Origin of the sequence: Pseudoxanthomonas yeongjuensis (assembly GCF_010093345.1) — a bacterium.
Lineage (GTDB): Bacteria > Pseudomonadota > Gammaproteobacteria > Xanthomonadales > Xanthomonadaceae > Pseudoxanthomonas_A > Pseudoxanthomonas_A yeongjuensis.
Genome location: NZ_PDWT01000004.1, coordinates 1 through 56,413, shown reverse-complemented (window position 1 = coordinate 56,413; position 56,413 = coordinate 1). Strand labels below are relative to the sequence as shown.

The 56,413-nt window shown below is 65.9% G+C and carries 51 protein-coding genes, 1 tRNA gene and 1 riboswitch (1 of these 53 cut by a window edge); of the genes, 28 read left to right on the top strand and 24 right to left on the bottom strand.

Going from position 1 to position 56,413, the window contains the following annotated elements; all coding sequences use genetic code 11:
* On the bottom strand, positions 1–711 hold the 5' portion of the coding sequence (locus CSC74_RS12210) for an ABC transporter permease (RefSeq protein WP_162314760.1). It extends 405 nt beyond the left edge of the window; 711 of the gene's 1,116 nt are visible here — the first part of the coding sequence; it begins with the start codon at positions 709–711; the stop codon falls past the left edge of the window.
* Positions 712–818: 107 nt separating this feature from the next.
* Here CSC74_RS12210 and CSC74_RS12205 point away from each other — a divergent pair, with 107 nt between their 5' ends.
* Positions 819–2,075, top strand: coding sequence for a threonine/serine exporter family protein (locus CSC74_RS12205; RefSeq protein ID WP_162314759.1), 1,257 nt, complete (start codon positions 819–821; stop codon positions 2,073–2,075).
* Positions 2,076–2,273: 198 nt separating this feature from the next.
* On the opposite strand, the gene CSC74_RS12200 is transcribed toward CSC74_RS12205, so the two are convergent.
* From CSC74_RS12200 to CSC74_RS12190, 3 genes are all read right to left on the bottom strand, one after another.
* On the bottom strand, positions 2,274–3,968 hold the full coding sequence (locus CSC74_RS12200) for a proline--tRNA ligase (protein WP_162314758.1): 1,695 nt from the start codon (positions 3,966–3,968) through the stop codon (positions 2,274–2,276).
* 66 nt (positions 3,969–4,034) lie between these two features.
* Positions 4,035–4,313 carry a DUF4124 domain-containing protein gene (locus CSC74_RS12195; protein WP_162314757.1) on the bottom strand — a complete coding sequence of 93 codons (279 nt, stop codon included), beginning with the start codon at positions 4,311–4,313 and terminating at the stop codon, positions 4,035–4,037.
* A gap of 3 nt (positions 4,314–4,316) precedes the next feature.
* Positions 4,317–4,727, bottom strand: coding sequence for a DUF4124 domain-containing protein (locus CSC74_RS12190; RefSeq protein ID WP_162314756.1), 411 nt, complete (start codon positions 4,725–4,727; stop codon positions 4,317–4,319).
* Positions 4,728–4,825: 98 nt separating this feature from the next.
* Here CSC74_RS12190 and pssA point away from each other — a divergent pair, with 98 nt between their 5' ends.
* The 7 genes from pssA (at position 4,826) to gloA2 (ending at position 11,226) form a co-directional block, all read left to right on the top strand.
* Positions 4,826–5,605 carry a CDP-diacylglycerol--serine O-phosphatidyltransferase gene (gene pssA / locus CSC74_RS12185; RefSeq protein ID WP_162314755.1) on the top strand — a complete coding sequence of 260 codons (780 nt, stop codon included), beginning with the start codon at positions 4,826–4,828 and terminating at the stop codon, positions 5,603–5,605.
* Positions 5,602–6,039 (top strand): alanine acetyltransferase, encoded by a 438-nt coding sequence (locus tag CSC74_RS12180; RefSeq protein WP_246193210.1) that lies wholly within the window; start codon positions 5,602–5,604, stop codon positions 6,037–6,039. The genes pssA and CSC74_RS12180 overlap by 4 nt, the downstream gene beginning before the upstream one ends.
* Positions 6,040–6,089: 50 nt before the next feature.
* The gene (gene rimI / locus CSC74_RS12175) at positions 6,090–6,545 is read left to right on the top strand and encodes a ribosomal protein S18-alanine N-acetyltransferase (protein WP_246193227.1); all 456 of its coding nucleotides are present in this window, start codon (positions 6,090–6,092) and stop codon (positions 6,543–6,545) included.
* A gap of 145 nt (positions 6,546–6,690) precedes the next feature.
* The gene (locus CSC74_RS12170) at positions 6,691–7,881 is read left to right on the top strand and encodes a phosphoglycerate kinase (protein WP_162314752.1); all 1,191 of its coding nucleotides are present in this window, start codon (positions 6,691–6,693) and stop codon (positions 7,879–7,881) included.
* Between the two features lie 246 nt (positions 7,882–8,127).
* On the top strand, positions 8,128–9,594 hold the full coding sequence (gene pyk / locus CSC74_RS12165; RefSeq protein WP_162314751.1) for a pyruvate kinase: 1,467 nt from the start codon (positions 8,128–8,130) through the stop codon (positions 9,592–9,594).
* Between the two features lie 174 nt (positions 9,595–9,768).
* Entirely contained in the window at positions 9,769–10,773 is a 1,005-nt protein-coding gene (locus CSC74_RS12160; protein ID WP_162314750.1) for a class I fructose-bisphosphate aldolase, read from the top strand.
* 66 nt (positions 10,774–10,839) lie between these two features.
* Entirely contained in the window at positions 10,840–11,226 is a 387-nt protein-coding gene (gloA2, locus tag CSC74_RS12155) for an SMU1112c/YaeR family gloxylase I-like metalloprotein (protein ID WP_211369633.1), read from the top strand.
* 210 nt (positions 11,227–11,436) lie between these two features.
* Here gloA2 and cysK read toward each other — a convergent pair whose 3' ends face one another.
* Together cysK and cysG are read right to left on the bottom strand one after the other, a co-directional pair.
* The gene (cysK, locus tag CSC74_RS12150; protein ID WP_162314749.1) at positions 11,437–12,396 is read right to left on the bottom strand and encodes a cysteine synthase A; all 960 of its coding nucleotides are present in this window, start codon (positions 12,394–12,396) and stop codon (positions 11,437–11,439) included.
* Positions 12,397–12,431: 35 nt separating this feature from the next.
* Positions 12,432–13,913 carry a siroheme synthase CysG gene (gene cysG, locus CSC74_RS12145; protein ID WP_162314748.1) on the bottom strand — a complete coding sequence of 494 codons (1,482 nt, stop codon included), beginning with the start codon at positions 13,911–13,913 and terminating at the stop codon, positions 12,432–12,434.
* Between the two features lie 308 nt (positions 13,914–14,221).
* On the opposite strand from cysG, the gene CSC74_RS12140 reads away from it, so the two are divergent.
* The 5 genes from CSC74_RS12140 (at position 14,222) to CSC74_RS12120 (ending at position 17,331) form a co-directional block, all read left to right on the top strand.
* Positions 14,222–15,208, top strand: coding sequence for a LysR family transcriptional regulator (locus CSC74_RS12140; RefSeq protein WP_162314747.1), 987 nt, complete (start codon positions 14,222–14,224; stop codon positions 15,206–15,208).
* A 133-nt stretch (positions 15,209–15,341) separates the two neighbouring features.
* Positions 15,342–15,830 (top strand): GFA family protein, encoded by a 489-nt coding sequence (locus CSC74_RS12135; RefSeq protein ID WP_343037922.1) that lies wholly within the window; start codon positions 15,342–15,344, stop codon positions 15,828–15,830.
* 114 nt (positions 15,831–15,944) lie between these two features.
* The gene (locus CSC74_RS12130; protein WP_162314745.1) at positions 15,945–16,331 is read left to right on the top strand and encodes a YkvA family protein; all 387 of its coding nucleotides are present in this window, start codon (positions 15,945–15,947) and stop codon (positions 16,329–16,331) included.
* 24 nt (positions 16,332–16,355) lie between these two features.
* Positions 16,356–16,727: a VOC family protein gene (locus tag CSC74_RS12125; RefSeq protein ID WP_162314744.1), complete on the top strand. Its 372-nt coding sequence runs from the start codon at positions 16,356–16,358 to the stop codon at positions 16,725–16,727.
* A 145-nt stretch (positions 16,728–16,872) separates the two neighbouring features.
* Entirely contained in the window at positions 16,873–17,331 is a 459-nt protein-coding gene (locus tag CSC74_RS12120; RefSeq protein WP_162314743.1) for a hypothetical protein, read from the top strand.
* Between the two features lie 218 nt (positions 17,332–17,549).
* Here the strand turns inward: CSC74_RS12120 and CSC74_RS12115 are convergent, their stop codons facing one another.
* From CSC74_RS12115 to CSC74_RS12100, 4 genes are all read right to left on the bottom strand, one after another.
* Entirely contained in the window at positions 17,550–18,980 is a 1,431-nt protein-coding gene (locus CSC74_RS12115; protein ID WP_162314742.1) for an MFS transporter, read from the bottom strand.
* Between the two features lie 229 nt (positions 18,981–19,209).
* Entirely contained in the window at positions 19,210–19,923 is a 714-nt protein-coding gene (locus CSC74_RS12110) for a phosphoadenylyl-sulfate reductase (RefSeq protein ID WP_162314741.1), read from the bottom strand.
* Positions 19,920–21,626: an assimilatory sulfite reductase (NADPH) hemoprotein subunit gene (cysI, locus tag CSC74_RS12105; RefSeq protein ID WP_162314740.1), complete on the bottom strand. Its 1,707-nt coding sequence runs from the start codon at positions 21,624–21,626 to the stop codon at positions 19,920–19,922. Before cysI ends, CSC74_RS12110 begins: the two co-directional genes overlap by 4 nt.
* Before the next feature lie 95 nt (positions 21,627–21,721).
* Positions 21,722–23,581 (bottom strand): assimilatory sulfite reductase (NADPH) flavoprotein subunit, encoded by a 1,860-nt coding sequence (locus tag CSC74_RS12100; RefSeq protein WP_162314739.1) that lies wholly within the window; start codon positions 23,579–23,581, stop codon positions 21,722–21,724.
* Positions 23,582–23,817: 236 nt separating this feature from the next.
* Between CSC74_RS12100 and cysD the strand changes: the two genes are divergently transcribed.
* From cysD to CSC74_RS12065, 7 genes are all read left to right on the top strand, one after another.
* Positions 23,818–24,729 carry a sulfate adenylyltransferase subunit CysD gene (cysD, locus tag CSC74_RS12095; protein ID WP_162314738.1) on the top strand — a complete coding sequence of 304 codons (912 nt, stop codon included), beginning with the start codon at positions 23,818–23,820 and terminating at the stop codon, positions 24,727–24,729.
* Positions 24,730–24,828: 99 nt separating this feature from the next.
* Positions 24,829–26,700 carry a sulfate adenylyltransferase subunit CysN gene (gene cysN, locus CSC74_RS12090; protein WP_211369640.1) on the top strand — a complete coding sequence of 624 codons (1,872 nt, stop codon included), beginning with the start codon at positions 24,829–24,831 and terminating at the stop codon, positions 26,698–26,700.
* Between the two features lie 295 nt (positions 26,701–26,995).
* Positions 26,996–28,087 (top strand): efflux RND transporter periplasmic adaptor subunit, encoded by a 1,092-nt coding sequence (locus CSC74_RS12085; RefSeq protein WP_162314737.1) that lies wholly within the window; start codon positions 26,996–26,998, stop codon positions 28,085–28,087.
* Between the two features lie 6 nt (positions 28,088–28,093).
* Complete coding sequence (locus tag CSC74_RS12080) at positions 28,094–31,234, top strand: efflux RND transporter permease subunit (RefSeq protein WP_162314736.1); 3,141 nt, start codon at positions 28,094–28,096, stop codon at positions 31,232–31,234.
* Positions 31,227–31,769 (top strand): GNAT family N-acetyltransferase, encoded by a 543-nt coding sequence (locus tag CSC74_RS12075; RefSeq protein ID WP_162314735.1) that lies wholly within the window; start codon positions 31,227–31,229, stop codon positions 31,767–31,769. The genes CSC74_RS12080 and CSC74_RS12075 overlap by 8 nt, the downstream gene beginning before the upstream one ends.
* Complete coding sequence (locus tag CSC74_RS12070) at positions 31,759–32,628, top strand: TrmH family RNA methyltransferase (protein WP_162314734.1); 870 nt, start codon at positions 31,759–31,761, stop codon at positions 32,626–32,628. Before CSC74_RS12075 ends, CSC74_RS12070 begins: the two co-directional genes overlap by 11 nt.
* 35 nt (positions 32,629–32,663) lie before the next feature.
* Positions 32,664–34,304, top strand: a complete 1,641-nt coding sequence (locus CSC74_RS12065) for a hypothetical protein (protein WP_162314733.1) — start codon at positions 32,664–32,666, stop codon at positions 34,302–34,304.
* 3 nt (positions 34,305–34,307) lie between these two features.
* Here the strand turns inward: CSC74_RS12065 and CSC74_RS12060 are convergent, their stop codons facing one another.
* The 4 genes from CSC74_RS12060 to CSC74_RS12045 all read right to left on the bottom strand — a co-directional run bounded on the left by CSC74_RS12060 (position 34,308) and on the right by CSC74_RS12045 (position 37,495).
* Entirely contained in the window at positions 34,308–35,708 is a 1,401-nt protein-coding gene (locus CSC74_RS12060) for a M28 family peptidase (RefSeq protein WP_162314732.1), read from the bottom strand.
* Between the two features lie 74 nt (positions 35,709–35,782).
* Positions 35,783–36,187: a large-conductance mechanosensitive channel protein MscL gene (mscL, locus tag CSC74_RS12055; RefSeq protein ID WP_162314731.1), complete on the bottom strand. Its 405-nt coding sequence runs from the start codon at positions 36,185–36,187 to the stop codon at positions 35,783–35,785.
* Positions 36,188–36,245: 58 nt separating this feature from the next.
* Positions 36,246–36,971, bottom strand: coding sequence for a fumarylacetoacetate hydrolase family protein (locus CSC74_RS12050; RefSeq protein ID WP_162314730.1), 726 nt, complete (start codon positions 36,969–36,971; stop codon positions 36,246–36,248).
* 239 nt (positions 36,972–37,210) lie between these two features.
* On the bottom strand, positions 37,211–37,495 hold the full coding sequence (locus CSC74_RS12045) for a hypothetical protein (protein ID WP_162314729.1): 285 nt from the start codon (positions 37,493–37,495) through the stop codon (positions 37,211–37,213).
* Between the two features lie 89 nt (positions 37,496–37,584).
* On the opposite strand from CSC74_RS12045, the gene CSC74_RS12040 reads away from it, so the two are divergent.
* Positions 37,585–37,923, top strand: coding sequence for a Rieske (2Fe-2S) protein (locus CSC74_RS12040; protein ID WP_162314728.1), 339 nt, complete (start codon positions 37,585–37,587; stop codon positions 37,921–37,923).
* 49 nt (positions 37,924–37,972) lie between these two features.
* On the opposite strand, the gene CSC74_RS12035 is transcribed toward CSC74_RS12040, so the two are convergent.
* From CSC74_RS12035 to thiS, 5 genes are read right to left on the bottom strand one after another with little or no spacing between them, the layout of a single operon-like run.
* Positions 37,973–38,353 carry an ACT domain-containing protein gene (locus CSC74_RS12035; RefSeq protein ID WP_162314727.1) on the bottom strand — a complete coding sequence of 127 codons (381 nt, stop codon included), beginning with the start codon at positions 38,351–38,353 and terminating at the stop codon, positions 37,973–37,975.
* Between the two features lie 6 nt (positions 38,354–38,359).
* Positions 38,360–40,219, bottom strand: coding sequence for an SLC13 family permease (locus CSC74_RS12030; RefSeq protein WP_162314726.1), 1,860 nt, complete (start codon positions 40,217–40,219; stop codon positions 38,360–38,362).
* Between the two features lie 46 nt (positions 40,220–40,265).
* Positions 40,266–40,985, bottom strand: coding sequence for a tRNA (guanosine(46)-N7)-methyltransferase TrmB (gene trmB / locus CSC74_RS12025; RefSeq protein WP_162314725.1), 720 nt, complete (start codon positions 40,983–40,985; stop codon positions 40,266–40,268).
* Between the two features lie 2 nt (positions 40,986–40,987).
* The gene (locus CSC74_RS12020; protein ID WP_162314724.1) at positions 40,988–41,782 is read right to left on the bottom strand and encodes a thiazole synthase; all 795 of its coding nucleotides are present in this window, start codon (positions 41,780–41,782) and stop codon (positions 40,988–40,990) included.
* Between the two features lie 39 nt (positions 41,783–41,821).
* Entirely contained in the window at positions 41,822–42,022 is a 201-nt protein-coding gene (gene thiS / locus CSC74_RS12015; RefSeq protein ID WP_162314723.1) for a sulfur carrier protein ThiS, read from the bottom strand.
* Positions 42,023–42,168: 146 nt separating this feature from the next.
* Here thiS and CSC74_RS12010 point away from each other — a divergent pair, with 146 nt between their 5' ends.
* From CSC74_RS12010 to CSC74_RS11985, 6 genes are all read left to right on the top strand, one after another.
* Complete coding sequence (locus CSC74_RS12010; RefSeq protein WP_162314722.1) at positions 42,169–44,025, top strand: autotransporter domain-containing protein; 1,857 nt, start codon at positions 42,169–42,171, stop codon at positions 44,023–44,025.
* Positions 44,026–44,120: 95 nt separating this feature from the next.
* Positions 44,121–44,194 (top strand) — tRNA-Gly (locus CSC74_RS12005).
* A 173-nt stretch (positions 44,195–44,367) separates the two neighbouring features.
* Positions 44,368–45,240 carry a 30S ribosomal protein S6--L-glutamate ligase gene (gene rimK / locus CSC74_RS12000; RefSeq protein WP_162314721.1) on the top strand — a complete coding sequence of 291 codons (873 nt, stop codon included), beginning with the start codon at positions 44,368–44,370 and terminating at the stop codon, positions 45,238–45,240.
* A gap of 361 nt (positions 45,241–45,601) precedes the next feature.
* Positions 45,602–46,069 (top strand): hypothetical protein, encoded by a 468-nt coding sequence (locus CSC74_RS11995; RefSeq protein WP_246193203.1) that lies wholly within the window; start codon positions 45,602–45,604, stop codon positions 46,067–46,069.
* A 9-nt stretch (positions 46,070–46,078) separates the two neighbouring features.
* Positions 46,079–46,756, top strand: a complete 678-nt coding sequence (locus CSC74_RS11990) for a response regulator transcription factor (protein WP_162314720.1) — start codon at positions 46,079–46,081, stop codon at positions 46,754–46,756.
* Positions 46,749–48,080: a sensor histidine kinase gene (locus tag CSC74_RS11985; RefSeq protein WP_162314719.1), complete on the top strand. Its 1,332-nt coding sequence runs from the start codon at positions 46,749–46,751 to the stop codon at positions 48,078–48,080. Before CSC74_RS11990 ends, CSC74_RS11985 begins: the two co-directional genes overlap by 8 nt.
* A gap of 133 nt (positions 48,081–48,213) precedes the next feature.
* Here the strand turns inward: CSC74_RS11985 and CSC74_RS11980 are convergent, their stop codons facing one another.
* From CSC74_RS11980 to ahcY, 5 genes are all read right to left on the bottom strand, one after another.
* The gene (locus CSC74_RS11980; protein WP_162314718.1) at positions 48,214–49,125 is read right to left on the bottom strand and encodes a branched-chain amino acid transaminase; all 912 of its coding nucleotides are present in this window, start codon (positions 49,123–49,125) and stop codon (positions 48,214–48,216) included.
* A gap of 228 nt (positions 49,126–49,353) precedes the next feature.
* The gene (locus CSC74_RS11975) at positions 49,354–49,941 is read right to left on the bottom strand and encodes a hypothetical protein (protein WP_162314717.1); all 588 of its coding nucleotides are present in this window, start codon (positions 49,939–49,941) and stop codon (positions 49,354–49,356) included.
* 175 nt (positions 49,942–50,116) lie between these two features.
* On the bottom strand, positions 50,117–50,737 hold the full coding sequence (locus CSC74_RS11970; protein WP_162314716.1) for a hypothetical protein: 621 nt from the start codon (positions 50,735–50,737) through the stop codon (positions 50,117–50,119).
* A gap of 127 nt (positions 50,738–50,864) precedes the next feature.
* The gene (metF, locus tag CSC74_RS11965; protein WP_162314715.1) at positions 50,865–51,692 is read right to left on the bottom strand and encodes a methylenetetrahydrofolate reductase [NAD(P)H]; all 828 of its coding nucleotides are present in this window, start codon (positions 51,690–51,692) and stop codon (positions 50,865–50,867) included.
* 161 nt (positions 51,693–51,853) lie between these two features.
* Entirely contained in the window at positions 51,854–53,284 is a 1,431-nt protein-coding gene (ahcY, locus tag CSC74_RS11960; RefSeq protein ID WP_162314714.1) for an adenosylhomocysteinase, read from the bottom strand.
* 36 nt (positions 53,285–53,320) lie between these two features.
* Positions 53,321–53,447: riboswitch (S-adenosyl-L-homocysteine riboswitch) on the bottom strand.
* A 124-nt stretch (positions 53,448–53,571) separates the two neighbouring features.
* Between ahcY and ppc the strand changes: the two genes are divergently transcribed.
* Complete coding sequence (gene ppc / locus CSC74_RS11955; protein WP_162314713.1) at positions 53,572–56,280, top strand: phosphoenolpyruvate carboxylase; 2,709 nt, start codon at positions 53,572–53,574, stop codon at positions 56,278–56,280.
* Positions 56,281–56,413: the final 133 nt, after the last annotated feature.

The following is a 56,413-nucleotide window of genomic DNA, read 5'->3' as shown; positions in this document are numbered from 1 at the left end:
CTCGCGGCTCTGCATCGCGCCGATCTGCGCGGTGAAGGCGCTGGCGGTGCGTCCGGCCAGGACGATGGCGGTGAGCAGCACCGCGAACTCGCGCAAGAAGGCGATGCTGACCAGTTCCACCACGTAGATCTCGGCACCGAAGTCGCGCAGGATGGTCGAGCCGAGGAAGGCGATGACCGCGCCGACCAGGTACGACAGCAGGATCACCAGCGGCACCGCGTCCAGACCCACCTGCTCCATGTGGAAGACGGTGGCGGTCACCCGCAGGCGCCGCGGCTCGCGCAGGATGCGCAACATTTTCACCAGGTTCTCGCCGGTGAAGCTGACCAGGGCCATCATTTCCTTGCCGTTGTCCTGCACCCGGTAGCCGAGACGCGCCAGTGCGGCGGTGAAGCCGTAGTCGCGCTTCTTCTTCGGGCGATCGTCGGCGACGTCCTCGATGGTGGAAACCAGCGCCCGGTGTTCCTCGCGGAAGTGCAGGTCCTCCGCTGCGATGCCGTTGCGCATGGCGTGGCGCAGTAGCTGCAGCACGCCGGCCGAATCGATCCGGGCGATGCCGGTGGCATCGATGGCCTTGGCCGTGGCCGGCATTTCGCGCAGGCGCTCGGCGACCTGCAGCGCGGTCGCGATCGTCCATTGCCCGGCCAGCCGCACCCGTGCGGGATCGGCGTCGTCGGTATCGAAGCGGGGGCGGGCGTCTGTCTGGGTCATATCGCGCGTCCGGGAGCATACAGTCTATGCGGTGACCGGCTATGCCGTGACCGGGAATCGGCCCGATCATGGCACGCCACGAGCGGCGCAGGCCCTAAACTAATCCCATGCCGCAAGCCGCCAGCACCACGCCCACCACCTCCACTTATGCGCAACGCATCGCTTTCGTGTGCGAGATGGCCGGGCGCCTGCACACCTATGGCACCACCGCACAACGCCTGGAAGGAGCGGTGGTCGCCTTGGCGACGCGACTGGGACTGGCCTGCGAACCCTGGTCGAACCCCACCGGCCTGATCCTGAGTTTCAGCGATCCGGCACGACCGTTGGGCGCCAGCGATACCACCCGGGTGATCCGCCTGGCCCCTGGCGAGAACGACCTGTACAAACTGGGCGAATCCGATCGCATCGCCGAAGCGGTGGCGGACGGCGCGATGAGCATCGCCCAGGGCCACACCGCATTGCGCGCGCTGGACCGCAAGCCCAGCCTGCGCTGGCGGGTCACCCAGTTGCTGGCGTTCGCGCTGGCCTCGGGTGCGGTAGCCGGTCTCTGGCGCCTGCCGTGGCTGGACATCGCAACCGCTACCTTCATCGGCCTGCTGATCGGCGTGCAGTCGGTGTTGAACGAACGGCGTCCGCGGCTCAGGGAAGCCAGCGATGCGGTATCGGCGCTGATGGCGGGCATGGTCGCGGTGCTGGTCTCGAACCTGGTCCAGCCGCTCAACCTCAACAGCGTGATCATCGCCTCGCTGGTGGTGCTGCTGCCCGGCCTGACCCTGACCAATGCGGTCAACGAGCTCACCAGCGGACACCTGGTGTCGGGGACCGCGCGTTTCGCCGGGGCGATCACCACGATCCTGAAGCTGACCGTCGGCACGCTGATCGCCTTGACCCTGGCCCAACTGGTCGGCCTGTACCCGGAAGTGCGCGCGTCGCGGCCGCAGCCGGAATGGGTGGAATGGACTTCGCTGGTGCTGGTGGCCTACGCCTTCGCGGTGCTGTTCAAGGCGCATCGCCGCGATTACGTATGGGTGATGGCCGCGGCGATCTGCGGCTACGTGATCTCGCGATATGCGGGGCAGGCCTGGGGAAGCCCGGTCGGTATCTTCCTGTCCGCGCTGACGCTCACCGCCGCGGGCAACGCCTTCGCGCGCTGGGCCAACAAGCCGGGCGCGATCATCCGCGTGCCCGGGATCATCATGCTGGTGCCGGGCAGCAACAGCCTGCGCGGGGTGATGAGCCTGATGCAGCAGCAGGACGTGGTGGTGGGGAATTCGGCGTTGCTGGCGGTGATCAACATCGTGATGGCGCTGATCGCGGGACTGCTGTTCGGCAATTTGTTGCTGCCGGCGCGGAAGAATCTCTGACGGAACTTGATCTCAGCCTCCCCTCTTGCGCGTAGCGCAGGGGAGGATTGAGGAAAGGTTTTGCTCGTCATCTCGGCGAAGGCGGGGATCGCTCCTTGTCAAAAGCAAGAAAGAGCAAGGTCTGCGGCAGGTTTCGGCCGCTACAAAAGAAAACGCCGGCATTGCCGGCGTTTTCTTCACTCCATCAACGGCATGCAATCAGCCGATCAGTTTCGCCAGCAACTCCTCGCGCCCCAGGTTCTCCGCTTCGCTCGCGCGACGCGCCCGGTACTCGAACGTCCCAGCAGCCAGGCCGCGTTCGGAAATCACCACGCGGTGCGGGATGCCGATCAGTTCGATGTCGGCGAACATCTGGCCCGGGCGCAGGCCGCGGTCGTCGAGCACCGCATCGATGCCGGCGCCCTCCAGTTCGTCGAACAACTGCTGCGCGGCCGCGTTCACCGCCGCGTCGTTCTTCGGGTTGATGGTGCAGATCGCCACCGTCCACGGCGCCATCGGCTCCGGCCAGATGATGCCGGCGTCGTCGTGGTTCTGCTCGATCGCCGCCGCCACGATGCGCGAGACGCCGATGCCGTAGCAGCCCATCGACAGGGTCGTGGCCTTGCCGTTTTCGTCCAGCACGGTCGCATTCATCGCCTCGGCGTAGCTGCGGCCCAGTTGGAATACGTGGCCCACCTCTATCCCGCGCACGATACGCAGTTCGCCGCCGTCCTCGGCGCGGTCTCCTTCGACCACGTTGCGGATGTCGGCGATGGTTCCAGGCTCGGGCAGATCGCGGCCCCAGTTGACCCCGGCGATATGGAAACCGGCTTCATTGGCCCCGACCACGAAATCGGCCATCGCGGCTACTTCCCGGTCGGCGATCACGCGGATCGCGGACTTCGGCGCGAGCGGGCCGAGGAAACCGGGTTCGCTGCCCAGGTGTTCCAGGATTTCGGCCTCGCTGGCCATGCGGTAATCGGCCAGGCCCGCGACCTTGCGCAGCTTGATTTCGTTGACCGAGTGGTCGCCGCGGACCAGCGCCAGCACGAAACCTTCCTCGGTCATCGCCGCGATCGACTTGACCGTGGATTGCAGCGGAATGCCCAGTAACTCGGCGACTTCCTCGCAGGTCTTCTGCGTCGGCGTGTCGACCTTGCGCATGGCCTCGGTGGCGCCGGGACGTGCGCCGGGCAGCGCCGCCTGCGCTTTCTCCAGGTTGGCGGCGTAGTCGGAACCGGTGGAGAAGGCGATGGCGTCCTCGCCCGAGTCGGCCAGCACGTGGAACTCCTGCGAGGCGTCGCCGCCGATCGCGCCCGAGTCGGCCAGCACCGCGCGGAAGTCCAGGCCCAGGCGGGTGAAGATGCGGGTGTAGGTGGCGTGCATGTTGTTGTATTCGGCGACCAGGCCCTCATCGGTCAGGTGGAACGAATACGCATCCTTCATCAGGAATTCGCGCGCGCGCATGACCCCGAAACGCGGGCGGATCTCGTCGCGGAACTTGGTCTGGATCTGGTAGAAATTGACCGGCAGCTGCTTGTAGCTGGCCAGTTCCTGGCGGGCGAAGTCGGTGATCGCTTCTTCGGCGGTGGGGCCGTAGCAGTATTCGGCTTCCTTGCGGTCCTTGATCTTCAGCAGCTGGCCGCCGAACTTCTGCCAGCGCCCGGTCTCTTCCCACAACTCGCGCGGCTGGATCGTCGGCAGCAGCAGTTCGATGGCGCCGGCGCGGTCCATTTCCTCGCGGACCACCTTCTCCACCCTGCGCAGCACGCGCAGGCCCAACGGCGACCAGATGTACAGGCCGGTGGCCAGTTTGCGGATCATGCCGGCGCGCAGCATCAGCCGGTGGCTGACCAGCTCGGCGTCGGCGGGGGTTTCCTTGGTGGTGCGTAAATGGAATTGCGACAGGCGCATCGTGGGGTTTCGCAGCGTGGGGAACCGGCATTTTGCCAGCTACGGCGCCAACTTGCGGCCTTGCGCTCAGTCGCCGCGGTCGCCCTTGACCTCGATGGCGCGGTCGGGGGCGCGGTCGATGCGCTCGAAAGGCCGGTCCTTGGGCGGTTTGTCGGTGATCTGCAGGACCCCGGCGGCGTCGCGCCAGCGGTATAGCGAGGGCCGGGCCTCGCGGGCCAGTTCGGTCGCCGCCTGTTCGGCGCGTCGCTGTTTCGCCTCGGTTCTTGCCGCGGGCTCGCGCGACAGCCACCAGGCGATGCCCGCGCCCAGGACCAACCCGGCGATGATGGCCCAGGCCAGCCGCATGCTTCAGGCCGCGGGTTTGGGCGTGCAATAGGCCTTGATCGCGGCTTCGGCCAGTCCGCGCTGGTTGGCGCGGTCTTCGTCGTTGAGGGTCTTGTCCGGCTTGCCGTCGCCGTCGGTGTCCTGCTGCACGCCGGTGTTGCCGGCCAGTATCTGCAGGTTGAGCTTGGCGCTGGTGCATTGCGGATTTTCCACCGATTTGCCGACCGCCGTACTCTCGACCACCGGTGCGCCGCGATTGTCGATGCGACGGTCCTTGACCTGCTGGTCGGGTGGCGGGCTGTCGGCGTAATGGGTGACGCCCTTGGCGTCCTTCCATTGATAGATCTTGCCGGCCAGGGCGGTGGTGCAGGCGCTGGCCAGCACCAGCAGGGCGCAGGCGCGGATCAGGAGCAGGCGAGTGGACAGGGCGCGCATGGGCGGCCTCCAGGCAGGAAGATAGGGGATGCAGGCGATTGATTGCAGCACTGCCGAGCCGGGCTGGCAAGTCGCCTGGTTGGGATAAACTGCGACGCATGGACGAAAACAAGCAACCTCCGCGCTCGCGCACCATCTATTTGCTGCCCAACCTGTTCACCACGGCGGGCCTGTTCGCGGGGTTCTATTCGATCATCGCGGCGGCCAATGGCCAGTTCGTGCATGCGGCGGTGGCGGTGTTCATCGCTGCGCTGATGGATGGCATCGACGGTCGCGTGGCCCGGCTGACCGGCACCAGCACCGATTTCGGCGTGCAGTACGACTCGCTGGCCGACCTGGTCAGCTTCGGCATGGCCCCGGCCCTGGTGATGTACCACTGGGCGTTGTCGTACATGAAGTTCGACAGCGACGTGATGGGCAGGGTGGGCTGGGCGGTGGCGTTCCTGTACGCCGCCTGCGCGGCCTTGCGCCTGGCCCGCTTCAACACCCAGGTGGGAACGGTGGACAAGCGCTGGTTCATAGGCCTAGCCAGCCCGGCGGCGGCGGGGTTGATGATGTCCTTCGTCTGGGCCTTCGCCGATGGCGACCTGGGCTGGAGCGGCGAGCAATTGCGCTACGTGGCGCTGGGCGTGACCCTGGTGGCGGCCTTGCTGATGGTCAGTAGGATCCGCTTCTGGAGCTTCAAGGGCGGTGGCGCCAATGCGAACACGGCCATCCGGGTTCCGTTCTATGTGTTGCTGCTGGTGCCGGTGGTGATCGCGGTGCTGGCCATGGATCTGTCGCGCGCCTTGCTGGCCATCGGCGTGGTCTATGCGTTGTCGGGCCCGGTTTACTGGCTGTGGCGGCGCACCCGCAAGACGCCGGAGGCGGCAGCGTGAGCGAGCTGTGGTCATCGCAGCAGCACGAATGGCTGGCTGCGCTGGGCCACACCTTGTATGTGCAAGGGACCGCGGAAGCGCCCGTAGCGCGCGCGCTTGAACCCGTCGCCGCGAGCCGCGAGCCGGCGTCGCGCGAGCTTGCATCGCAAGAGCCCGCATCGCCCGCCCAGGCGCCTGCCCGCCATGCATCGAAGCCCGAATCCGCCGAAATCCGTGTCCGCGTCGCGGAACCCGCACCGCATCGCGCTGCGTCGCGGCTGCCGGACAAGCTCCATTTCGCCCTGATCCGCGCTTCCGGCTGCAATCCCAATGCCGAAGATGCCGCCGCGATCATGGCGCAATGGCCGCCCTCGCACGCGTTGCGCGGCAATCCCGCGGCCAAGCGCGCGCTGTGGCCGCAGCTGCGTGCGTTGCGAAGGAAGCCGTTGCCGTGAGCGCGGTGGCGGTCGACGCCGACGGATTCGCGGGCGCCAGCCTGCGTTCGATGCGCGAAAGCGACCTGGATACGATCCTGGCCATCGAGCAGCGCGCCTATCCGTTCCCGTGGACGCGCGGCATCTTCCGCGACTGCCTGGCCGCCGGTTATCCGGCATGGGTCCTGCAGGAACATGGCCTGTCCATCGGTTACGCCGTGATCAGCGTGGCCGCCGACGAGGCGCACATCCTCAACATCTGCATCGCTCCCGAGCGCCAGGGCCGCGGCCATGGCCGCCGGCTGTTGCGGATGCTGGTCAAGCTGGCGCGCGATCTCGGCGCCGCGCGCATTTTCCTGGAAGTGCGGCCCTCCAATCCTCCCGCGATCGCGCTTTACCACGACGAAGGTTTCAACGAGATCGGCCGCCGCCCGCGCTACTATCCGGCGCGCGACGGCCGCGAGGATGCGCTGGTGATGGCGATGGAGCTGGTCCACGAAGACATCGACAAGATGCCGCCGTTGTAGGAGCGGGCCTTGCCCGCGATGCTCTTGCGCGATGCACGACATAAAGCATCGCGGGCAAGGCCCGCTCCTACGACAGGGCCTGCGTTGCCGCGCGGCGCCCGAGCCCGGACAATGACGGTCCCGACCCGCTACGGAACGCCACGCCATGTCCATCCTCCGCATGACCGACCTCGATCTCGCCGGCAAGCGCGTGCTGATCCGGCAGGACCTCAACGTGCCGATCGAGCACGCCGAGGGACAACCGGGGCGGATCACTTCGGAACAGCGCATCACCGCCTCGTTGCCGACCCTGAAGCTGGCGCTGCAGAAAGGCGCCGCGGTCATGGTCACTTCGCACCTGGGCCGGCCGAAGGAAGGCGTGTGGAGCGAAGCTGATTCGCTGGCTCCGGTGGCCAGGCGTCTTGCGGAACTGCTCGGCATCGACGTGCCGCTGGTCAGGGACTGGGTGGACGGCGTCGAGGTCGCGCCCGGCCAGCTGGTATTGCTGGAAAACTGCCGCATGAACGTGGGCGAGGGCAAGGACGACGAAACCCTGTCGAAGAAGTACGCCGCGCTGTGCGACGTGTTCGTCATGGACGCCTTCGGCACGGCGCACCGCGCGCAGGCTTCCACCCACGGCGTCATCAGGTTCGCCAAACAGGCCGCCGGCGGCCCGCTGCTCATGGGCGAACTGGATGCGCTGGCCAAGGCGCTGGACCGGCCCGCGCACCCGCTGCTGGCGATCGTCGCCGGCAGCAAGGTCTCGACCAAGCTGGAACTGCTGTCCAACCTGGTCGGCAAGGTCGACCAGTTGATCGTCGGCGGCGGCATCGCCAATACCTTCATCGCCGCCGAAGGCCACGGCGTGGGCAAGTCGCTGGTGGAGATCGACCTGCTCGACACCGCGCGCAAGATCATCGCCGACGCCAGGGCGCGCGGTGCCGAGATCCCGGTGCCGACCGATGTCGTGGTCGCTTCCGAATTCAAGGCCGACACCGTCGCCACGGTCAAGGCGGTGGACGCGGTCGGCGCGGACGACATGATCCTGGACATCGGCCCGGACACCGCCGCGCGCTACGCACGGATGATCGCCGCCGCCGGCACCGTGGTCTGGAATGGGCCGGTCGGGGTGTTCGAGTTCGACGCCTTCGGCAAAGGCACCGAAACCCTGGCCCGCGCCATCGCCGCCTCGAAGGCCTTCTCCATCGCCGGCGGCGGCGACACCCTCGCGGCGGTGGACAAGTACGGCATCGCCGACGGCATCGGCTATATCTCCACCGGCGGCGGCGCGTTCCTGGAGTTCCTGGAAGGCAAGCCATTGCCGGCGGTCGTGGCCCTGCAGGAGCGCGGCGCGTAGGAGCGCCCCTTGGGCGCGATGCCTTTCGGTCGGATCGCGGAAGGGCATCGCGGGCAAGGCCCGCTCCTACGGCCCGACGCCCCTGCGGACTCATGCAAGATAAATAACCACTTAAATACCAATATGAAGCAATGAAGCGAACTATATCCTCGGGAATTTAGTCGCCACAGCCATTGCGGTAGCTAATGGCATCGTAGTGGTCTTCTGAGTGTGGTAGTTTCCCGATTCTCTAGAGGGGAGGCCTCCGTGACCGATCGCCAACGCCGTACCAAGATTCTCGCCACCCTCGGGCCCGCCACCGATCCACCCGGCGTGCTCGACGAACTGTTCCGCGCCGGGGTCAACGTGGTGCGCCTCAATTTCTCCCACGGCGATCCTTCCGCGCAGGCCAAGCGCGCCGCCGCGGTACGCGCCGCGGCGCAACGGGCGGGCGCCGAGGTCGGCATCCTCGCCGACCTGCCGGGGCCGAAGATCCGCATCGAGAAATTCGCCGAGGGCAAGGTCAGGCTGAAGATGGGCGACCGCTTCGACCTGGTCGCGAACGCCGACGCGCCGCTTGGGGATGCCTCTCAGGTCGGGGTCAGTTACCTCGGCCTTCCCGGCGACGTGCAACCCGGCGACGTGCTGTTGCTGGACGACGGCCTGATGCAACTGCGCGTGGAATCGGTGGAAGGCGAGCGCATCGTCAACACGGTACTCAACGACGGCATGCTGTCCGACCGCAAGGGCCTGAACAAGCAGGGCGGCGGCCTCTCCCTGGGCGCGCTGACCGAGCGCGACAAGGAGCTGATCGGGATCGTCGCCCAGATCGGCGTGGACTTCATCGCCGTGTCGTTCTGCCGCAACGCCGAGGACATGAACGAAGCGCGCCGCATCGCCCAGTCGCACGGTTGCGACGCGGCGCTGGTTTCCAAGATCGAACGCACCGAGGCGATCGAGAACCTGGCCGAGATCATCGACGCCAGCGACGTGGTCATGGTCGCGCGCGGCGACCTGGGCGTGGAGATCGGCGACGCCGAACTGCCCGGCTTGCAGAAGAAGATCATCCGCGAGTCGCTGGCGCGCAACAAAGTCGTCATCACCGCCACGCAGATGCTGCAGTCGATGGTCGAAAGTCCCATTCCCACGCGCGCCGAAGTGCTGGACGTGGCCAACTCGGTGATCGACGGCACCGATGCGGTGATGCTTTCGGCCGAGACCGCGGCGGGCGCCTATCCGGTCAAGGCGGTGGAAGCGATGGCGCGCATCTGCCTGGGCGCCGAGAAGCAGTTCGAGATCGATACCGATTTCGAAAAGGAACCACGCAACCTGCAGCGCGCCGACCAGGCCATCGCCATGGCCACCATGTTCCTGGCCGACCACATCGGCGTGCGCGCGATCGTAGCGATGACCGAATCCGGCGGCACCGCGCGCTTCCTGTCGCGGTTCCGTTCCAGCGCGCCGATCTACGCGTTCTCGCGCCATGACGGCGCGCGGCGCAGGATGGCGATGATCCGCGACGTGTTCCCGATCGCCTTCGACAGCCGCGGCCTGGCCCCGCGCGAGGCCGCGCGCGATGCGCTGCGGATCCTGCGCGACCGCAACCGGCTGGTGCCGGGCGATCGGGTCATCTTCACCAGCGGCGACCACATGGAGCAGCACGGCGCGACGAACACCTTGCGCCTGCTGCAGATCGGTGCGGATGGAAAAGCCGAAGGCCTCGGCGAACTGTAGGAGCGCCCCTTGGGCGCGATGCCTTTCGGTCGGATCGCGCAAAAGCATCGCGGGCGAGGTCCGCTCCTGCGGCGTGCATGGCGCTTGAAACCGGTTGCAGGCGCCCGGTGAAAGGAAGCCCGGCGGTGTCCGGGCTATAATTCAGCCCCTTTCCAGCGCCCCCACAGGAACTCCATGAGCATCGAACAGCTTGCCGAAACCGCCCAGGCCATGGTTGCCGCCGGCAAGGGCATCATCGCGATCGACGAATCCACCGGCACCATCGCCAAGCGTTTCGCCGGTGTCGGCATCGAGAACACCGAGGAAAACCGCCGCGCCTACCGCGAGATGCTGCTGACCACGCCGAAGCTGGGCGAGCACATTTCCGGGGCGATCCTCTACGACGAAACCCTGCGCCAGTCGACCAAAGACGGCGTGCCGTTCGCCAAGGTCATGGCCGCCAACGGCATCATCCCGGGCATCAAGGTCGACAAGGGCACGCATCCGCTGGCCGGCTGCCCGGGCGAAGTGGTCACCGAAGGCCTCGACGGCCTGCGCGACCGCCTCAAGGAGTACTACGCACTCGGCGCGCGTTTCGCCAAGTGGCGCGCGGTGATCAACATCGGCGACGACATCCCGTCCGGCACCTGCATCGAAGCCAACGCCCACGCGCTGGCCCGCTACGCGGCGCTGTGCCAGGAAGCCGGCCTGGTGCCGATGGTGGAGCCGGAAGTGCTGATGGACGGCGACCACGACATCGAGACCTGCTACGAGGTCACCGAAGCCACTCTGCGCGCGCTGTTCGGCGCGCTCTACGAACAGAACGTGATGCTGGAAGGCACCATCCTCAAGGCCTCGATGGTCGTCGCCGGCAAGGGTTGCGAAGAGCAGGCCAGCATCGACGAAGTCGCCGAAGCCACGGTGATGTGCCTGAAGAGCACCGTGCCGGCGATCCTGCCCGGCGTGGTGTTCCTGTCCGGCGGCCAGAGCGACGAAGACGCCACCGCGCACCTGGATGCGATGAACCGCCTGGGCAACCTGCCGTGGCCGCTGTCGTTCTCCTACGGTCGCGCGATGCAGTCGGCCGCGCTCGAGCTGTGGTCCAAGGACCTGGTCGGCAACTTCAGCAAGGCCCAGGCGATCGTCCATGCCCGCGCCCGCGACAACGGCCTGGCTGCGTTGGGCAAGTGGGAAGGGTAAGCCTTCCGCGGCATTGAACATGACGACGCCGGCCTTGTGCCGGCGTTTTCAATGGGGAGATTGCGCATGGATATTTCCGGCCTCCACCACGTCGCCATCATCGCGTCCGACTATGTGCGCTCGAAGCGCTTCTATGCCGAAGTACTCGGCCTGCAGGTACTGGCCGAGGTTTATCGCGAAGCCCGTGATTCGTGGAAGCTGGACCTGCAGGTTTCCGACGGCGTGCAGATCGAGCTGTTCTCGTTCCCTTCGCCGCCGCCGCGGGTGTCGCGCCCGGAGGCCTGCGGGCTGCGCCACCTGGCCTTCCGTGTCGATGACCTCGATGCCGCGATGAGCCATCTGGCTGGAAATGGCATCGAATGCGAGCCGATCCGCGTGGATGAATACACCGGAAAACGGTTCACGTTTTTCGCCGACCCTGATGGCTTGCCGCTGGAGTTGTACGAGGCCTGATTTCCCCTTCCCTTGCGAAGAGGATGTTCCGCAGGGCCTGTCCAGTGCTCGATGCGGGGGAAGGAGAGGGGGCAAGCAAGGTGAAGCTGTTGCTTCCTGCCAAAAGCCGACCCCTCTCCCTCGGCGCTGCGCGCCTTTCCCTCTCCCACAAGGGGAGAGGGGCTGGCTCCTCCCCTGTGCTGCGCGCAAGGGAGGAGGTCAAGCAGCAGCTCAGCCCAGCGAAGCCAGCCAGTCGTCATCGGAACCTTCGTTGACGCCTTCGAACAGCGGCGTGGAGAAATAGCGCTCGCCGGTATCCGGCAATACCGCCAGCAGCACCGAGCCTTCCGGTGCGGTTTCCGCCACCTGCAGTGCCGCGGCGACGGTGGCGCCCGCGGAGATGCCGACGAAGATGCCTTCCTCGGCCGCGAGCCGGCGCGAGGTGGCGATGGCATCGGTATCGGCGATGGACAAGATCTGGTCGGCCACGTCGCGGTTGAGTACTTCCGGCACGAAGTCCGGGGTCCAGCCCTGGATCTTGTGCGGCGACCATTCCTTGCCCTGCAGCAGCGGGGCCGCGGAAGGTTCGGCAGCGGTGATCTTCACTTCCGGCCGCGCGACCTTCAGCACTTCGCCGACGCCGGTCAGGGTGCCGCCGGTACCCCAGCCGGTGACGAAATGATCGAGGCGCCGGCCGGCGAAATCGCGCAGGATTTCCGCCGCGGTGGTCTGCCGGTGGTAGGCGGGATTGGCCGGGTTAGCGAACTGGCTGGCCAGGAACCAGCCGTGCTGCCTGGCCAGTTCCTCCGCGCGCCGGACCATGCCGGTGCCGCGTTCGGCGGCGGGGGTCAGGATCACTTTCGCGCCGTACGCGCGCATCAGCTTGCGGCGCTCGATGGAGAAGGTTTCCGCCATCGTCGCCACGAACTTGTAGCCGCGCGCCGCGGCGACCATGGCCAGGGCCACGCCGGTATTGCCGGAAGTCGCTTCCACTATCGTGTCGCCCGGCTTCAGCAATCCCTTCGCTTCCGCGTCCAGCACGATGGCCAGGGCCAGCCGGTCCTTGACCGAGCCGCCGGGGTTGAACGATTCGACCTTCGCATAGAGCGTGACGTGCTTCGGTGCGACGCGGTGCAGCTTGACCACCGGGGTGTGGCCGATGGTGTCGAGGATGCTGTCGTGGATGGCCATGGAGGCTCCTTGGAAAATGGACCGTGGGAAGGGGATCAGGCGGCTTGGGCGGCCAGCGGGAGTGTAGGCGTGCGAAGGTGGTCGGGATGTTGCGATGAGGCGGGAAGCGGTGGCGCGGCCAGCGGTGCGGCACCGAACCAGTGAAGCGTGTCGGCCAGCGCGGCCACTTCGCCCAGGATCAGCAGCGCAGGCGATTGCACCTGATGATGGTGCGCGGTTTCAGGCAGGGTCGCCAGGGTTCCGGCGACCACGCGCTGCTGCGGACGCGAACCGTTCTCCACCAAGGCAAACGGCAATCCGGGGGCGACACCGGCCAACAGCAGGCGTTCGCGCACTTTCTCCAGCCCGGCCACGCCCATGTAAACGGCCAGGGTCTGCTTTTTCTGGGCCAACGCGTTCCAGTCCAGCGTGTCCAGTGAATCCTTGCAATGCGCGGTGACCAGGCGCAGCGATTGTGCGTGGTCGCGATGGGTCAGCGGAATGCCGGCATAGGCCGCGCATGCCACCGCGGCGGTGATCCCGGGCACCACTTCATAGGGAATGGCGTGGGCGCGCAGGAATTCCAGTTCCTCGCCGCCACGGCCGAACACGAACGGGTCGCCGCCCTTCAGTCGCACCACGCGTTTGCCGGCGCGGGTGTGTTCCAGCATCAGCGCGTGGATTTCCTCCTGGCGCGCGCTGTGGCCGTTGGCGGACTTGCCCACTTCGATGCGGGTCGCGTCGCGCCGGGCCAGGCGCAGTACTTCGGCGCTGACCAGGCGGTCGTGCAGGATCACGTCGGCCTCGTTCATCGCCCGCAATGCGTTCAAGGTCACCAGGCCGGGATCGCCGGGGCCGGCGCCGACCAGGACCACGGAGCCGGTCGCCTGCGTCGTGGTCGCGGCCTCCAATACGGTCTGCAGGTATTCGTCGGCCTGTTCGCTGTCCAGGCGCTGACGCAGCAGGCGCGGCAGCGGACCGGCGAGGAGGGTTTCGAAGAAACGGCGGCGCAGGCCCAGATCGGGGAAGCGCGCGCGGATGCGGTCGCGGTTGCGGGCCAGCAGCTCGGCCAGCGTACCCAGCGAATCGTCGAACAGGGTTTCCAGTTGCCGGCGGAGATGCCGGGCCAGCATCGGTGCACCGCCGCCGCTTGAGATCGCGACTTGTAGTGGTCCACGCTGGACGATGGCCGGAACGTGGAAACTGGACAGTTCGGCATCGTCGACCACGTTGGCAAGGATGCGCCGGGCGTTGGCGGCGGAGGCCACGGCCCGGTTGACGGCCACGTTGTCGGTCGCGGCGATCACCAGCCAGGCCTCGCCCAGCCAGCCTTCGTGGAATTCGCCCGCCCGCCAGCGGATGCGTCCGGTCTCGCGCCAGGTTTGCAGTGCGTCGGTCAGGTCGGGCGAGCCGACCACGGGCAGGGCGCCGGCGTGGAGCAAGGCCTCGACCTTGCGTTCGGCGACCGCGCCGCCGCCCACCACCAGCACGGAGCGGTCACGCAGGTCGGCAAACAGAGGAAAGAGCGGGGCGGTCACGGGTCGGAATGTCGGGGTGGGATGACGACCCTAACGTCCGGTTATATGCAGCCGGAAATGACTAGCCGCACATGTCATATTACGGGTGGTTATAAGGCGACCGGGTGGGTGATGGACAAAATCTCGTACATTCGGATGCGTGGTCGTATTTGGTTTTGATCATCAGTGCTTTAGATCGTCATGACCAGCCATCCGGCTGTTGAAAGCCCCGCGTAGGCGGGAACCCAGCGACTTTGCTTTCAAGGCATGAAGTCGCTGGGTCCCCGCCTTCGCGGGGATGACGGCGCCCCCTTTCCAAGATTCCCTCAATGACCCTGACCCAACTCCGCTATCTGGTAGCCATCGCCGACGCCGATCTCAACATCACCCTGGCGGCGGCGCGGGTGCATGCGACCCAGCCCGGCCTGTCCAAGCAGCTCAAGCAACTGGAGGACGAGCTGGGTTTCCTGTTGTTCGTGCGCAAGGGCCGCAGCCTGGAAACGATCACCCCGGCTGGCGGCGAAGTCATCGCGCGCGCCCGCGCGGTGCTGGCCGAGGCCAACAACATCCGCACTTATTCGGCGAACCAGCGCCGTGAGAGCCAAGGCCAGTTGATCCTCGCCACCACCCACACCCAGGCGCGCTTCGTGCTGCCGCCGGCCATCGGCCAGATCAAGCGCGCCTATCCGCAGGTCAGCGTGCACCTGCAGCAGGCGGGCGAAAGCGCGGCGCTGGACCTGCTCAGCGCGGGCGACGCCGACATCGCCATCATCAGCACCGCCGGCGAGGAACCGCAGGCCGGCATCGCCGTGCCGCTGTACCGCTGGCGTCGTTTGGTGCTGGTGCCGCGTGGTCATGCACTGGATCGCGAAGGCGCCGCCGCACCCAACATGGCCGACCTGGCCACGCAACCCTTGATCAGTTACGAATCCTCCACGCGTGCGGAGAGTTCGTTGCAACGCGCCTTCGCCGGCGTCGGCCTGCAGCCGAGCATCACCCTGACCGCGCTCGATGCGGACCTGATCAAGACCTATGTGCGCGCCGGCATGGGCGTGGGCCTGCTGGCGGAAATGGCGGTCACCGCCAAGGACACCGACCTGCGCGCATGGCCGGCGCCGAATGAAATCAACGAATGCATCGCCTGGGCCGTGCTCCCGCGCGAGCGTGTGCTCCGCGACTACGCACTGGAACTGGTCCATGTGCTGGCCCCGCAGGTGGACCGCCGCGATTTGCGCCGCGTGCTCGATGGCAACCAGGTGGCCGACTGGCCGCTGCCGCCGACCTGGGAATCGTTGACGCAGACGATTACGAGCTGAGCGTCTGCGTTATGCCAAGGTATGAGTGACGTAGCCCGGGTAGAGCGCAGCGAAACCCGGGCTACCTGCTTCGCGGCTGGGCTCGATTCGGACGTTAGGCCGAAAAATCTCACTTCGCTTGTCGATCTTGCGGATGCCCGTTCGTCGAGTAGATGGGCGTCGAGCCAGCCGTCGTGACTGGCGATCCAGCCCAACAACCGGAGGCTGTATGAACGTTCTTGGTAGCTGTCACTGTGGCGCCGTTCGGTATGAAGCCGAACTCGACCTCCCGAAGGGAACAATCCGCTGCAATTGCTCCATATGCACGAAGGCCAGGGCCTGGTTCGCATTTGTCGGCGGTGATGAGTTTCGGTTCCTGACCGGCGAGGACAGAATGAGCTCGTATCAATGGACGCCACCGGGCAGGGAAGCTCCCGGTTTGACCTATTGCTTCTGCAAGACGTGCGGGGTGCGCCTGTACGCCACTGGAGATGCTGAGTTCATGGGCGGCAGGTTCTATGCGCTTGCGGTTGCGACATTCGACAACGTCAGCACCGACGAACTTGCAGCGGTGCCCTTGCGATTCATCGACAACCGGCACGACCGCTTCGATCGCGCACCCGAAGACATCAGGCTGATGTGAGCGACGTAGCCCGGGTAGAGCGTAGCGAAACCCGGGGCCTTTGAATGATCCGCCAAGAGCCCCCGGGTTTCGCTGCGCTCTACCCGGGCTACTCGATGCCGATATCAGGTGCGCATGGCAATCCTTTCCCTGAGGAAGTGGGCGAAAGAGCTCAAGCAGCAAACGCTCGTCGTCTACTTCGCCGCACGCGATCCCCGCACCCCGTGGCCGGTGCGGCTACTGGCATTGCTGGTCGCGGCTTACGCGCTCAGTCCCATCGACCTGATCCCGGACTTCATTCCCGTGCTGGGCTATCTCGACGACTTGATCCTTGTTCCCCTGGGGCTGGTATTGGTGCTGCGGCTCGTTCCCCGGCAAGTCATGCTTGACGCACGCGAGAAGGCCGCTGCCGCTGCGGACCGACCGGTCAGTCGTGCGATGGCGATAGTCATCGTGGCGACCTGGGTCGTTGCAATAGGTGGAATTGGCCTATGGTTATGGCAGGTATTCAATCCACGATAGTTCCACTCTCGAAAGGAAACGAATATGAAGCTCGGCGCATTCTCGATCAGCCTGGCGGTCAAGGACCTGCAGGCTTCAAGGGCGTTTTACGAAGCCTTCGGCTTCAAGGAGTTCGGCGGCAACGCCGCGCAGAACTGGTTGATCCTGAAGAACGGCGATCACATCATCGGCCTGTTCCAGGGGATGTTCGAAAAGAACATGCTGACCTTCAACCCCGGCTGGGACAGCAACGCCAGCAAGCTCGACGGCTTCACCGACGTGCGCGAACTGCAGCGTCAGTTGAAGGCGCAAGGCATCGAGCTGATGAGCGAAGCCGACGAGACCAGCACCGGTCCGGCGAGCCTCATGGCCATCGACCCCGACGGCAATCCGGTGCTCCTCGACCAGCACGTTTGAGTCCATTGTGGGAGGGGCTTCAGCCCCGACAGTTGGCAGGCGAAAGCGTCGGGGCTGAAGCCCCTCCCACAACAACCTGGGCTTCACCCCCGGCGTCAGGCGGGTGGGGTAGGCTCGCGGCGTGACCATTGCTGGAAAGACAACGATGCCGAACGCATTGCTTCGCACCACGCTCATCCTCCTCATCGCCCTGTTGAGTGGCTGCGTGACTGATCGCGTCGTCACCGGTGGCGATCAACCACCCCGGGTTTCCTCGTCGGTGCATACGATCGTCCTTGCGCGGGGACAAAAAGCCGTCATCGCCGACGAATCGCTGACCGTCGAACTCGTCGAAATCAACGACAGCCGCTGTCCCGTCAAAGTCACCTGCATCTGGGCGGGCCATGCCGCCGTCACCCTGCAGGTCGGCAAGCCCGGCCTGGTTGCGGGGCGTGTGGTCATCGGCAGTGAGGCGCCGTCGAGCATGAACTTGCCGGCGGACGCCAACTACGGCGGCTATCTCTTCCATCTGGTCGAATTGGAGCGTGGCAATGCCGAAGGCTCGACGCAGGTCGCGCCTTCGCAGAGTGCGACGATCAAGGTGTCGAGGCTTCCGAACCAATGACAACAGGGCAGGCGCCTTTCTCTTCTCCCCTTGTGGGAGAAGGTGCCCGCAGAGCCTGCCCCCGAATGCTTTGGTCGGGGGGGGCGGAAGAGGGGAGCTCTTGATCTTGCCTTTTACCGTCAACAAGCAAAAGCCGAACCCTCTCCCGGCCCCCTACTAAAGCATTCGGGGGCAGGTTCTTCGGCCACCCTCTCCCGTAAAGGGAGAGGGAAGTGCATTCACGTACCCGGTCGTGCCAGAGGCTTGGGCTCGGTGACTTCCTGTCCGGGTTCGGCCTTGCCCGACATTTCCGCGCCCGCGTCCGGGGCCAGGCGCAGCATCATCCACACCGAACTGGCCGAGACCAGGCCGACGGTGAGGAAGGCGAAGGTGAAATTGATCGCCGCTTCCAGCGGTTGCCCGGTGGCGAGGCTGGCAACACTCAATGCGTAACCGCCGATGGTGATGCCGAGGGCCAGCGACAGCTGCTGGGCCATCGCCGCCAGGCTGCTGGCCTGGGCCATGCGCGCGGGTTCGACTTCGGCGTAGATGATCGCGTTGAGGCTGGTGAACTGCAGCGAACGGAAACAGCCGCTGACCAGCAGCACGCCGATGATCAGTGGATACGGCGTGTCCGCGCGGAACAGGCCGAAGCCGCACAGCAGCAACGAGGCGACCAGCGCATTGAGGATCAGCACCGGGCGGAAACCGAAACGATGCAGGATGCGCGCGGCCAGGGTCTTCATGAACATCGCCCCGGCCGCGGAAGTGAAGGTGATCAGGCCCGACTGCAGCGGATTGAGGCCGAAGCCCAGCTGCAGCATCAGCGGCAACAGGAACGGCGTCGCGCCGATGCCGATGCGGAACAGCGAACCACCAATCACGCCGAGGCGGAAGGTCGGCAACTTCATCAGGCCGAGATCGATCAGCGGATGCGCATGGCGGCGCGAATGGATCACGTACAAGGCCAGTCCGGCGGCGCCAGCGAGCAGGCAAGCGAGCGCGACCTGGGTGCTGACCAGGTGCCGGCCCATGCTGGCGAAACCGAACATGGTCAGAGCCAGGCCGACCGCCGACAGCGCGAACCCGCGCCAGTCCAGCGGTCGTGCTTCGCCGCGCAGCAGCGGGATATGCCGCCAGGCCAAGTAGATGCCGAGCAGGCCCATCGGCAGGTTGATCAGGAAGATGAAGCGCCAGTTGCCGTAGGTGGTGATCAGGCCGCCGAGTGGCGGGCCCATCATCGGTCCGAGCAGCGCGGGGATGGTCAGCCAGCTCAAGGCCCGCACCAGTTGCGCCTTGGGGATGCTGCGCAACAGGACCAGGCGTCCCACCGGCACCATCATCGCCCCGCCCATGCCCTGCAGGAAACGCGCGGCCACCAGCGCGCCCAACGAGTCCGACGCCGCGCAGCCGATCGAACCGAGCAGGAACACCCCGATCGCGGTCATGAAGGTCGGACGCGCGCCGAAACGGTCGGCGACCCAGCCGCTGATCGGGATGAACACCGCCAGCGCCAGCATGTAGGTGGTCAGGGCCAGCTTCAGCGCCACCGGCTCGACCCCGAAGTCCTGCGCGATCGCCGGCAGCGAGGTGGCGATGGCGGTGGAGTCCATGTTCTCGATGAACAATGCGGTCGCGACGATCAGCGGCAACAGGCGTTCGTGTCTCACTAGGCAGGCGGGTTCGAACGGGAACGGGGCCGCTATTGTCGCTGAGGATGGGTTGGGGGGTGTGAGTGGTACTGCACCCTTCTTCTCCCCTTGTGGGAGAAGGTGCCCGCAGGGCGGAAGAGGGGTGCTTTTGATCTTGGCTTTCTGGCTCTTCGCGATTTAGATCAAAAGCCGAACCCTCTCCCGGCCTTCGGCCACCCTCTCCCGTAAAGGGAGAGGGGAAGAGCACTTACACCTCGACGTGAATCCCGCACTCCCGCTTCAAGCCGAAGAAGCGCGTGTCCTCCTCGCTCATGCCCGGTTCCCAGCGCGAGGTGGTGTGGAAGTCGCCGATCGAGACATAGCCCTCGTCCCATAGCGGGTGGTAGGGCAGGCCGTGCTTCTTCAGGTACACCCAGACATCGCGGTCGGTCCAGTCGGCGAGCGGGCTGACCTTGTAGCGGCCGTTGCGCAGCTCGACGATCGGCGTGTTGCGGCGGCTCGCGGCCTGGCTGCGGCGCAGGCCGGTGAACCAGGTGCGCACGCCGAACTCGTCCAGCGCGCGGCGCATCGGTTCCACCTTGCGCAGGTTGTTGTACTGGTCGATGCCGACCACGCCCTGTTCCCACAAACGGCCGTGGCGCGCTTCCATCCAGGCGCGGCTGACCAGTGGACGCACCACCTTCAAATTCAACTTCAGGCGTTCGACCAGTTCGTCGGCGAAGCGGTAGGTTTCCGGGAACAGGTAGCCGGTATCGACCAGGATCACCGGGATGTCCGGCTTCTGCCGGGTCAGCAGGTGCAGCGCCACCGCCGACTGCGCGCCGAAGCTGGAGGACAGCGCGTGGCCTTCCTGCCCATTGGCCAGGGCCCATTCCACCCGCTGTTCGGCGTTGCGGGATTCAAGCCAGGCATTGAGCTCGGTCAGGTCCTGGGAATCGTTGCTGGCGGGAATGGCGTTCATGCTTGCAGTTCCAGGGAGATTTGCTTGTTCGTGGGGTAGGGAGGCAGTTCGACCACGCCGCTGCGATGCAGGAAATCGCCGAAGCCTTCGTCGCTGTCGCGTTCGTTCGCGTAACGCGCGAACAGCGGCTCGAGTGCGTCGAGGATTTCGGCCTCGACGATGTTTTCGCGGTACAGCGTGTTGAGGCGCTGGCCGCGATGGTCGGCGCCGAGCATCAGGTTGTAGCGGCCGGGGGCCTTGCCCACGAGCGCGATCTCGCCGAGATACGGCCGCGAGCAGCCGTTCGGGCAACCGGAGATGCGCAGCAGGATCGGCGCGTCGCGCAGGCCGTGTTTTGCCAGCAGCGGTTCGAGCTTGCCGGTGAAATCGGGCAGGTAGCGCTCGGCTTCGGCCATGGCCAGTGCGCAGGTAGGCAGGGCCACGCAGGCCACGGCCGTGCGTGCCAGCGCGGTGGGGGCGTTGTTCTCCGAGTCCAGTGCGTATTCCCGTACCAGCGCGTCGATGCGCTCGCGCTCGCTCGCCGGCACGCCGGCGATGATCAGGTTCTGGTTGGCGGTGACGCGGAATTCGCCTTGATGGATCCGCGCGATTTCGCGCAGGCCGGTCAGGTGCGGGGTGTTGGGGCGATCGGCAATGCGTCCGCTGGGCAGGGACAGGGTCAGGTGCCAGTGGCCATCGTCGCCCTCGACCCAGCCGAGGCGGTCGCCGTTGTGTTCGAAGCGCCAGGGCCGCGCCGGCGCCAGCTCGAAGCCCGCGCGCTGCTGGATCTGGTCGACGATGAAATCCACGCCGCGATCGTCGATGGTGTACTTGAAGCGGGCGTGCTTGCGCTCGACGCGATCGCCGAAATCGCGCTGGGTGGTCAACGCGGCGGTGGCCACGTCGAACACCTGGTCGGGAGTGACGAAGCCGATCACATTGCCCAGGCGCGGATAGGTCTTCGGGTCGCCGTGGCTGGCGCCCATGCCGCCGCCGATGGCGATATTGAAACCGGCCAGATCGCCGGCCTCATCGACGATGGCGATCAGGCCCAGGTCGTTGGCGAACACATCCACGTCGTTGAACGGCGGCACCGCCACGGCGATCTTGAATTTGCGCGGCAGGTAAGTGGCGCCGTAGAAGACCTCTTCTTCTTCGCCGCTGTCGGCGACCTTCTCCTCGTCCAGCCACACTTCGTAATAGGCGCGGGTCCTGGGCAGGAAATGCGTGGACAGGTTCTGCGCCCACTCGTGCACCTGGGCATGCAGTCGCGACTGCAGCGGGTTGCTGGCGCCGAGCACGTTGCGGTTGACGTCGCCGCAGGCGGCGATGGTGTCCATCGCAGCGGCGTTGATCGCCTGCATCGTGGCCTTGAGCTCGCGCTTGATCACGCCGTGGAACTGGAAGGTCTGGCGGGTGGTGACGCGCAGCGAGTGGTTGGCGTAGATGGTGGCGATATGGTCCAGCTGCAGCCACTGCGCCGGGGTGAATACGCCGCCGGGCGCGCGGATCCGGATCATGAACTGGTGGGCGGGCTCGAGCTTCTGCCGCCGGCGCTCGTCGCGGATATCGCGGTCGTCCTGCTGGTAGCTGCCGTGGAACTTGACCAGGCGCTGGTCGTCGAAGGACAGCGAGCCGGTGACCGGATCGGCCAGGCCTTCCAGCAGCGTCCCGCGCAGGCGGCGGCTGTTGATCTTGATGTCTTCTACGGAGGGATGGGTCATGGTGTATGGGCTATGCGGATGCGTTTGTAGGAGCGCCCATGGGCGCGATGCCTTTGCGGGTACAAGCGTCGCGCCCATGGGCGCTCCTACACGGGTCAATACACATCGCGGCTGTAGCGGCCCTCCGCCTGGAGTCTGCTGAGGTACTCGGCGGCGCCTTCGGCATCCACGCCCGCTTGTTCGGCGACGATCTGCAGCAAGGCCGCATGCACGTCCTTGCCCATGGCGATGGCGCCGCAGACGTAGAAATGCGCGCCGCCTTGCAGCCAGTCGTAGACCTCGCGGCCGCGTTCGCGCAGGCGCTGCTGCACGTAGATCTTTCCCGCCTGGTCGCGCGAGAACGCCACGTCCAGCCGCTGCAGCTCGCCCTTGTGCAGCGCGTCCTGCCATTCGGCCTGGTAGAGGAAATCGGTATTGAAATGGCGCGCGCCGAACAGCAGCCAGTTGCGGCCATTGGCGCCGGTTTCCGCACGCTCCTGGACGAAGCCGCGGAACGGGGCCACGCCGGTACCAGGACCGACCATGATGATGTCGCGCGATGCGTCGGCCGGAACGCGGAAGCGCTCGTTGGCTTCGATGTAGACCGGGGCGTGGTCGCCTTCGTCCAGCGAGGAAAGGAAGCCGCTGGCCGCGCCGACATGGGCGTGGCCGAAGGCCTGGTAGTCCAGCACGTCGACGGTGAGGTGCACTTCCTCGCCGACGCGCTTGCGGCTGGAGGCGATGGAGTACAGGCGCGGGGTCAATGGACGCAACGCGGCGACCAGTTCCTGCGGCTCCCAGTGCGCAGGCCAGCGGCGCAGTGCGTCGACCAGTTGATGGCTGCCTAGCAGCGTGGCGAAGTCGGCGCTGCGCGTGGGCGCCAGCAGGTCGTTGAGTTCTTCCGAGCGCGATTGCGCGGCATGGCTGGCCAGGAACGGACGGCTCAGCTTGGTCAGCTCCCGGCGCGAGGCCAGCCATTCGCGCAAAGGCAGCGATTCTTCTTTCTCCTGTACCGGCGCCTCGCCGTCGAGCTCCAGCGCTCGCAGCACGCCGTCCACCAGCAGGTCCGGATTGCGATGGCGCACGCCGAGTGCATCGCCGGGTTCGTAATGCAGGCCGGAACCCTGCAGCGACAATTCGATATGGCGCACGTCCTTGCCGACGCCACCGTACTTCAGGAAGCCCACGCCCTTGAATTCGCGCCCGCTGATGCGCTGGTTGAGCAGCAGTTCGGCGGCGAAGGGCTTGTCGTGCGAATACGCGGAGGCCGCATGCGGGCGCAGCGCGGTGACCGTGGCCGACGGCACGGTCGCGGTCTTCAGCAGGGTCTTGGCGTGGCCGAGCGCCTGTTCGCGCCAGGGCAGGGCGATGCTGTCGATGTCGAGGTCGGCTTCGCCGACCGCGAACAGGCGGCTGGCGCCCAGTTCGGTCAGGCGCGCGTCCAGCTTGCGGCTGATGCCGCAGAAGTCGGCGTAGCTGGAATCGCCCAGGCCCAGTACCGCGTATTTCAGTTCCGGCAGCTTCGGTGCGCGCTTGCCGCTGAGGAATTCGACCAGGCCGATCGCGTCGTCCGGCGGGTCGCCTTCGCCCTGGGTGCTGATGACGACATAGAGCAGGCGTTCGCTGGCCAGTTCGCGCTGCGGGTAGGCGTCGGCGCGCAGCAGGCGCACGTTCAAGCCGGCGGCCTCGGCTTCGGCGGCGAGTTTCTCGGCCTCGCGCCGGGCGTTGCCGGTCTGGCTGCCATAGACGATGGTCAAACGCTGGCTGGCTTGTGCCGCACCGCCAGGGAGGACCGCCAGACTCTGCCCCGGACCTGATCCGGGGTGCAGGGCCGGATTGCCCTGGGCCAGTCCGGCCGCATAGCCGGAGAGCCACCACAGGCTGGGCCCATCGAGGCCTTCCACCACCCGTGCCAGCAGCGCCTTGCGCTCGTCGGGCAAGGGGCTCGGGGCCAGCGCGGGAGTTGCAGCGGTCATGCCTTCGACTCGTGGGTGCAGTAATGGGACGATCGATGTTAGGCACCCGTTAACCCGTTCAGAAACGATGTCTGGTTATGGCCTCATGCCCTGCGCTTATTTCAGCCGAAGGCCCGGCAACCCGAATACTTGCCGGCCTTCCGGGCAGGGTCTTCCAGGCCCGGGCCATCCAGTCCGGCGGGGCCAACTGATAACCTGCGGCACCGCTCCTGCGCTTCCTCGACACAAGATCCTTGATGAGTTCCGTTCCCTCCCTGTCCCACCTCGACCGCCTCGAAGCGGAAAGCATCCATATCCTCAGGGAGGTCGCGGCCGAGTTCCGCAACCCGGTGCTGCTGTATTCGGTGGGCAAGGACAGCTCGGTGCTGCTGCACCTGTTGCTGAAGGCATTCGCCCCGGCCCGCCCGCCGATCCCCATGTTGCACGTGGACACGCGCTGGAAGTTCCGCGAGATGATCGCCTTCCGCGACCGCCGCGTGGCCGAGACCGGCACCGAGCTGCGCGTGCACATCAATCCCGACGGCATCGCCCAGGACATCGGCCCGATCAGCCACGGCGCCACCGTGCACACCGACGTGATGAAGACCCAGGGCCTGAAGCAGGCGCTGGACCAGTACGGTTTCGACGCGGCCATCGGCGGCGCGCGCCGCGACGAGGAGAAGTCGCGGGCCAAGGAGCGGGTGTTCTCGTTCCGCAACGACAAGCACCGCTGGGATCCCAAGCGCCAGCGCCCGGAACTGTGGAGCGTGTACAACGCGCGCATCGACAAGGGCGAAAGCGTGCGCGCGTTCCCGCTGTCCAACTGGACCGAGCTGGACATCTGGCTGTACATCTATCGCGAAGGCATCCCGGTGGTGCCGCTGTACTTCGCCGCCGAACGCCCGGTGGTGGAGCGCGACGGCGCGCTGATCCTGGTCGACGACGAGCGCCTGCCCCTGCGCGAGGGCGAAACGCCGCAGCTGAGGAAGGTGCGCTTCCGCACCCTGGGCTGCTATCCGCTGACCGGTGCGATCGAATCGGAGGCCGACACGCTGGAGAAGATCATCGCCGAGATGCTGGTGGCCACCAGCTCGGAGCGGCAGGGCCGGGTGATCGACCAGGATCCGACCGCGTCGATGGAGAAGAAGAAGCTGGAGGGGTATTTCTGATGGCCGCAGCGTCTGCTTTTGTAGGAGTGCCCCTTGGGCGCGATGCTTCACGACCGCTGCCCGAAAAGCATCGCGGGCAAGGCCCGCTCCTACGGGGGGATGTCCGTGTCTGACATCGCCACCTACCTCAAGCAGCACGAAACCAAGCCGCTGCTGCGCTTCATCACTTGCGGCAGCGTCGACGACGGCAAGAGCACCCTGATCGGACGGCTGCTGTACGACAGCAAGCGTTTGTTCGACGACCAGCTGGCTGCGCTGACCGCGGACAGCAAGCGCCATGGCACCCGTGGCGAGGAGATCGACTACGCGCTGCTGCTGGATGGATTGGCCGCGGAACGCGAGCAGGGCATCACCATCGACGTGGCCTACCGCTACTTCGATACCGAACGCCGCAAGTTCATCGTCGCCGACTGCCCGGGCCACGAGCAATACACGCGCAACATGGCCACCGGCGCGTCCACCGCCGATCTCGCCGTGGTCCTGGTCGATGCGCGCAAGGGACTGCTGACCCAGACCCGGCGGCACAGTTACATCGTCTCGCTGCTCGGCATCCGCCACGTGGTGCTGGCGGTGAACAAGATGGACCTGGTGGATTACGACCAGGCCGTGTTCGACGGAATCGTCGCCGGTTACCAGTCGCTCGCCACCCAGCTCGGCATCGCCCAGATCACCTGCATCCCGCTGTCCGCGCTCAACGGCGACAACCTGTCGCAGCGTTCCGACGCGATGCCCTGGTATCGCGGCCCGAGCCTGCTCGAGCACCTGGAAACCGTCGAGCTTTCGGCGCAGGACACCAGCGGCGGCCTGCGCCTGCCGGTGCAATGGGTGAGCCGGCCGAACCAGAATTTCCGCGGCTTCGCCGGCACGATCGCCGCGGGCGCCGCACGCGCCGGCGATGAAGTGGTCGCGCTGCCTTCCGGCCGGCGTTCGCGCGTGGCCCAGGTGTTCGTCGCCGACAAGGAAGTGGCATCGGCCACCGCGGGACAGGCGGTGACGCTCACGCTCGCCGACGAGATCGACATCAGCCGCGGCGACGTGATCGCCGCGGCCGACGATCCGCCGCAGGTCGCCGACCAGTTCGCCGCGCACCTGCTGTGGATGGAGGACGCGGCGTTGCTGCCGGGGCGGCCGTACTGGTTGAAGATCGGTACCCGCACCGTCACGGCGACGGTCAGCGAAATCAAGCACCGCATCGATGTCAACACCCAGGAGCACCTCGCCGCCAAGCGCCTGGAGTTGAACGAGGTCGCCTACGTCAACCTGAGCCTGGACGAACCCATCGTCTTCGCCCCGTATGCGGAGAACCGCGCGCTGGGCGGCTTCATCCTGATCGACCGCCACAACAACGACACCGTCGCCGCCGGCACCCTCGACTTCGCCCTGCGCCGCGCCGGCAACGTGCACTGGCAGCACCTGGAGGTGGACAAGGCGGCGCGCGCGAAGATCAAGGGCCAGCAGCCACGCGTGTTGTGGTTCACCGGCCTGTCCGGCGCCGGCAAGTCGACGATCGCCAACCTGGTGGACAAGCGCCTGCACGCGCTCGGTTACCACACCTTCCTGCTCGACGGCGACAACGTGCGCCACGGGCTCAACCGCGACCTCGGCTTCACCGACGAGGACCGGGTGGAAAACATCCGCCGCGTGGCCGAGGTCGCCAGGCTGATGACCGAAGCCGGGCTGATCGTGCTGGTCAGTTTCATCTCCCCGTTCCGCGCCGAGCGGCAGATGGCGCGCGCACGGTTCGAGGAAGGCGAGTTCCTGGAGATCTTCGTCGACGTGCCGCTGGCCCTGGCCGAGCAGCGCGACGTGAAGGGCCTGTACCGCAAGGCCCGGGCCGGCGAGATCCCCAACTTCACCGGCATCGATTCCCCTTACGAAACCCCGGAGCATGCTGAAGTGCATCTGGATGCGGGTGGCGAAAGTCCGGAAAGGCTCGCGGCGCAGGTGCTGGAGAAGCTGGGCCTGTCCTGATTGCCTTGCGGATCCGCGCTCGCCCGGCTCCGGCCTTGTAGATCCGAGCTTGCTCGGATGCTCTCGCCGCAGAATCAAAAGCATCCGAGCAAGCTCGGATCTACATGGCTACGATCCGCGTCCGATCGCCTGGCTTGCGAGGGAGCATCCGAGCAAGCTCGGCTCTACAAAGATTTTGGGGCGCAAGGGTCATTGGTCATGCCCTCGGATGGCCATGTCCGGTCAACCGGGAGGATACGCATGCGTTGACTCCAGACCGGTAAACTCCGCAGATAACCAAGATTACGGAATCCCCATGCTGATCCGATCCGGCGCGCGCATTGCGTTGCTTGCAATGTTCCTTCCCCTGCTCGCTTCCTGCGGCAAGGACAAGGCCGCCACGCGCACGGACGAGGGAAGTTCCAAGCCCGTTCCCGTCACTACCCAGGTCGTGCAGCCGTCCGCCTGGAGCGATACCCTGCAGGCGATCGGCACGGCCAAGGCGCGCGAGTCGGTGACGCTCACCTCCAAGGTCAGCGAAGCGGTGCAGGCCGTGCATTTCGAAAGCGGCGATGAGGTGCGCGCCGGGACGCCGTTGATCACCTTGCGCGGCGATTCGCAGCAGGCGGCGCTGGTCGCCGCGCAGGCGACCTACCTGGAAGCCGACAGGCTCTACAAACGCCAGAACGAACTCGCCGACCAGCAATTGATCGCGCGTTCCTCGCTGGACACGCAGCGTTCGGTGCGCGATGCGGCACTGGCCCGGGTGCAGCAGATGCGTTCGGACATCGGCGACCGCTCGGTGCGCGCGCCGTTCGCCGGAGTGCTCGGCATCCGCCAGGTCAGTCCCGGCGCGTTGATCACCCCGACCACGGTCATCGCCACGCTCGACGACATCTCCCGCATCTACGTGGACTTCCCCGTTCCCGAAGCGCAGCTGGCCAACCTGGCCAAGGGCCAGGCGCTGCGCGCGCGCAGCAACTCTTACCCCGGGCGCGACTTCGAAGGCGTGGTCAGCACCATCGATGCGCGCATCGACGCGACCACGCGCGCGGTCACCGTGCGTGGCGACTTCCCCAATCCGGATCGCGTGCTGCGTCCCGGCATGTTGATGGAAGTGCGGTTGTCGCGGCCCGAGCGGCAGGCGCTGGTGGTGCCGGAAATCGCCCTGGTGCAGGTCGGGCCGGATACGTTCGTGTACCGGGTCAAGGCCGATGGCAGCGTCGAACGCCCCAAGGTGGAAGTCGGCGCGAGGGTCGCGGGAAAGGCCGAAGTGACGGACGGGATAAAGGCGGGTGATCGCATCGTGGTCGACGGCACCAGCAAGTTGCAGGCCGGTAGCAAGGTGATCGATGGCGCGGCGCAACCCCCCGCCCCGGCTGCAAATGCGCCAGCAGCGCAGGGCTGAGCCAGGATGAAGCTTTCCGATATCTCGATCAAGCGGCCGGTGCTGGCGGCGGTGATGAGCCTGCTGCTGATCGTGCTGGGAGTGATGTCGTTCTCGCGCCTGACCCTGCGCGAACTGCCGGCGATCGATCCGCCTATCGTGTCGGTCTCGGTGGAGTACGTAGGCGCCTCGGCCGCGGTGGTCGAAAGCCGCATCACCCAGGTGCTGGAGGACGCGCTGGCCGGGATCGAGGGCATCGAGACCATCGAGGCCAGCAGCGTCAACGGCCGCTCCAGCATCAGCGTCGAGTTCAAGGCCACGCGTGAGATCGAAGCCGCAGCCAACGACATACGCGATGCGGTCAGCCGGGTCGTCGACCGCCTGCCGCAAGAGGCGGAGCCACCGGAGATCGCCAAGGTCGAGAGCGACGCCGATCCGATCATCTGGCTCAACATGTCGTCGCGGACGATGGATTCGCTGCAACTCAGCGACTATGCCGAACGCTATATCGTCGATCGGCTCTCGACCATCGACGGCGTGGCCCAGGTGCGCATCGGCGGCAGACAGCGCTACGCGATGCGGATCTGGCTGGATCGCGATGAGCTGGCCGCACGCAGCCTGACCGTCGGCGACGTCGAGGATGCGTTGAGCCGCGAGAACGTGGAATTGCCCGCCGGGCGCATCGAATCCAGCACCCGCGACTTCACCCTGCGCCTGTCGCGCGACTACCAGAAGCCGGAGGATTTCGCCCGCATCCCGATCAGCAAGGGCGCGGATGGCTACGTGGTCCGGCTGGGCGACGTGGCCCGGGTCGAACTCGGCTCGGCGGAGCGGCGCGCGTACTACCGCAGCAACGGCGAGCCCAATATCGGCCTGGGCATCGTCAAGACTTCCACCGCCAACAGCCTCGATGTCGCCACGGCGGCGCGAGAGGCAGCGGAGACCATTCGCCAGACCCTGCCCGAAGGCACCGACATCTTCGTCGCGTTCGACAGCACGACCTTCATCGATGCCGCGGTGACCCGGGTGTACGAGACCCTGGCAGAGGCCATCGTCCTGGTACTGATAGTGATCTGGCTGTTCCTGGGCAGCGTGCGCGCCGCGCTGATCCCCGCGGTCACCGTACCGGTGTGCCTGGTCGCGGCCTTCATCGCCCTGTTCGCGTTCAATTTCTCGATCAACCTGCTGACCCTGCTCGCACTGGTGCTGTGCATCGGCCTGGTGGTCGACGATGCGATCGTGGTGGTGGAGAACATCCAGCGGCGGGTGGACCTGGGCGAGCCGGCGCTGGTCGCCGCGCGCCGCGGCACCGCGCAGGTGGCGTTCGCGGTGATCGCGACCACGGCGGTGCTGATCGCGGTGTTCCTGCCGGTCGGCTTCCTCGAGGGCAACACCGGGCGGTTGTTCCGCGAACTGTCGGTGGCGTTGGCGGCGGCGGTGGCGATCTCGGCGTTCGTGGCCCTGACCCTGACTCCGATGATGGCCTCGAAACTGTTGAAGTCGCATGCGAAGAATGCGGACGGCAGCGGCGGACCCGGGCGCATCAACACCTGGCTCAACCACCAGTTCGACAAGCTGTCGCGCGGCTACCGGCACCTGCTGGAACGCAGCGCGCATCGCACCTGGCTGTTCGGTGGGTTGATGCTGGTCGCGGTGGTCGCCATCGCGCTCATGTTCCGGGTACTTCCCTCGGAGCTCGCGCCGGCCGAAGACCGTGGCTCGTTCCAGGTCATGATCGACGGTCCCGAGGGCGCCGGCTACGACTACACCGTCGGGCAGATGCAGCAGGTCGAGAAGATCCTCGCCGCCGAGACCGGCAACGGCAAGCCGATCATCCGCGCCAATCCGCGCGTACCCGGCAGCTTCGGCGCCAGCGAGGAAATGCATACCGGCCGGGTCAGCGTGTTCCTGCAGGACTGGGACAAGCGCGATGTCGCCACCGCCGACGTCGCCGACGGCCTGCAGCACCAATTGTCGGGGTTGACCGGAGTGCGCGCGCGCACCCAGGTCAGCGGCGGCCTGGTGCGCACCCGCGGCCAGCAGTTCCAGATCGTGCTGGGCGGGCCGGAATACGCCGAGATCGCGCAATGGCGCGACAAGATGCTGGCGCGCATGGCCGACAACCCGGGGCTGGTCGGTCCGGATTCCGATTACAAGGAAACCCGCCCGCAGATGCGGGTCAACATCGATCGCGAACGCGCCGCCGACCTGGGCGTATCGGTCACCGATGTCGGTCGCGCGCTGGAGACGATGATGGGCTCGCGCCAGGTCACCACCTACGTCGACAACGGCGAGGAATACGATGTGGTCGTCCAGGCCGAACGCCAGGCGCGCAAGACCCCGGCCGACCTGGCTGCGATCCAGGTGCGTTCCGGCAGCGGCGAACTGGTGCCGCTTTCCAACCTGGTCACGCTCAGCGAAATGGCCGAGCCCGGCAGGCTCAACCGTTTCAACCGGCTGCGCTCGATCACCATTTCCGCCGGGCTCGCGCCGGGCTATCCGCTGGGCGAAGCGGTGAGGTGGGCGCAGCAGGTGGCCGCCGAGGAACTGCCCGAATACGCGCAGATCGACTGGAAGGGCGAATCGCGCGAATACCTGAAGTCCGGCAGCGCGGTGCTGTTCACCTTCGGCCTGGCCCTGCTCATCGTCTACCTGGTGCTGGCCGCGCAGTTCGAGAGTTTCATCCATCCGCTGGTGATCATGCTGACCGTGCCGCTGGGCGTGCTCGGGGCGATGATCGGCTTGTGGGCCAGCGGCGGCACGCTCAATCTCTTCAGCCAGATCGGCATCGTGATGCTGGTCGGGTTGGCGGCCAAGAACGGCATCCTGATCGTGGAGTTCGCCAACCAGCTGCGCGACGAAGGACGCAACGTGCAGCAGGCGATCCTGGAATCGGCCTCGGTGCGCTTGCGCCCGATCCTGATGACTTCCATCGCCACGATCATGGGCGCGGTGCCGCTGGTGCTGGCCGGCGGGCCGGGTTCGGCCAGCCGCGCCACCATCGGCGTGGTGGTGATCTTCGGGGTGTCGTTCTCGACCCTGCTGTCGCTGTTCGTGGTGCCGGCCTTCTACCTGTTGCTGGCGCCCTTCACCAAGTCGCCCGAGACCGTGGCCCACAAGCTGCAGGAGCTGGAAGAAACCACGCCGTCGGTCGGTGGCCATGGCTGAGCCTCAGCTCCAGGGCGAAGGCTTCCGCCTGCGACCGTGGCGGGCGGACGACCTCGATTCGCTGCTGCGCCATGCCAACGACGAACAGGTTTCTCGTGGGGTCAGCGACCGCTTTCCTCATCCTTACACGCAGGCCGATGGCGAAGCCTTCCTCGCGGGCAAGGTGATCGATCTTGGCGACCCCGTATTCGCCATCGAGATCGATGGCGAGGCCTGCGGCGGCATCGGCGCGCAGGCGGGCCGGGGCGAGCGCGTGCACACCGCGGAGTTCGGTTACTGGCTGGGACGGCGGCATTGGGGACAGGGCACGATGACCCGCGTGGTCGCCGCCTACGCGCCCTGGGTGATGCGGGAATTGCGCCTGTACCGGCTGTATGCGGCCGTGTTGGCCTTCAACGTCGGCTCGGCGCAGGTGCTGCGCAGGAACGGGTTCATGGAGGAAGGAGTCCTGCGTGCCGCAGTATTCAAGCGCGGAGTGCTGCATGATCTGCGCATGTTCGCCAAGGTGCGCCGGAGTCTGGACGATGAACGATAAACCCCCTTCGCCGTGGGACAAGGCCTCTATCCGTACCACCGATGCGCGCAAGCGGGAAAACACCGGCAGGCGCAAGGAAGCGGCGCCCGCAGGCGAGGAGCGTCCCGCTGTTGCCAGGCACGAGGCCGGCAACAAACAGGAACTGCGCTACTACGGGCTCAATGCCGTGCAAGCCGTGTTCGCGCGGCGACCGCAAGCCATCCGCAAGGTCTATCTGTCCGAAGCGCGGATTCCGCAGCTGCAACCGCTGCTGGCCTGGTGCGTGAAGCAGCGCATCGGTTATCGCGTGGTCGAGGAATCCGACCTGGGCAAGCTCGCCGCCAGTTCGCATCACGAAGGCGTGGTCGCCGATGTGCTGCGGGTGGAACCGCAGTCCTTGTCCGATTGGCTGCACGGCCTGTCCGCGGGCCCGGCGCTTGCGCTGTGGCTGGATGGCGTCGGCAATCCGCACAATTTCGGCGCGATCCTGCGCTCGGCCGCGCATTTCGGCGTGGCCGCGATCCTGCAATCGCGCGACTCGACCCTGGCCGTATCCGGTGCCGCCGCGCGCGTGGCCGAGGGCGGCGCGGAACAGGTGCCGCTGGTGCGCATGGGCGAACGCGACGCCGCGCTGGCGCAGTTGCGCGCCGCGGGTTTCGTGCTGGCGGCGACGGTGGTTCGCGAGGGGCAGGATCTTTTCGCCACGCGATTGCCGCAGCGGCTGGTCTACGTGATGGGGGCCGAAGGCGAGGGCATGGACGATGAGTTGGCGACGTCGTGCGACCTGCGCCTGTCCATTCCTGGAACCGGTGCGGTGGAAAGCCTCAACGTGGCCGCGGCGACTGCGGTATTCCTGGCGCAGTGGACCTTAGGCCATTGAGTGGCGTTACCCGGCGGGCACATGTTTCCCGCCGCATGCGGGCATGCATTGCCGCGGCCTGGGTGCTGGCTGCCGCCTATCTGGCCGCGGGGCTTGCGACGCTCTGGCTGTCGCCGCGCGTGCCTTACGCCGATGCCTGGCGCTTTCTTGCGCGGTTCCTGCGGGTGTCGGGGCCGGCTGGCGTGGTTACGCCCGACAACGGCCACTACGAGTTGTTGCCGAACCTGGTGCGAGTGCTGGAATTGCGCCATTTCGCCGCCAACCAATCCTTGCAGATCGCGGTTTCCATGGCGCTGCTGCTGGCCATTTGCGTTGTGACATGGCGGATATTGCGCGGCCTTGCTTCCGCATCGCGCGCCGCCGCCGTGCTGGCGATGGCATTGGGGTTGTTCTGGCTGGGTAATGTGCGTGCGCTGGGCCATGCGCACGATGCGTTGCATGTCTATTGCGTGGTGTTGGCATTGGCATTGGGCCTGCAGGCCCTGGTCAACGCGCAGCGTGCGAATGGGATACGAGCGGCGGGTGTGGCGGCGATTTGCGGGGGGTTTGCGGCAATGTCGTTTGGTAGTGGAATTGCGGTGTTCGTGGGCTTTGCGGCAGTGCTGGTGGTGCATGGAAGCAATGTGCGGGGCTGGCTGGTGCTCTCGGCTGGCCTGATTGCATCGTTGCTGACCCTGCGGTTGGGAGACGGGACCGACACGGCGATCGCATTTGCGCCATCGGCCCAAGCCGAACTACTGTTGCGTTGGCTGGCTGGGCCGTTCGTGTTCGCCGGCTGGCCGCTGTTCGATCCGGGAGTGGCCGCGCATATTCCGTCGGCGGCGGTGCGCGGGCCCGCCGAGGCGATCGCTCAAGCCTACGCCGGCGCATTCGGTCCGGTGATGCTCGCGCGCTGGCCGCACCTGCTGGTCGGGGCGATGGGGGTGGCCTGGCTGGGATTCGAAAGCTGGCGCGCATGCCGCAGCAAGCAAGCGCCCGCCCTGTTCGGGATCGGCGTGGCCTGGTTCTCGCTTGCGGTGGGTGGATTGATCGCCGTCGTTCGCTACACCTACTTCAAAGACTTCCCCGATCAACTGCTCGCGCCACGGTATGTGGTGTGGTCCAGCCTGTTCTGGGCTGGCTTGGGCATGGCCGCGGTAGTCCATGCGAAACGGCCTGCCATTGCGCTTGGCCAGGTAATGATGGTGGCCATATTGCTGGTACCCAGCCAGGCATGGATGGCGAAACTGGGTGGGGGCATGCGCGATATCGCGGAGCGCACCGCCTTGGCGGCGACGGCGGGCGTGCTGGAGACAGGGCTGCCACTGGGCGAAAACGTGCCTGGCGAACTGGCCGATGCGCTGCCTGGCCTGCGTCGCGCCAATGCCGCGGCGTTTGCATGGCCGGAAGCGGGGATGCTGGGTAAGTCCGTGCCGATGGGTACGCGGTATCTGGCGGAGGCGCGCGACATCCAGGTGGCAACGGTCGGCAATCGGCTGGGCGACCGTGGCCGCCGGGTGAGTTTCGTCCTGGGCGATATCGTTCCATCGGGCGACCGCCTGCTGCTGGTGGACGCCGACGGCACGGCGCGCGGATTGGCTATGCGCGATCCGGAAAACCGTGCGCGCTGGATCGGCTGGATGTCGGGCGAAGGCGACGGCGCCGTGCCGTGGGTTGCATCGCTACCGACGCCCTGAGCATCAATGCTCGCCTGCTGTGGCGCTCTCCGGCGCGCTGCCGAAATCTCCGTCCGCCTCCGCTGCCAGCCAGGTGAACACCGCGTAGGCGGCGACGTTCTGGGCCAGGTCCTTCGGGTCGATCTTGTCCAGGGTGTCGTCGGCGTTGTGGTGCAGGTCGAAATAGTGCGTGCCGTCGTGGCCCAGCCACGCCCAGGCCATGCCGCGCTGGGTCAGCGGGCCGATGTCGGATTCCGGGTCGCCCTGCTTCGGCAGCCATTCGATGCCCAGCGGCGCCAGTACCTGCATGATCTGTTGCATCGCCCCGGGTTGCGTGTCGCGCGCGCTGCTGTCGAAACCGTAGATGCGGCCCGCGCCGAAATCGCTTTCGGCGGCGATCACATGCCTGGCCACGTCGTTGGCGTATTTCTCGGCGTAGGCGCGGCCGCCCCACAGGCCCTGTTCCTCGTTGGCGAAGGCGACCACGCGGATGGTGCGTGCGGGCTTGAGCGGTTTCAGCAGCGCGCCGGTGGCCATGCTGATGGCGACGCCGGCGGCATCGTCGATCGCGCCGGTGCCGTGGTCCCACGAGTCGAGGTGGCCGCCGATCAGCACCACTTCATCCGGATGCTTGCTGCCGGTGATCTCGCCAATCACATTGTGCGAGGTGTATTCGCCGTCGAAACCGCAATCCAGCGCGACCCGGATGCGGGTCGCACCAAGCGCGGCCAGGCGAGCGAGCTGGTCGGCATCGGGAATCGACAGCGCCGCGCTGGGAATGGGTTCCACTCCTTCGGCGAAACGGGTCATACCGGTGTGCGCCACGCGGTGCTTGTCGGTGCCGGCCGAGCGCATCACGAAGGCGATGGCGCCCTTGGTGCCGGCCACGGAAGGGCCGCGCCCGCGGATACCGCCGCCGAAGCGATAATCGCCGCCATCCCGCTTGCGCTGCATCTGGAAATCGACGAAGGCGATCTTGCCGGCCAGCGAGCCGGCCGGCGCGGCTTCCAGCGCGGCGAGATCGCTGAAGCGCACCACCTCGCCTTCGACCGTGCCGCCGGGGCTGTTGCCCAGCGCGGTCAGCACGAGTTTCTGCGCGTGCGCGCCCAGTACTTCGCCATGCTCGCTGCGCCGCACCCACTTCGGGAACGTCACCGGCTCGGTCCACACCTTGTCGTAGCCCAGTTGCCTGAACTTCGCCTGCGCCCATTCCACCGCGCGCGCATCGGCTTCGCTGCCGGCCAGGCGCGGACCGATTTCGGTGGTCAGCGATTCGGTCACCTTCCAGCCGGTGTCGTCGGCCAGCGCCTGTTCGCGCAGGGTCGCCGCGGTCTTCAATGCGGATCCGGGAATGCGCGTTTCGCGTTCCACCGCAAACGCTTGCTGGGAGAGGGCCAGGGCGATCAGCAAAGACAACAGGCGCATGGCTGGATCCGGAAAAAAGGAAGCCGCGAGCTTACCAGCCCGCGGCTTCCCGGCGATGTGAACCAGGTCGGGAGTTATTTCTTCAGCGAATCGCGGATCTCGCGCAGCAGCAGCACGTCTTCGGGCGTCGCGGCCGGGGCTTCCGGAGCACGCTTGGAGACGCGGTTGATCGCCTTGACCACCATGAAGATGGCGAATGCGACGATCAAGAACTGGATCACCGTATTGAGGAAATCGCCGATGCCGATCGCCACCGCCGGCACTTCCTTGCCGGCCGCGTCCAGCGTCGCTTCCTTCAACGTCCATGCCCATTTGGAGAAATCGACTCCGCCGATGGCCAGGCCGATCGGCGGCATGATGACCTTGTCCACCAGTGAGGTGACGATCTTGCCGAAGGCCGCGCCTATCACCACGCCGACGGCCAGGTCGACCACGTTGCCGCGCATGGCGAATTCCTTGAACTCGCTGATCATTCCCATGAGTCACTCCCGTTGTTGGCGGATACCGCCGGTGCCGCCGAATATAACGCGGCCCGGATCAGGCGGCGGTGATGCGGCCATGCAGCTCGACCACGCCTTCCAGCGAGGCGACGAAGGCATCGCCCGGCAGCAACGGCCCGACCCCGGCCGGGGTACCCATGAACACCAGGTCGCCGGCTTTCAGCGCGAACAGTTTCGACAGCTCATGCAGGATCTCCGGCACGTCCCAGATCAGGTCGTGCAGCGAGCCGTGCTGGCGGGTGTCGCCGTTGACCTCCAGGGTCAGCGATCGCGACGCCAACGCGGTGACTTGCGCGGCCGGCACCAGCTCGCTGACCGGCGCCGAGTGATCGAAGCCCTTGCCGATGTCCCATGGCAGGCCCTTGGCCTTGGCTGCGGCCTGCAGGTCGCGACGGGTCAGGTCCAGGCCCACGCCGTAGGCCAGGACCAGCGTGGCCGCGTCCTCGGGAGCGAGCACGCCGGAGGGCGCGTCCAGGCCCAGGGCGACGACCAGCTCGACCTCGTGGTGCAGGTCCCGGGTAGCGGGCGGGTAGGGAACACTCACATCAGGAGCCGCCGCACCCCCGGTGACCACGGCATCGGCGGGTTTGAGGAAGAACACCGGCTGGCCGCGTTCGGCCTTGGAGGCGGGGGCCGCGGCTCCCATTTCCCGGGCGTGGTCGGCGAAATTTCGGCCCACGCAGTAGATGCGCCGCACCGGGAAGGTACCGCCGCCGCGGACGGGAACGCGCGCCTGCGCGGGCGTGGGAATCAGGTCGGTCATGGGTTCGTGCCGTGGTGAGGAACGAGGAGTGAGGAGTGAGGAGTGAGGAGTGAGAAACGAGAAACGAGAAACGAGAAACGAGAAACGAGAAACGAGAAGCGGTAGTTGGAAAGTGGCTCCTGATTTCCGATTATCGACTCACGGCGACCGTTCCCGCAGACTTTCGACAGCGAAAAGAGCGACTACGAAAGGTATCCAGGGTTTCTCACGCCAATAGCCGTGCCGGCTATCCACGGGCCTCAATGCGACAGCGGCAGCACTGGCTTGCGGACCACGCGGAATTCGCCGTCGACCACGTGGGCATCGCGCACCGCGACCGGCTTGCCGCGCTGGCTCAGCAGTTTCCAGGCGATGCCGGCGATGATCATCGCCGCGCCCACGAATACGCTGAAGAACACCAGCAGGCACAGCACGGCCAGTCCGACCAGGCCGAAAACAAGGCGCAGCAAGGGATGGCGAGGCTTGCGCGGGGCGAAGGCCGAGCGCAGGCGGGAGCTGTCGAAACGGAAACTGTTGGCGAACATGGCAGGTGGGCGTGACAGAATGCGGCAAGCGCCGGTGCTGCAGTATCGGATGACCACTAGATGACAGTGTGAGAAGTTCGTTAAACGACATGGTTCTGATCACACTTGACTCGATTGAAGAGGGCGGCTTCGTAGAAGTCGAGGCGCTGCTGGACGGCGATGCCGAATCGCTGATCCTCCACCGCGATGGCCACGGCGTGCGCGCCTGGCTCAACGTCTGCCCGCATGCGGGCCGGCGCCTGGACTGGGCACCTGGCAAGTTCCTCAAGAGCAAGGATGGCCACCTGGTCTGCGCCGCGCATGGCGCGTCCTTCGAGCTCAGCCGCGGTGATTGCGTCGCTGGTCCGTGTCGCGGGGATTCCCTGCGCGCGGTTGCGGTGGAAGTGCGCGACGGACAGGTGGTGCTGAGCGACCGGACCATCCCGTAGGACTCGCCGGGCTACACAAGGCCCGGGCGCGGACATCGTAGGCGGGCGGTTACTCCAACAGGATCAGGCCGCTTTCCCGTAGCGCCTGTTTCGCCCGCCCGAAGGCATGGTCCTTGACCAGCACGTAATCGGTGTCGAAGGTGGAGACGGCGAAGATGCCGATGTCCGCGGCAGCCAATGGCTGCAGCACTTGCAGCAGCACGCCGGTCAGATCGAACGCGAACGGTCCCTGCAGCATCAGGCAGCGCCAGTCGCGTTCGCAGCGCACTGCGACCGGCACCTGCGATTCGTCGCAGGTGATCGAGAGCTCGTCATCGCTCCACGACACCGAGGAAAACCTGCCGGGCCGGAACCATTCCGGCAATGGCGAGCCCGCCGGCAGGCGGCACACGGCGAAGGAGCCGGGCACGGGTTTCAAACTGAGCGCCATGCGACCTCAGCCGCCCCGCGCCGACCACCAGAACATCAGGTTGATCATTACCACGACCACGACGGTGTAGATCAGCGACAACGGGCCGCCCACGCGCCACATTTGCCGCGAAGTGTAGTTGGCCGGGCCGGTGATCATGGAAATGACCGGATTGGACGCGGAGACGAGGTTGTTGGAAGCCGACAGCGCCACGATCAGCGCGAACGCGGTGGGATTGCCGCCGGCCGCCAGCGCCAGGTTGATCGCCAGCGGCACCATGACGATGGTCGCGCCGACATGGCTGATCACCAGCGAGAACGCGGTGGTCAACAGCGCGATCGCCAGTTCCAGCACCCAGACGGGGATGCCTTCGGGCAGGCGCTCCACGGTATGGCCCGCCACCCACGCCGCGGTGCCGCTGCTGTCCATGGCCCAGCCCAGCGGAATCAGCCCGGCCATCAGGAACACCGTTTTCCAGCTGATCGCCTGGTAGGCCTCGTCCATGCGCAGCACGCCGGTCACCAGCATGCCGGCCACGCCGGTCATCAGGGTCAGCGCGACCGGCAGCTTGGAAGTCAGCGCGATCAGGATGGTGATCGCGAAGATGGCCATGGCCATCTTGAACTTGTGCGGGCGCTGCTCGCCCTTCGGATAATCGGTGACGACCACGAAGTCGCGCGATTCGGCCGCCACCGCCAAGTCCTGCCAGATGCTGTGGAACACCAGCATGTCGCCGGCGCGCAACGCGACCTTGCGCACGTCGTCCAGCACGACCTTCTTGTCGCGGTTGATCGCCAGCAGGCTGATCCCCGACTGCTTGCGCAGGCGCAGGTCGGCCGCGGTCTTGCCGATGTACTTGGAAGTAGGCGGGATCACCGCTTCGGAAATGCCGGCGCGGCTCGGGTTGAACAGGTCGCCGAAATGGCGCAGGCGGGTGGAGAACTTCAGGAACTGGTTCTGGGCGAAATCCTGCACCTGCTGGCGCGAGCCCATCGCGCCCAGCACGCTGCCCACCCAGATGCGCATGTCCGACGGTGGCGCCAGGCGGGTGTCGCTGCCGGTCTGCAGGGCCAGCATCAATGGCGCCCCATGCAGCGCTTCGGCTTCGCCCAGGGTCATCCCCACCAGCGGGCTTTCCGCACTGACCGTCATCTCGAACACATCGCCTTCGATGCCGTAGGCGTTGGCGAAATAACTTTCGGTGCGCGCCGGGGCGACGCTGGTTTCGGTCTCTTCGCGCAGCTTCCTGTCGCCGTAGTAGCGGAAATACAGCAGCGAAGCCACGATCAGGGCAATACCGACCGGCATCGGCGCGAACATGCGCAGCTGCTCGATGGTGGCCATGCCCGAAGGCAGGTTGTTGTTGGCCGAGGCGAGCAGGTCGTTGAGCAGGATCAGCGGCGAATTGCCGACCATGGTCAGCGCGCCACCCATGACGATGGCCACCGCGATCGGGAACAACAGGCGCTGCAGCGACAGGCTGCTGCGCGAAGCCAGGCGCGAGGCGACGGGCAGGTACAGGGCCATCACCGACGGGTTCTGCATGAAGCTGGAATTGAGCCCGGCGATGCCGCTGGTCATCATCAGCAGGCGTTGTTCGATGCCATGGCCGCGGCGCAGCAACCAGGTGGCCAGGCGGTTGAGCGCGCCGGTGCGGTCCAGGCCGGCGCCGAGGATGGTGGTGGCGATGATGCTCATCACCGCGCTGCCGGAGAAGCCGCCGAACAGCTCCTCCGGCGCCACCAGCCCGGTCAGGCCCAGCACCACCAGCACGATCAGCGCGACCACGTCGGCGCGGATGCGTTCGAACAGGAACATCGCCATGGTGAAGCCGACCAGCCCGAGGACGAGCTTCATGTCGTTGGTCAGCGTCAGGGCGGTATCCATTACGCGCCGGTTTCCTCGTCGTCGGACAGCTCAGGCACAGTCATGGTCAGGCACGGTCATAAAGAAGATCCCACACGCCATGGCCGAGCTTCTGGCCGCGGGTCTCGAAATGGGTCTGCGGGCGCCAGTCCGGGCGCTGCACCTGCCCGCGCGGCCCGGCGCGGTTGGCCAGTCCCGGGGTGGCATCCAGCACGTCCCACATCTGCTCGGCATAGTCCTGCCAGTCGGTGGCGGCGTGCAAGCGTCCGCCGGACCGCAGGCGCGAGACCAGCAGGGCGGCGAATTCCGGCTGGATCAGCCGGCGCTTGTTGTGGCGTTTCTTGTGCCAGGGATCGGGGAAGTAGATGCGCACTTCGTCCAGCGCGCCTTCGGCGATTTCCTCGCGCAGCACTTCCACCGCGTCGTGGTGGTACAGGCGCACGTGCTCCGCGCCATCGGCGGCCAGCGCATTCAACAACCGGCCCACGCCAGGCGCGTGCACTTCGATGCCGATGTAGTCGCGCGCCGGATCCTGCGAGGCCGCGAAGCGCAAGGCGTCGCCATTGCCGAAACCGATCTCCAGCACGCGTGGCGCGGCCCGTCCGAAGACCTCGTCGTAGTCGCGCGGCTTGCCGATGAAGTCCAGCCCGAAGCGCGGCCACAATTCATCGAATGCGCGCTGCTGGGCGGGAGTGAAGCGCCCTTGCCGCAGGACGAAACTGCGTATGGCCCGGGGGCCGGTGGTCGCGGAGTAGGGCTTTGGCGGATGCGGGGCGGTGCCGGTCATCGTCAGCCAATCAGGCCATCGACCGGCGAGGACGCGCTGGCGTAGCGCTTGCGCGGGATGCGTCCGGCGAGGAAGGCCTCGCGCCCGGCCTCGACCGCCTTCCTCATCGCGCTGGCCATCAGCAGCGGATCGCGCGCGCCGGCGATGGCGGTGTTCATCAGCACGCCGTCGCAGCCCAGTTCCATGGCGATGGCGGCATCGGAGGCGGTGCCGACGCCGGCATCGACGATGATCGGCACGGTGGCGTTCTCGATGATCTCCAGCAGGTTGTACCGGTTCTGGATGCCCAGGCCCGAACCGATCGGCGCGGCCAGCGGCATCACCGCCACGCAGCCGATCTGCTCCAGGCGCTTGGCCAGGATCGGATCGTCGCTGGTATAGACCATCACCTGAAAACCATCGACGACCAGTTGCTCGGCGGCCTTCAGCGTGGCGACGACATCCGGGAACAGGGTGCGCTGGTCGCCCAGCACTTCCAGCTTGACCAGGGTATGGCCGTCCAGCAGTTCGCGCGCCAGCCGGCAGGTGCGCACCGCGTCTTCGGCGGTGTAGCAGCCGGCGGTGTTGGGCAGCAGGGTGTAGCGGTCGGGCGGCAGCACTTCGAGCAGGTTCGGCTCGTTCGGCGACTGGCCCAGGTTGGTGCGGCGGATCGCCACGGTGACGATCTGCGCGCCGGCCGCTTCGGTGGCGCGGCGGGTTTCGTCGAAATCCTTGAATTTTCCGGTGCCGGTGAGCAGGCGCGAACGGTAGGTCTTGCCTGCGATGATCAGCGGATCGTTGGGTGTGGAAGAAGTCATCCGGCGATTATCGCCGAAGTCCGCCGCCGAGCGGGACTTTCAGCCGCCGCCGAGCGCATGCACGATCTCGACCCGATCGCCTTCGACCAGCGCATGCGCGGCATGCAGGCTGCGCGGAACGATTTCGCCATTCACTTCCACCGCGACCCGGCGTTCGGCAAGGCCTTCGCTCTGGAGCAGGGCGAGGATGCTGGCGCCGCTGTCGATGCGCCTGGGCTGGCCATTCAATTCGATATCCATGGGTGCATTTTGCCTCATGTCGAAGGGTAGATGATGCAGTGCAGCGTGAGCGCGATGGGGCGAAGTGAAACGATGACGCTATACGCCGCCGTACGTTCTCGTGACCGGCGATATCGAACCGCCACGTCACTATCCTGGAGATATGCATGCAATCGTTCATCCGCCCGGTCCGTTCTGTCCTTGCATTGGCGCTAGCCTTGGCGGCGGTGCCGGCCATGGCACAAGGCGAGTATTCCGATACGGTTTTCTTCGGCGACAGCCTTACCGATTCCGGGTTCTATCGACCGTTCCTGATCCAGCAGGCGGGCCCGTCGGCCGCCGCCGTCGGGCGTTTCAGCACCAATCCGGGACTGGTCTGGGCCGAGTTCCTTGCCGAGTACTACGGCACCAGCGCCGCGCCGGCCTGGCAGTTGTCGGGCACCGGCGCCATCGTTGGCGCCGACGGCACCAACTATGCCGCCGGTGGTGCCCGGATCGACCTGGCCCCGGGCTATCCGCCCGCATTGCCGACCAGCCTGGCTCCGTCGTTGTCGACCCAGATCAATGCCTATCTGTCGGCCAACGGCGGCCATGCCGATCCGGATGCCCTGTTCACCGTGTGGGGTGGAGCCAACGACCTGTTTTTCCATCTCAACGGATTGACCACGCAAACGCAGTTCCTGCAGGCCGCCGGCGAACAGGTGGGCCTGGTGGGCACGCTGACCGCGGCCGGGGCCCGCTACATCATGGTGCCGACCATGCCGGATGTGGGCACCACGCCCTTCGGCCTCTCGCAGGGCCCCGCGGGTTCGGCCGGCATTTCAGCGCTTGCCACCGGTTACAACCAGACCCTGTTCGGCGGCCTGCAGGCGGCGGGACTTCGCGTGATCCCGCTGGATACCTTCAGTTTCCTCCGGGAAATCTCCGCGGATCCGGTCACTTATGGTTTCGTCAACGTAACCACCCCCGCGTGCGGCGCGACTTCATCGTTGATCTGCAGCCCGGCCAACTATGTCGCACCGGGCGCAGCTGAAAACTATGCCTTCGCCGATGCGGTGCACCCGACGACCGGCGCGCATCGCATGCTCGGCCAATACGCGGTGTCGGTGCTCGAAGGACCGCGCCAGATCGCGATGCTGCCGCAGTCGGCGGCGATGGTGGGTCGCTCGCGCGCCGATCGTGTCGCTTCCCACGTAGCGGGCAAGCCGGAAAACGACGGCATCAGCTGGTGGGGCGGCTTGCGCGGCGATTCGCAATACCAGGACGATCTCTACGATGGCCTCACGCCTGCCGGCACCTTCGGCGTCGACTGGTCGCGTGGCGACCTCGTATTCGGCGGTTTCGCCGGTTACGGCAGCGGCGAGCAGGACTTCGGCAACGACAGCGGCAGCTTCAAGCAGACCGACAGCACCCTCGGCGGCTTCGCCGGCTGGTATGGCGAGCGTGCGTGGATCAACGGCCAGGTCAGCTACACCTGGCTGGGTTTCGACGTGGATCGCGAAGTGCACCTGGGGCCGGCTACGCGCAAGCACAGCGGCTCGCCCGACGGCAGCAACCTTAGCGCCGGGATCAGCGCTGGCTTCGAATTCGGCGAAGGCGCCCTGCGCCAGGGTCCGGTGGTCAGCGTGCTCTCGCAGCAGGTCAAGCTGGATGGCTACGCCGAGAGCAACGCCAGCTCGACGGCGCTGGCCTATCCGGACCAGGATTTCGATTCCCTGATCGGCAGTGCCGGCTGGCAGGCCAGCTACGCCATCAACGACCACCTGCGTCCTTACGCGCGCCTGACCTACGACCGGGAGTTCGAGAAGGCTCCGGGCGAGGCCTTCGCACAGTTGCAGTCGTTGCCTGGAGTGATGCCCTACGCGGTGCCGGGCCTGGAACTGGACCGCGATTACGGCACCATGCTGGTCGGCGCACGTGCCCGGGTGTTCGGGCTGGATGCCGATATCGGTGTGAGCGCCACGGTCGAGCAGAAGGGCGGTTCGAACGTGACTGCGTTCGTCACTTTCGGCGGGAATTTCTGAGCTGCTCCGATACGGATGCAAGGATGATGCGTGGGCGTCCTCGCCGGGCGCTCCAATTGCGCAGGCAATCGCCGTAGGAATAGACTTCCGCACTCGCGGGTGTAGCTCAATGGTAGAGCTGTAGCTTCCCAAGCTACTGACGAGGGTTCGATTCCCTTCACCCGCTCCACTTTCCCGAGTGGCAAGGCTGACTCCTTGTCCCTGTTGCTTTCCAGGGCAACCTGCGGGACGCCACGGACGATTCCACGCTGCAATGACGATGCGATGAACCGCCCCGCGCGTCGTCATACGCAGGCCCGATGCGCATGGCATGCTGTGCGCCCACAGCCAGCCGGCCCCCGGATGAAACTCGCGATCCTTTCGCGCAACAGCAAGCTGTATTCCACCCGGCGCCTGGTGGAAGCGGCCCGCGCCCGCGGGCATACGGTCCGCGTGCTGGATCCGCTGCGCTGTTACATGCGCATCGCCAGCGACGGTTTCAGCATGCATTACAAGGGCAAGCCGATCGCCGGCTACGACGCGGTGATACCGCGCATCGGCGCATCGATCACCCGTTACGGCACCGCGGTGCTGCGCCAGTTCGAATTGATGGGCAGCTACTCGCCCAATCCGTCCGATGCGATCCTGCGCGCGCGCGACAAGCTGCGTGCCCACCAGTTGCTGGCGGCGCAGGGCATCGGCATGCCGATCACGGTGTTCGGGGACAATCCCGATGACACGGTCGACCTGCTGTCGATGCTCGGGCCGCCCCCGCACGTCATCAAGCTCAATGAAGGCACCCAGGGCGCGGGCGTGATGCTGACCGAGAAGCCCTCCGCCTCGCGCAGCGTGGTCGAGGCCTTGCGTGGCCTGTACGCCAACTTCGTGGTCCAGGAGTTCATCGAGGAGGCGCAAGGTGCCGACCTGCGTTGCTTCGTGGTCGGCGACCGGGTGGTGGCCTCGATGCGCAGGCAGGCGCCGGAGGGCGACTTCAGGTCCAACCTGCATCGGGGGGGCACCGCCGAATGCGCCGAAGCCGGTGCCGATGAGCAGGAAGTGGCGGTGCGCGCGGCCCGGGTGCTGGGCCTGAACGTGGCCGGCGTCGACCTGATCCGTTCCCGTCGCGGGCCGCTGGTGCTGGAGGTCAATTCGACCCCGGGCCTAGAGGGCATCGAGCAGGCATGCGGGGTGGATGTGGCTGGATCAATCGTGGATCACATCGCTTCCGTTGGCTGATTTAATGATTAAAATCAAATAGATATAGAATTTTCGGTATTCCCGTCACAGCGATTCAAGGTTTTTTTTAACGGTGGTTTAATCGCCATCCGCGTAGCTTTGCCGGGCCGCAAGTCTGTATCCCATCGCTATCGTCAGTGGCTTGGGAAAGGCAGGATTACGGTAATCGGGCAAACCTTTGACCCAGGCGGGTGTCCACCCGCCTGGGTCTTTTTGCTTTGTCCGGTCGCCCATTTAGGCCACGGCTGTAAAGCTGTGCAAGAATCGAAAGACTGGACTGTAATCACGCTTGCGGTCTGGGGGGCAGGACCCGGCGGAACCGGGCAAGGTCAAGCGTGGATACCCAGAGGAGTTCCGGAAAATGTATCGATTTGCCTTTTTTGTCCTGCTTTCACTGACAGCCTCCATTGCGTTCGCGGCTACCAAGAAGAGCGCCACCGCAATCGACCTGAATGCTTCGTTCGCGCAGCAAAAAGCACAGATCGAGCGCGAGCTGGGTGATGGCGAAACCTATGCGGAGATCAGTTCGCAGGACCGCGCGGCGGTGAGGGAGGCGCTGAACAGGATTGCCAGCAAGCTGGACATGGCCGGCAGTGTGGAAAGCCTGACGGGGCAGCAGAAGGCCGATGTTTTCAACGATCAGGAGAAGGTCAATACCATCCTGACCAAGGCCAGCGAGGATAGCCGGCTGGTGTGCAGGCGCGAGAAGAAGGTGGGTTCGCACCGCGAGATCACTGAATGCATGACGGTTGCCGAACGTCGCCGTGCCTATGAAAACGCGCAAAAGACCATGCGTGACGTTAAAGTCCCCGCTCTGGAACATAGATAAGGTTCGACAGTGCGCATTCTCGTCATAGAAGACAACAGCGACATCGCCGCCAATCTCGGGGACTACCTCGAGGATCGTGGCCACACCGTCGATTTCGCCGCCGACGGCGTCACCGGCCTGCACCTGGCGGTGGTGCATGACTTCGATGCGATCGTGCTGGACCTGAACCTGCCGGGCATGGATGGCCTCGAGGTCTGCCGCAAGCTGCGTAACGAGGCGCGCAAGCAGACCCCGGTGCTGATGCTGACCGCACGCGACACGCTGGACAACAAACTGGCGGGGTTCGATTCGGGCGCCGACGATTACCTGATCAAGCCGTTCGCCCTGCAGGAAGTCGAGGTGCGCCTCAATGCGTTGTCGCGGCGCGGCAAGGGCGTGCAGACCCGGGTGCTGGAAGTGGGCGAGCTGGAGTACAACCTGGACACGCTGGAAGTACGCCGTCTGGGCAAGCTGCTGCAACTCAACCCCACCGCACTGAAGATCCTGCAGGCGTTGATGGAAGCCTCGCCGGCGGTGGTAACGCGCCAGGAACTGGAAACCCGGGTCTGGGGCGAAGAGTTGCCGGATTCGGATTCGTTGCGCGTGCATATCCATGGCCTGCGCGCGGTGGTGGACAAGCCGTTCCCCACGCCCTATATCCAGACCCGCCACGGAATCGGTTATCGCATCGCGGCGCCAGATGCCTGAAGCGGAGTCGAAAAAACCGACGCTACGCGCGCGGCGTTTCAGGCGCAGGCTCCGGACACGTATCATCCTGTCGTTCGTCTGGCTGGGGTTTGGTCTGACAGCGCTGTTCGCGTTCGCCACCTGGAATCTACGAAGCCGGGTCGAGAATCAGCTCGTCGAGCGAACACTGCAGCGAGAGGTGGACAACCTTGCGATGCAGGTCGAGAAAAATCCAGACGAAGCTCCATTTTTTCTCATGTTCGACGCAAGGACATGGAGCGACAAGAACGCCTTCAAAGTCGATCCTCTATATCGCGATCTGACCGATGGACTGCACGATATCCGTCAACAAGCCCCGGATGGAAGTTCGCGTGCGTACAAAGTAGCGATCCGCAAGGGAGTCAGGCCTGACGGTACCCAATTCACCAGTCTTATCCGTTACGACGTGACGGATGCCGCTGATGCTACCGAGCAGCTAATGCGTTGGCTGATTCTTGCCGTGGTCCTGTTCACGCTGCTGGGTCTGGTGATTGGAATTTGGTCTGCTTCGCGCGTGATGAGCCCCGTTTCCGAGCTCGCCGCACGCTTGCGCGCGTACCGCGGCAGCAGCAACCCGAAGCCGCTGGCCACGCATTTCCCCGAGGATGAGGTCGGCGAACTGGCCAAGGCGCTCGACGATTACTCCGCGCGGCTGACCGAAGTGGTCCAGCGCGATCGCGAGTTCAACGCCGACGTCAGCCATGAACTGCGCACGCCGCTGGCGGTGATCCGCGGTGCGACCGAGTTGCTGCTGAATCGTCCCGACCTGGAAGAGAAGGTCGAGCAACGGCTGTTGCGCATCCAGCGCGCCGAACAGCAATGCACCGACCTGATCGGCTCGCTGCTGCTGTTGTCGCGCAACGAGCGCGGGCAGGGCAATACGCTGGTGGCGCGGGTCGCCGAACAACTCCTCGACGCAAGCCGCGCGCAACTCGGCGGCAAGCCCATTGTCCTGCGCATGGAAGGCGAAAGCGGATTGACCGTGGATGCGCCGGAAGCCGCCGTATCTGTGGCCCTGGGCAATCTGGTCGGCAATGCCGTCAAATACACCCTGGAAGGCGAAGTGCTGGTGAAACTGATGGCCGACAGCGTGGAAGTGATCGATTCCGGCCCCGGCCTGAGCCCGGAAGATGCCGCGCGCCTGTTCGAACGTGGTTATCGCGGCACCCACGCGGGGCACTCGCAGGGCGGTGGTATCGGCCTTTCGATCGTGAGCCGCCTGTGCGAGCTGTATGGCTGGCAGGTCGGTGTGCGACCGGGCCTGGAGCGTGGCGTCATCGCCACGCTGAAGTTCTCGACCGACTGACGATTTCCATGTCCCCCAAGGGGACTTCCTTCGGAGCGTAGAGCCGAGCCTGCTCGGCTGCTCCTGGCGAGAAGATCAAGAGCAGCCGAGCAAGCTCGGCTCTACAAAGACCAAGCGGTGCTGCGGGTAGGGCTCAGAGGTATTCCAGCCAGCCGTGCCTGTCCTCGGTCCGGCCCTCGAACAGGCCGAAGAACAGATCCTGGATCTTCCGCGTCACCGGCCCGGGCTTGCCGTCGCCGACCGGCTTGCCGTCGACCGAGCGCAACGGGGTGATCTCCGCGGCGGTGCCGCACATCAGCAGCTCGTCGCACAGGTACAGGTATTCGCGCGGGATGTCGCGTTCGACCACTTCGATGCCGTTGTCGCGGGCCAGGCGGATGATCGAGTTGCGGGTGATGCCGGCCAGCAGCGAAGCGCTGGCCGGGGTCGTGTGCAAGGCGCCTTCGAACACCAGGAACAGGTTCTCGCCCGCGCCTTCGCTGAGCAGGCCGGTGGAAGCCAGGGCGATGCCTTCGCCATATCCATGGCGACGCGCCTCGCGCGTCACCAGTTGCCCGGAAAGATAATTGCCGCCCGCCTTGGCGCCCGCGGGCAGGGTGTTGGGCGCGAAGCGCTGCCAACTGGAGACGCAGGCATCGATGCCTTTTTCCATGCCGTCCTCGCCGAGGTAACGGCCGAACTCCATCGCCGCGACGGCCACGTCGATCGGCGTGTCGGCGGCGATGCCGACGCCGCCGTAACCGCGGAACACGATCGGGCGCAGGTAGGCCTTGCTCAGGCCGTTGACCTTGATGATGTCGCGGCAGGCCGCGTTGATTTCATCCAGCGTGTAGGGAATGACGATGTCGTAGATCTTGGCCGACTGGAACAGGCGCTTGTTGTGGTCGTTGAGGCGGAAGGTCGCGGTGCCTTTCGGGGTTTCGTAGGCGCGGATGCCCTCGAACACCGACGAGCCGTAATGGATGGCGTGCGCCATCACGTGAGTGGTGGCTTCCGCCCAGGGCTTGATGACGCCGTTGTGCCAGATCTTGTCGGGGAAATTCATGCGCGTGCTCCTCTGTACGCGCCTATTCTGCCAGCTGCGCCGCGCTTTTGCTCCCCAAGGGAACTTGCTTCGGGGCCGTAGGGGCGGGCCTTGCCCGCGATGCTTCTGACTTTGTAGATCCGAGCTTGCTCGGATGCTTTCGCGAAGATCAAGAGCATCCGAGCAAGCTCGGATCTACATGGCAACGGCAAAAGCATCGCGGGCAAGGCCCGCTCCTACAGGATTGGATTACAGGCTGATCCAGAAGCAGTTGTAGCTGCGGCGTAGGCCGAACACGGTTTGCGAGGGCGTGCTGCCATTGGCCAGGGTCTGTTCCAGGCGCAGGCCCACAGGGCGTTGCCGGATCGTCGTCTGCGGATAATAGCCATCGCTGTTCTCGTCGATGACGATGCCGTTTTCATCCACGATCGGCGGAGGTCGCGGGCGTATCGGGACGATATCGACCAGGGGACGCTGGACGATGGCTTCCAGCCGATTGAGGATGCCGTTGGCGGAAGCGTTGGAAACGCCGGTCCATTGGTAAATGCCGGCCAGGCGATTGACGTCCTTGTTGTCGATGGCCGCGGTGATCTGATGGACCAGATCGCTGAGCGTGCGCGAGCAGCCGCTGCGATACAGGCTGGAACCGCCGGCGCCCGCAAGCGCTGCGCGAGGCAGGCGATCCATCGCGCCGATATCCTCGCAGCGCTTGTCGGTGTAGACCGTCTCGCCGCCCATGGTGGTGCAGCGCTGGACTTTCTGTGCCCACGCAGCTACCGGCGCGCATGACAGGCTGACGCCAAGCAGCAAGGTCTGCAAATACAGGATGGGACGCATCACCCCAGACTAACCGCAGCAGTGAGGCTATGGAAGCTATCGTTCCTTCGTGTTTGATCCCGCCCGCCACGAGGGTGCCTGAGTGGGTTTGGCCAAGGTCAGCGATTGGAAACCCGACGCCGACGCGCTGCCGGCATAAGTCGCCGACACAAGCCCGCGGTCAGCTGTGGATTTATCAGAAGCGGATGAAGTAGCAGCCAGCATAGCGGAGCACGTCGAAGTCGATCACCTGCGGTGCCGAGTCCAGGCCGAACGTAAGTTGCATGATGCTGCCTCCACGATTTGCGTTGCCTGCGTCCGCCATTTGCACGCCGTCCAGGCCGAGCTGCGCGTCGAAGAAATGTGCCTCCAGCAAGGGCTGCGTGGCCAGTCGATCAAGGCGCTGCATCAGCTGTTGTGCCTGACGATTCGACTGGTCGACCCAGTGGTAACTCTCGGCCAGGCGGTTGACGTCGTGCAGTGCGAGCGAGCCTTGCAGGTCCATCGAAAGCTGCGTCGTCGTACGGGCACAGCCCCTCGATAGCGAGCGGCGACCCACGCTACTGATAACGGGAGCGCCATCACTGTCATCCGGTAACAGATTGGCTGCCTCGTCGCGTGCGATGCGGGTCAGCAGTTCACTGGACATCGGCATGGCCTGGGCGCCGAGCGATGCACAGGCACGGTCGGTATAGACCGCGCTGCCGTCTGCGCTCTCGCAACGCTGTATGCCGGTGCGGGCGCTGGCCGGTTGCGAGAGCGGCAACGCGGCGGAAAGCATGGTGACGACGAAGGCGGTGATGGGCAGGATGTTCATGATCAGGACAACACTTCACACGGAAGGTGTGAGTGATGCTCTGCCGAACCCTGTCTACAGCGTGTGTGAAAAATGCCTGGGACTGAACCTTGGTAAACCTGCTAGATGGCTTTCGTTGCGGTCGCGTTCATCGCAAACGCGCAATCACGTTCAGTGTCGGTTTCGAAAGATTCAACGTGTAGAAATGCAGGCCGGGCGCGCCGCCATCGATCAGCCGCTGGCACAGGCCTGCGACCACGTCCGCGCCGAACTCGCGGATGCTGTCCGCATCGTCGCCCAATGCCTGCATGCGCTTGCCGATCCAGCGCGGGATTTCCGCGCCGCAGGATTCGGAGAAGCGCTTGAGTTGGGTGTAGTTCGAGATCGGCATGATGCCGGGAATGATCGGAATCTCCACGCTCAGCTTGCGCACCGCGTCGACGAAGTGGAAATAGGCGTCGGCGTTGTAGAAATACTGGGTGATGGCGCCGTTGGCGCCGGCGTCGACCTTGGCCTTGAAATGCTTCAGGTCGACCAGCGCGTCGTCGGATTGCGGGTGCGTTTCAGGATAAGCGCCGACTTCGATATGAAAGGCGTCGCCATGTTCGGCGCGGATGAACTGGATCAGTTCCGAGGCGTAACGCAGGTCGCCTGGATGGCCCATGCCCGACGGCAGGTCGCCGCGCAGCGCAACGAGGCGCTTGCAGCCCAGTGCGCGGTACAGGCGCAGCAGTTCGCGGATTTCCTCGCGGCTGCCGCCCACGCAAGACAGATGCGGCGCGGCATCGAAGCCGTGGGTCTGCTTGAGGTGGCGGACGGTTTCGGAGGTGTAGCTGAGCGTCGAACCGCCGGCGCCGAAGGTGCACGACACGTATTCCGGCGCGTGCGCCTTGAGCTTCTCCGCGGTGCGGTCGAGCTGGGCGCGCTGCTCGTCGGTCTTGGGGGGGTAGAACTCGAAGGAAACGGGTGTGTGCATTGACGATATCCGCGTTCTTGCAACCGGGAAACTCGTTCCCTCAAACGGATCGCCATCCCCGCGTAGGCGGGGACCCGGCGACTTTGCCTTGATAGGTAGAGCTAAGTCACTGGGTTCCCGCCTGCGCGGGAATGACGACTGGAAGGACCGCGCCTGATCGATCAGTAGCGGTAATGCTCCGGCTTGTACGGCCCATCGACCGACACGCCCAGGTAGGCGGCCTGTTCGGTGGTCAGCGTGGTCAGCTTCACCCCGATCTTCTCCAGGTGCAGGCGCGCCACTTCCTCGTCCAGCTTCTTGGGCAGGATGTACACGGTCGGCTCGTACTTGTCCTTGTTCGCCCACAGGTCGATCTGGGCCAGGGTCTGGTTGGAGAACGAGTTGGACATGACGAAACTCGGGTGGCCGGTGGCGCAGCCCAGGTTGACCAGGCGGCCTTCGGCGAGCAGGAAGATCGCGCGGCCGTCGGGGAAGGTGTACTTGTCGACTTGCGGCTTGATGTTGAGCTTGACCACGCCGGGGAACTCGTTGAGCGCGTCCACCTGGATCTCGTTGTCGAAGTGGCCGATGTTGCAGACGATGGCCTGGTCCTTCATGTGGCTCAGGTGCTCGATGGTCAGCACGTCCTTGTTGCCGGTGGTGGTGACATAGATGTCGCCACGGCCCAGGGTGCTTTCGACGGTGTTGACCTCGAAGCCTTCCATCGACGCCTGCAGGGCGTTGATCGGGTCGATCTCGGTGACCACCACGCGCGCGCCGTAGGCACGCAGGCTGTGCGCCGAACCCTTGCCGACGTCGCCATAGCCGCAGACCACGGCGACCTTGCCGGCCAGCATCACGTCCATCGCGCGCTTCAGGCCGTCGGCCAGCGATTCGCGGCAGCCGTACAGGTTGTCGAATTTGGACTTGGTGACCGAATCGTTGACGTTGATCGCCGGGACCAGCAGCGACTTGGCCTCGACCATCTGGTACAGGCGGTGCACGCCGGTGGTGGTTTCTTCGGAAACGCCCTTCCAGTCCTTGACCACGGTGTGCCAGAAGCCGGGACGCTCTTTCGCCACGCGCTTGAGCAGGTTCTTGATCACGCCTTCCTCGTGCGAGGACGCGGGTTCGTCGACCCACTTCGAGCCGTTCTCCAGTTCATAGCCCTTGTGGATCAGCAGGGTGACGTCGCCGCCGTCGTCGACGACCAGCTCCGGACCCTTGCCGCCCGGGAAGGTCAGCGCATCCAGGGTGCAGTCCCAGTACTCTTCCAGCGACTCGCCTTTCCAGGCGAACACCGGCGTGCCGGTCCTGGCGATGGCGGCGGCGGCGTGGTCCTGGGTCGAGAAGATATTGCACGACGCCCAGCGCACGTCGGCGCCGATGTCCTTCAGGGTCTCGATCAGCACTGCGGTCTGGATGGTCATGTGCAGCGAGCCGGTCACGCGCACGCCGTTGAGCGGCTTGGCGGTGGCGTATTTCTTGCGGATCGACATCAGGCCCGGCATCTCGTGCTCGGCGATATCCAGTTCCTTGCGGCCCCAATCGGCCAGGGTGATGTCGGCGACCTTGTAGTCGCCTTCGGTCGAGAATTTGCGTACTGCGTTCATGGCATTGCTCCGGGTGCTTGCGGTCTTGGACCGCATGTTATCCGGGCGCCGTTGCAGGAACATTCCACCGAGCCTGGCCGGACTATATCGAGTCCCGCGCATGAAGAGGCGGGCTCTTGCGGAAGGATCCGCACATGTCTCGGTCGCAGCGCCCCTCGGCGAAGGCCGGGCATTATATCTCTTCTTCCGGATGGAAAGATGTCCAAGCTCCGTACGGTTAAGGTAGGCTTGGTCCGGAGCGACCCCACCGCCTGATCCAGCAGATCCCACCGGCAGATACCGCACTCATGAACGACCCCCACAGTCTCGAGTTCGCCCCCGTCGATGCCCCCCTGCGCGACGATGTCCGCCGCCTCGGCGCCCTGGTCGGCGACATGCTGGCCGAACAGGTGTCGCCGGCCTTCCTGCAGGAGGTGGAAACGGTCCGTACCACGGCCATCGCCCGCCGCCAGGGCGACCAGCCTCCGGCATCGCTGGCCAGGTTGCTGGCCGGGCTGGAACCGCACCATGCCGAATCCCTGGTCCGCGCCTTCAGCGCCTATTTCCAGGTGGTCAACATCGCCGAGCGCGTGCACCGCATCCGCCGCCGCCGCGATTACCAGCGCGCCGGCAGCGCGCCGCAACCCGATGGCCTGCATGACGCCCTGCTCAAGCTGAAGGCGCAGGGCGTGACCCTGGAGGAACTGGCCGGGTGGCTGCCGCGGGTCGATATCGAGCCGGTGTTCACCGCGCATCCGACCGAAGCCGTGCGCCGCGCGCTGCTGGAGAAGGAGCAACTGATGGTCGCCAGCCTGGTCAACGACCTGGACGGCCAGCGCACCCCCGGTGAGCGCGCCACCGACATCGCCCGCTTCCGCATGGCGCTGACGGCTTCCTGGCAGACCGCCGACTCCTCGCCGTTGCGCCCCAGCGTGGACGACGAGCGCGAACACGTCGGCTTCTATGTCACCAACATCCTGTACCGGGTGATGCCGGTGTTGTACGAAACCCTGGAAACCTCGCTGGTCGAGACCTTCGGCGAGGCCATCGAATTGCCGCGCCTGCTGCGCTTCGGTACCTGGGTGGGCGGCGACATGGACGGCAATCCCAATGTCGACGGCGGAACCATCGCCGCGACCTTGCGCGCGCAACGCCAAGCCATCCTGGATCTGTATATGAAGGAGCTGCGCCAGCTCACCACGCTGCTGAGCCAGTCGAAGGACGTGGTCGGCGTGTCGCCTGAAGTGGAGGCGCGGGTCGAACGCTATCGGGCCCTGTTGCCGCAGGCCGCCGCGCGCTCGAAGCCGCGCCACGGCGACCAGCCGTACCGCCTGCTCAACGACCTCATGCGCGCGCGCCTGCAGGCGACGCTGGACGATGCGGAACAAGGCTACGGCTCGCCGCAGGAGTTCGCCGATGACATCGATCTGATCCTGCACAGCCTGGAACAGAATCGCGGCGTGCATGCGGGCTGGTTCGCGGTACGTCGCCTGGCCTGGCGTGTGCGCAGCTTCGGTTTCCACCTGGCCCGCCTGGACGTGCGCCAGGAATCCAGCGTGCATGCGCGCGCGGTGGCCGCCGCATTGCGGGACGAGGAGTGGGAAGCACGCGATGCCGTCGAGCGCGGCCGGCTGCTCGGCGCGTACGCCAGCGGCGCGGAAATCCTGCCGAAGAGCGATGATGAAACCGGCCTGCGCATGGACGCCGCGTTCGCCGCGCTTGCAGAAGCGCGCACGCTGCACGGACTCGACGCAGTAGGCGCCTACATCATCAGCATGGCCCACAACCGCGCCGACGTGCTCACCGTGCTGGCGCTGGCGCGGCGCGGCGGACTGGTGGAAGGCGACGGCAGCGTGCCGCTGGACATCACGCCGTTGTTCGAGACCGTGGACGACCTGCGGCAAGGTCCGGACACCTTGCGCGACCTGCTCGCCGATCCGGTCTACCGCGCTCATCTGCAGGCGCGCGGCGATGTGCAGATGGTGATGCTGGGCTATTCCGACAGCGGCAAGGACGGCGGTATCGCCGCTTCGCGCTGGGGCCTGCAGCGCGGGCAGGTGGAACTGCTGCAGGCGGCGAAGGAACTGGGGATCAAGCTCACTTTCTTCCATGGTCGCGGCGGTTCGATCAGCCGTGGCGGCGGCAAGACCACCAGCGCGGTGGATGCCTCGCCGCGCGGCAGCGTGGACGGCCGCCTGCGGGTGACCGAGCAGGGCGAGGTGATCCACCGCAAATACGGCATCCGCGCGCTGGCCCTGCGCTCGCTGGAACAGGCGACCGGCGCGGTGCTGGTATCCAGTTTGCGCCCGCGTCCGCTGGAACCGCGCGAAGCGGCGTGGCGGGAAATCATGGATGCAGTGGCGGAACGGAGCACGCAGGCGTATCGCGGCTTCGTCGGCGCGCCGCGGTTCATGGATTATTTCCGCAGCGCGACTCCGATCGACGTGATCGAACGCATGACCCTGGGTTCGCGACCGTCGCGCCGCCTCGGCGAGGATGCGGCATTGGGCAATCTGCGCGCGATTCCGTGGGTCTTCGCCTGGAGCCAGTCGCGAGCGGTGATTCCCGGTTGGTACGGAGTCGGCAGCGGCCTGCAGGCGGTGGCGGATGAAGGCGGCGAGGAGGCTTTGCGCGAAATGGCCCGCGACTGGCCGTTCTTCAAGACCTTCCTCGACGACATCTCCATGGTCCTGGCCAAGGGCGACCTGAGCATCGCCGAAATGTTCTCGCGCATGGCCGGGCCCTTGCACGCGGACTTCTTCCCGCGCATCCAGGACGAATACGCGAAGACCCTGCACTGGGTGCTGCGCCTCAGCGGCGACGACTGGCTGCTGCAACACGACCAGCGCCTGGCGTTGTCGATCCGCCTGCGCAATCCCTACGTCGATCCGATCAGCGTGCTGCAGGTCGACCTGCTGAAACGCTGGCGGGACAGCGGCCGCGAGGATGAAACCCTGTTGCGGGCGCTGGTGGCCAGCGTCAATGGCGTGTCGCAGGGCGTGCAGAACACCGGCTGATACGCCGTAGGAGCGCCCCTTGGGCGCGATGCCTTTCGGTCCGCGGCCACGATCCCGACGGAGAGCATCGCGGGCAAGGCCCGCTCCTACGGGGTTGTTGTAGGAGCGCCCCTTGGGCGCGATGCCTTTCGGT

What these genes read in the sequence shown, in the direction of transcription:
- CSC74_RS12205 (WP_162314759.1), top strand. Translation starts at nt 819, where the DNA reads ATGCCGCAAGCCGCCAGCACCACGCCCACCACCTCCACTTATGCGCAA.
- CSC74_RS12200 (WP_162314758.1), bottom strand. Translation starts at nt 3,968, where the DNA reads ATGCGCCTGTCGCAATTCCATTTACGCACCACCAAGGAAACCCCCGCC.
- CSC74_RS12195 (WP_162314757.1), bottom strand. Translation starts at nt 4,313, where the DNA reads ATGCGGCTGGCCTGGGCCATCATCGCCGGGTTGGTCCTGGGCGCGGGC.
- CSC74_RS12190 (WP_162314756.1), bottom strand. Translation starts at nt 4,727, where the DNA reads ATGCGCGCCCTGTCCACTCGCCTGCTCCTGATCCGCGCCTGCGCCCTG.
- pssA (WP_162314755.1), top strand. Translation starts at nt 4,826, where the DNA reads ATGGACGAAAACAAGCAACCTCCGCGCTCGCGCACCATCTATTTGCTG.
- rimI (WP_246193227.1), top strand. Translation starts at nt 6,090, where the DNA reads ATGCGCGAAAGCGACCTGGATACGATCCTGGCCATCGAGCAGCGCGCC.
- CSC74_RS12170 (WP_162314752.1), top strand. Translation starts at nt 6,691, where the DNA reads ATGTCCATCCTCCGCATGACCGACCTCGATCTCGCCGGCAAGCGCGTG.
- CSC74_RS12160 (WP_162314750.1), top strand. Translation starts at nt 9,769, where the DNA reads ATGAGCATCGAACAGCTTGCCGAAACCGCCCAGGCCATGGTTGCCGCC.
- gloA2 (WP_211369633.1), top strand. Translation starts at nt 10,840, where the DNA reads ATGGATATTTCCGGCCTCCACCACGTCGCCATCATCGCGTCCGACTAT.
- cysK (WP_162314749.1), bottom strand. Translation starts at nt 12,396, where the DNA reads ATGGCCATCCACGACAGCATCCTCGACACCATCGGCCACACCCCGGTG.
- CSC74_RS12140 (WP_162314747.1), top strand. Translation starts at nt 14,222, where the DNA reads ATGACCCTGACCCAACTCCGCTATCTGGTAGCCATCGCCGACGCCGAT.
- CSC74_RS12135 (WP_343037922.1), top strand. Translation starts at nt 15,342, where the DNA reads ATGCCCGTTCGTCGAGTAGATGGGCGTCGAGCCAGCCGTCGTGACTGG.
- CSC74_RS12130 (WP_162314745.1), top strand. Translation starts at nt 15,945, where the DNA reads ATGGCAATCCTTTCCCTGAGGAAGTGGGCGAAAGAGCTCAAGCAGCAA.
- CSC74_RS12125 (WP_162314744.1), top strand. Translation starts at nt 16,356, where the DNA reads ATGAAGCTCGGCGCATTCTCGATCAGCCTGGCGGTCAAGGACCTGCAG.
- CSC74_RS12120 (WP_162314743.1), top strand. Translation starts at nt 16,873, where the DNA reads ATGCCGAACGCATTGCTTCGCACCACGCTCATCCTCCTCATCGCCCTG.
- CSC74_RS12110 (WP_162314741.1), bottom strand. Translation starts at nt 19,923, where the DNA reads ATGAACGCCATTCCCGCCAGCAACGATTCCCAGGACCTGACCGAGCTC.
- cysI (WP_162314740.1), bottom strand. Translation starts at nt 21,626, where the DNA reads ATGACCCATCCCTCCGTAGAAGACATCAAGATCAACAGCCGCCGCCTG.
- CSC74_RS12100 (WP_162314739.1), bottom strand. Translation starts at nt 23,581, where the DNA reads ATGACCGCTGCAACTCCCGCGCTGGCCCCGAGCCCCTTGCCCGACGAG.
- cysD (WP_162314738.1), top strand. Translation starts at nt 23,818, where the DNA reads ATGAGTTCCGTTCCCTCCCTGTCCCACCTCGACCGCCTCGAAGCGGAA.
- cysN (WP_211369640.1), top strand. Translation starts at nt 24,829, where the DNA reads ATGTCCGTGTCTGACATCGCCACCTACCTCAAGCAGCACGAAACCAAG.
- CSC74_RS12085 (WP_162314737.1), top strand. Translation starts at nt 26,996, where the DNA reads ATGCTGATCCGATCCGGCGCGCGCATTGCGTTGCTTGCAATGTTCCTT.
- CSC74_RS12080 (WP_162314736.1), top strand. Translation starts at nt 28,094, where the DNA reads ATGAAGCTTTCCGATATCTCGATCAAGCGGCCGGTGCTGGCGGCGGTG.
- CSC74_RS12075 (WP_162314735.1), top strand. Translation starts at nt 31,227, where the DNA reads ATGGCTGAGCCTCAGCTCCAGGGCGAAGGCTTCCGCCTGCGACCGTGG.
- CSC74_RS12070 (WP_162314734.1), top strand. Translation starts at nt 31,759, where the DNA reads ATGAACGATAAACCCCCTTCGCCGTGGGACAAGGCCTCTATCCGTACC.
- CSC74_RS12065 (WP_162314733.1), top strand. Translation starts at nt 32,664, where the DNA reads ATGCGGGCATGCATTGCCGCGGCCTGGGTGCTGGCTGCCGCCTATCTG.
- CSC74_RS12060 (WP_162314732.1), bottom strand. Translation starts at nt 35,708, where the DNA reads ATGCGCCTGTTGTCTTTGCTGATCGCCCTGGCCCTCTCCCAGCAAGCG.
- mscL (WP_162314731.1), bottom strand. Translation starts at nt 36,187, where the DNA reads ATGGGAATGATCAGCGAGTTCAAGGAATTCGCCATGCGCGGCAACGTG.
- CSC74_RS12050 (WP_162314730.1), bottom strand. Translation starts at nt 36,971, where the DNA reads ATGACCGACCTGATTCCCACGCCCGCGCAGGCGCGCGTTCCCGTCCGC.
- CSC74_RS12045 (WP_162314729.1), bottom strand. Translation starts at nt 37,495, where the DNA reads ATGTTCGCCAACAGTTTCCGTTTCGACAGCTCCCGCCTGCGCTCGGCC.
- CSC74_RS12040 (WP_162314728.1), top strand. Translation starts at nt 37,585, where the DNA reads ATGGTTCTGATCACACTTGACTCGATTGAAGAGGGCGGCTTCGTAGAA.
- CSC74_RS12035 (WP_162314727.1), bottom strand. Translation starts at nt 38,353, where the DNA reads ATGGCGCTCAGTTTGAAACCCGTGCCCGGCTCCTTCGCCGTGTGCCGC.
- CSC74_RS12030 (WP_162314726.1), bottom strand. Translation starts at nt 40,219, where the DNA reads ATGGATACCGCCCTGACGCTGACCAACGACATGAAGCTCGTCCTCGGG.
- trmB (WP_162314725.1), bottom strand. Translation starts at nt 40,985, where the DNA reads ATGACCGGCACCGCCCCGCATCCGCCAAAGCCCTACTCCGCGACCACC.
- CSC74_RS12020 (WP_162314724.1), bottom strand. Translation starts at nt 41,782, where the DNA reads ATGACTTCTTCCACACCCAACGATCCGCTGATCATCGCAGGCAAGACC.
- thiS (WP_162314723.1), bottom strand. Translation starts at nt 42,022, where the DNA reads ATGGATATCGAATTGAATGGCCAGCCCAGGCGCATCGACAGCGGCGCC.
- CSC74_RS12010 (WP_162314722.1), top strand. Translation starts at nt 42,169, where the DNA reads ATGCAATCGTTCATCCGCCCGGTCCGTTCTGTCCTTGCATTGGCGCTA.
- rimK (WP_162314721.1), top strand. Translation starts at nt 44,368, where the DNA reads ATGAAACTCGCGATCCTTTCGCGCAACAGCAAGCTGTATTCCACCCGG.
- CSC74_RS11995 (WP_246193203.1), top strand. Translation starts at nt 45,602, where the DNA reads ATGTATCGATTTGCCTTTTTTGTCCTGCTTTCACTGACAGCCTCCATT.
- CSC74_RS11985 (WP_162314719.1), top strand. Translation starts at nt 46,749, where the DNA reads ATGCCTGAAGCGGAGTCGAAAAAACCGACGCTACGCGCGCGGCGTTTC.
- CSC74_RS11980 (WP_162314718.1), bottom strand. Translation starts at nt 49,125, where the DNA reads ATGAATTTCCCCGACAAGATCTGGCACAACGGCGTCATCAAGCCCTGG.
- CSC74_RS11975 (WP_162314717.1), bottom strand. Translation starts at nt 49,941, where the DNA reads ATGCGTCCCATCCTGTATTTGCAGACCTTGCTGCTTGGCGTCAGCCTG.
- CSC74_RS11970 (WP_162314716.1), bottom strand. Translation starts at nt 50,737, where the DNA reads ATGAACATCCTGCCCATCACCGCCTTCGTCGTCACCATGCTTTCCGCC.
- metF (WP_162314715.1), bottom strand. Translation starts at nt 51,692, where the DNA reads ATGCACACACCCGTTTCCTTCGAGTTCTACCCCCCCAAGACCGACGAG.
- ahcY (WP_162314714.1), bottom strand. Translation starts at nt 53,284, where the DNA reads ATGAACGCAGTACGCAAATTCTCGACCGAAGGCGACTACAAGGTCGCC.
- ppc (WP_162314713.1), top strand. Translation starts at nt 53,572, where the DNA reads ATGAACGACCCCCACAGTCTCGAGTTCGCCCCCGTCGATGCCCCCCTG.